This is a genomic window from Pseudomonas sp. L-22-4S-12 (assembly GCF_009799935.1).
GTDB lineage: Bacteria > Pseudomonadota > Gammaproteobacteria > Pseudomonadales > Pseudomonadaceae > Aquipseudomonas.
Map to the genome: position 1 here is coordinate 165,918 of NZ_WELL01000003.1, position 54,029 is coordinate 219,946.

General features: G+C 64.2%; 57 protein-coding genes and 3 tRNA genes (2 of these 60 cut by a window edge). 36 read left to right on the top strand and 24 right to left on the bottom strand.

The genetic code is table 11. The features are described 5' to 3' along the window. Together ettA and F3I16_RS10020 are read left to right on the top strand one after the other, a co-directional pair. A protein-coding gene (gene ettA / locus F3I16_RS10015; RefSeq protein ID WP_160493526.1) for an energy-dependent translational throttle protein EttA crosses the window boundary here: on the top strand, positions 1-1,168 show its 3' portion. It extends 500 nt beyond the left edge of the window; only the last 1,168 of its 1,668 coding nucleotides appear in the window; its start codon lies off the left edge, out of view; it ends in the stop codon at positions 1,166-1,168. Positions 1,169-1,311: 143 nt separating this feature from the next. Further along, a complete protein-coding gene (locus tag F3I16_RS10020; protein WP_160493527.1) occupies positions 1,312-1,929 on the top strand; it encodes a YiiX family permuted papain-like enzyme in 618 nt (205 codons plus the stop codon). Between the two features lie 146 nt (positions 1,930-2,075). On the opposite strand, the gene arcC is transcribed toward F3I16_RS10020, so the two are convergent. The 7 genes from arcC to F3I16_RS10055 all read right to left on the bottom strand — a co-directional run bounded on the left by arcC (position 2,076) and on the right by F3I16_RS10055 (position 9,080). Then, on the bottom strand, positions 2,076-3,002 hold the full coding sequence (arcC, locus tag F3I16_RS10025) for a carbamate kinase (RefSeq protein WP_160493528.1): 927 nt from the start codon (positions 3,000-3,002) through the stop codon (positions 2,076-2,078). Between the two features lie 137 nt (positions 3,003-3,139). After that, positions 3,140-4,150, bottom strand: coding sequence for an ornithine carbamoyltransferase (locus F3I16_RS10030; RefSeq protein WP_160078403.1), 1,011 nt, complete (start codon positions 4,148-4,150; stop codon positions 3,140-3,142). Between the two features lie 97 nt (positions 4,151-4,247). Next, positions 4,248-5,501, bottom strand: coding sequence for an arginine deiminase (gene arcA / locus F3I16_RS10035; RefSeq protein WP_160078404.1), 1,254 nt, complete (start codon positions 5,499-5,501; stop codon positions 4,248-4,250). A gap of 18 nt (positions 5,502-5,519) precedes the next feature. Continuing rightward, positions 5,520-6,947, bottom strand: coding sequence for an arginine-ornithine antiporter (gene arcD, locus F3I16_RS10040; protein WP_160493529.1), 1,428 nt, complete (start codon positions 6,945-6,947; stop codon positions 5,520-5,522). Between the two features lie 215 nt (positions 6,948-7,162). Further along, complete coding sequence (locus F3I16_RS10045) at positions 7,163-7,531, bottom strand: DUF5064 family protein (RefSeq protein ID WP_160493530.1); 369 nt, start codon at positions 7,529-7,531, stop codon at positions 7,163-7,165. A gap of 503 nt (positions 7,532-8,034) precedes the next feature. After that, positions 8,035-8,346 carry a DUF2388 domain-containing protein gene (locus F3I16_RS10050; RefSeq protein ID WP_160493531.1) on the bottom strand — a complete coding sequence of 104 codons (312 nt, stop codon included), beginning with the start codon at positions 8,344-8,346 and terminating at the stop codon, positions 8,035-8,037. Positions 8,347-8,408: 62 nt separating this feature from the next. After that, positions 8,409-9,080 carry a DUF3313 domain-containing protein gene (locus F3I16_RS10055; protein WP_160493532.1) on the bottom strand — a complete coding sequence of 224 codons (672 nt, stop codon included), beginning with the start codon at positions 9,078-9,080 and terminating at the stop codon, positions 8,409-8,411. Between the two features lie 284 nt (positions 9,081-9,364). Between F3I16_RS10055 and F3I16_RS10060 the strand changes: the two genes are divergently transcribed. From F3I16_RS10060 to F3I16_RS10085, 6 genes are all read left to right on the top strand, one after another. Continuing rightward, on the top strand, positions 9,365-9,691 hold the full coding sequence (locus F3I16_RS10060) for a TraR/DksA C4-type zinc finger protein (RefSeq protein WP_160493533.1): 327 nt from the start codon (positions 9,365-9,367) through the stop codon (positions 9,689-9,691). Positions 9,692-9,770: 79 nt separating this feature from the next. After that, positions 9,771-12,224: a Lon protease family protein gene (locus F3I16_RS10065; protein ID WP_160493534.1), complete on the top strand. Its 2,454-nt coding sequence runs from the start codon at positions 9,771-9,773 to the stop codon at positions 12,222-12,224. A 187-nt stretch (positions 12,225-12,411) separates the two neighbouring features. Continuing rightward, positions 12,412-12,753 carry a hypothetical protein gene (locus F3I16_RS10070; RefSeq protein WP_160493535.1) on the top strand — a complete coding sequence of 114 codons (342 nt, stop codon included), beginning with the start codon at positions 12,412-12,414 and terminating at the stop codon, positions 12,751-12,753. A gap of 193 nt (positions 12,754-12,946) precedes the next feature. Then, positions 12,947-13,441, top strand: a complete 495-nt coding sequence (locus F3I16_RS10075; protein WP_160493536.1) for a TIGR00645 family protein — start codon at positions 12,947-12,949, stop codon at positions 13,439-13,441. Between the two features lie 138 nt (positions 13,442-13,579). After that, positions 13,580-13,843, top strand: a complete 264-nt coding sequence (locus tag F3I16_RS10080) for a DUF6482 family protein (RefSeq protein ID WP_160493537.1) — start codon at positions 13,580-13,582, stop codon at positions 13,841-13,843. A gap of 80 nt (positions 13,844-13,923) precedes the next feature. Then, a complete protein-coding gene (locus F3I16_RS10085; RefSeq protein ID WP_160493538.1) occupies positions 13,924-14,541 on the top strand; it encodes an FKBP-type peptidyl-prolyl cis-trans isomerase in 618 nt (205 codons plus the stop codon). Between the two features lie 112 nt (positions 14,542-14,653). Here the strand turns inward: F3I16_RS10085 and F3I16_RS10090 are convergent, their stop codons facing one another. Together F3I16_RS10090 and F3I16_RS10095 are read right to left on the bottom strand one after the other, a co-directional pair. Next, entirely contained in the window at positions 14,654-14,908 is a 255-nt protein-coding gene (locus F3I16_RS10090) for a hypothetical protein (protein ID WP_160078417.1), read from the bottom strand. A 133-nt stretch (positions 14,909-15,041) separates the two neighbouring features. After that, positions 15,042-16,010: a polyprenyl synthetase family protein gene (locus F3I16_RS10095; protein ID WP_160493539.1), complete on the bottom strand. Its 969-nt coding sequence runs from the start codon at positions 16,008-16,010 to the stop codon at positions 15,042-15,044. A gap of 313 nt (positions 16,011-16,323) precedes the next feature. On the opposite strand from F3I16_RS10095, the gene rplU reads away from it, so the two are divergent. From rplU to F3I16_RS10120, 5 genes are all read left to right on the top strand, one after another. Further along, entirely contained in the window at positions 16,324-16,635 is a 312-nt protein-coding gene (rplU, locus tag F3I16_RS10100; RefSeq protein WP_160078419.1) for a 50S ribosomal protein L21, read from the top strand. Between the two features lie 23 nt (positions 16,636-16,658). Next, the gene (rpmA, locus tag F3I16_RS10105; protein WP_160078420.1) at positions 16,659-16,916 is read left to right on the top strand and encodes a 50S ribosomal protein L27; all 258 of its coding nucleotides are present in this window, start codon (positions 16,659-16,661) and stop codon (positions 16,914-16,916) included. A 106-nt stretch (positions 16,917-17,022) separates the two neighbouring features. After that, the gene (cgtA, locus tag F3I16_RS10110) at positions 17,023-18,249 is read left to right on the top strand and encodes an Obg family GTPase CgtA (RefSeq protein WP_160493540.1); all 1,227 of its coding nucleotides are present in this window, start codon (positions 17,023-17,025) and stop codon (positions 18,247-18,249) included. 61 nt (positions 18,250-18,310) lie between these two features. Then, on the top strand, positions 18,311-19,429 hold the full coding sequence (gene proB / locus F3I16_RS10115) for a glutamate 5-kinase (protein ID WP_160493541.1): 1,119 nt from the start codon (positions 18,311-18,313) through the stop codon (positions 19,427-19,429). 11 nt (positions 19,430-19,440) lie between these two features. Then, the gene (locus F3I16_RS10120; protein WP_160493542.1) at positions 19,441-19,902 is read left to right on the top strand and encodes a CreA family protein; all 462 of its coding nucleotides are present in this window, start codon (positions 19,441-19,443) and stop codon (positions 19,900-19,902) included. Positions 19,903-20,001: 99 nt separating this feature from the next. On the opposite strand, the gene rpsT is transcribed toward F3I16_RS10120, so the two are convergent. Next, entirely contained in the window at positions 20,002-20,274 is a 273-nt protein-coding gene (gene rpsT / locus F3I16_RS10125; protein WP_160078424.1) for a 30S ribosomal protein S20, read from the bottom strand. Positions 20,275-20,468: 194 nt separating this feature from the next. Between rpsT and murJ the strand changes: the two genes are divergently transcribed. The 6 genes from murJ (at position 20,469) to ispH (ending at position 27,854) form a co-directional block, all read left to right on the top strand. Beyond that, a complete protein-coding gene (gene murJ, locus F3I16_RS10130; protein ID WP_160493543.1) occupies positions 20,469-22,007 on the top strand; it encodes a murein biosynthesis integral membrane protein MurJ in 1,539 nt (512 codons plus the stop codon). Positions 22,008-22,089: 82 nt separating this feature from the next. Next, positions 22,090-23,028 (top strand): bifunctional riboflavin kinase/FAD synthetase, encoded by a 939-nt coding sequence (ribF, locus tag F3I16_RS10135; RefSeq protein ID WP_160493544.1) that lies wholly within the window; start codon positions 22,090-22,092, stop codon positions 23,026-23,028. Between the two features lie 35 nt (positions 23,029-23,063). Next, positions 23,064-25,895 carry an isoleucine--tRNA ligase gene (ileS, locus tag F3I16_RS10140; protein ID WP_160493545.1) on the top strand — a complete coding sequence of 944 codons (2,832 nt, stop codon included), beginning with the start codon at positions 23,064-23,066 and terminating at the stop codon, positions 25,893-25,895. Continuing rightward, a complete protein-coding gene (gene lspA / locus F3I16_RS10145; protein WP_160493546.1) occupies positions 25,888-26,397 on the top strand; it encodes a signal peptidase II in 510 nt (169 codons plus the stop codon). The genes ileS and lspA overlap by 8 nt, the downstream gene beginning before the upstream one ends. Beyond that, entirely contained in the window at positions 26,390-26,827 is a 438-nt protein-coding gene (fkpB, locus tag F3I16_RS10150; protein WP_160493547.1) for an FKBP-type peptidyl-prolyl cis-trans isomerase, read from the top strand. Before lspA ends, fkpB begins: the two co-directional genes overlap by 8 nt. An 82-nt stretch (positions 26,828-26,909) precedes the next feature. Then, positions 26,910-27,854 carry a 4-hydroxy-3-methylbut-2-enyl diphosphate reductase gene (gene ispH / locus F3I16_RS10155; RefSeq protein ID WP_160493548.1) on the top strand — a complete coding sequence of 315 codons (945 nt, stop codon included), beginning with the start codon at positions 26,910-26,912 and terminating at the stop codon, positions 27,852-27,854. Here ispH and F3I16_RS10160 read toward each other — a convergent pair. Next, the gene (locus F3I16_RS10160; protein ID WP_160493716.1) at positions 27,841-28,368 is read right to left on the bottom strand and encodes a GspH/FimT family pseudopilin; all 528 of its coding nucleotides are present in this window, start codon (positions 28,366-28,368) and stop codon (positions 27,841-27,843) included. The genes ispH and F3I16_RS10160 overlap by 14 nt on opposite strands. A gap of 196 nt (positions 28,369-28,564) precedes the next feature. Here F3I16_RS10160 and F3I16_RS10165 point away from each other — a divergent pair, with 196 nt between their 5' ends. The 7 genes from F3I16_RS10165 (at position 28,565) to thiO (ending at position 35,521) form a co-directional block, all read left to right on the top strand. Further along, positions 28,565-29,029 carry a GspH/FimT family pseudopilin gene (locus F3I16_RS10165; RefSeq protein WP_160493549.1) on the top strand — a complete coding sequence of 155 codons (465 nt, stop codon included), beginning with the start codon at positions 28,565-28,567 and terminating at the stop codon, positions 29,027-29,029. After that, the gene (gene pilV / locus F3I16_RS10170) at positions 29,029-29,475 is read left to right on the top strand and encodes a type IV pilus modification protein PilV (protein ID WP_256670141.1); all 447 of its coding nucleotides are present in this window, start codon (positions 29,029-29,031) and stop codon (positions 29,473-29,475) included. The genes F3I16_RS10165 and pilV overlap by 1 nt, the downstream gene beginning before the upstream one ends. Positions 29,476-29,480: 5 nt before the next feature. After that, a complete protein-coding gene (locus F3I16_RS10175; protein WP_256670143.1) occupies positions 29,481-30,200 on the top strand; it encodes a PilW family protein in 720 nt (239 codons plus the stop codon). Positions 30,201-30,235: 35 nt separating this feature from the next. Beyond that, the gene (locus F3I16_RS10180) at positions 30,236-30,688 is read left to right on the top strand and encodes a PilX N-terminal domain-containing pilus assembly protein (RefSeq protein WP_160493550.1); all 453 of its coding nucleotides are present in this window, start codon (positions 30,236-30,238) and stop codon (positions 30,686-30,688) included. A 22-nt stretch (positions 30,689-30,710) separates the two neighbouring features. Continuing rightward, positions 30,711-33,959 (top strand): pilus assembly protein, encoded by a 3,249-nt coding sequence (locus F3I16_RS10185; protein WP_160493551.1) that lies wholly within the window; start codon positions 30,711-30,713, stop codon positions 33,957-33,959. Positions 33,960-33,968: 9 nt separating this feature from the next. Then, positions 33,969-34,367, top strand: coding sequence for a type IV pilin protein (locus tag F3I16_RS10190; protein WP_160493552.1), 399 nt, complete (start codon positions 33,969-33,971; stop codon positions 34,365-34,367). A gap of 71 nt (positions 34,368-34,438) precedes the next feature. Next, positions 34,439-35,521 (top strand): glycine oxidase ThiO, encoded by a 1,083-nt coding sequence (gene thiO, locus F3I16_RS10195; protein ID WP_160493719.1) that lies wholly within the window; start codon positions 34,439-34,441, stop codon positions 35,519-35,521. Positions 35,522-35,524: 3 nt separating this feature from the next. On the opposite strand, the gene F3I16_RS10200 is transcribed toward thiO, so the two are convergent. The 4 genes from F3I16_RS10200 to F3I16_RS10215 form a co-directional block, all read right to left on the bottom strand. Then, the gene (locus F3I16_RS10200; RefSeq protein ID WP_160493553.1) at positions 35,525-36,865 is read right to left on the bottom strand and encodes a sigma-54 dependent transcriptional regulator; all 1,341 of its coding nucleotides are present in this window, start codon (positions 36,863-36,865) and stop codon (positions 35,525-35,527) included. A gap of 2 nt (positions 36,866-36,867) precedes the next feature. After that, complete coding sequence (locus F3I16_RS10205; protein WP_160493720.1) at positions 36,868-38,445, bottom strand: PAS domain-containing sensor histidine kinase; 1,578 nt, start codon at positions 38,443-38,445, stop codon at positions 36,868-36,870. 4 nt (positions 38,446-38,449) lie between these two features. Continuing rightward, positions 38,450-38,689 (bottom strand): PP0621 family protein, encoded by a 240-nt coding sequence (locus F3I16_RS10210; protein WP_160493554.1) that lies wholly within the window; start codon positions 38,687-38,689, stop codon positions 38,450-38,452. Positions 38,690-38,827: 138 nt separating this feature from the next. Further along, positions 38,828-39,847 (bottom strand): outer membrane protein assembly factor BamD, encoded by a 1,020-nt coding sequence (locus F3I16_RS10215; RefSeq protein WP_160493555.1) that lies wholly within the window; start codon positions 39,845-39,847, stop codon positions 38,828-38,830. A 147-nt stretch (positions 39,848-39,994) separates the two neighbouring features. On the opposite strand from F3I16_RS10215, the gene rluD reads away from it, so the two are divergent. The 3 genes from rluD to clpB all read left to right on the top strand — a co-directional run bounded on the left by rluD (position 39,995) and on the right by clpB (position 44,385). Beyond that, positions 39,995-40,966: a 23S rRNA pseudouridine(1911/1915/1917) synthase RluD gene (gene rluD / locus F3I16_RS10220; protein WP_160493556.1), complete on the top strand. Its 972-nt coding sequence runs from the start codon at positions 39,995-39,997 to the stop codon at positions 40,964-40,966. Then, positions 40,966-41,694 carry a peptidoglycan editing factor PgeF gene (gene pgeF / locus F3I16_RS10225; protein ID WP_160493557.1) on the top strand — a complete coding sequence of 243 codons (729 nt, stop codon included), beginning with the start codon at positions 40,966-40,968 and terminating at the stop codon, positions 41,692-41,694. The genes rluD and pgeF overlap by 1 nt, the downstream gene beginning before the upstream one ends. A 126-nt stretch (positions 41,695-41,820) precedes the next feature. Further along, the gene (clpB, locus tag F3I16_RS10230) at positions 41,821-44,385 is read left to right on the top strand and encodes an ATP-dependent chaperone ClpB (RefSeq protein WP_160493558.1); all 2,565 of its coding nucleotides are present in this window, start codon (positions 41,821-41,823) and stop codon (positions 44,383-44,385) included. A gap of 295 nt (positions 44,386-44,680) precedes the next feature. Here the strand turns inward: clpB and F3I16_RS10235 are convergent, their stop codons facing one another. Both F3I16_RS10235 and F3I16_RS10240 read right to left on the bottom strand, forming a co-directional pair. Beyond that, a complete protein-coding gene (locus F3I16_RS10235; RefSeq protein ID WP_160078440.1) occupies positions 44,681-45,013 on the bottom strand; it encodes a PilZ domain-containing protein in 333 nt (110 codons plus the stop codon). Continuing rightward, positions 45,014-47,377, bottom strand: a complete 2,364-nt coding sequence (locus tag F3I16_RS10240; RefSeq protein ID WP_160493559.1) for a DUF1631 domain-containing protein — start codon at positions 47,375-47,377, stop codon at positions 45,014-45,016. It lies immediately after the preceding gene. Between the two features lie 212 nt (positions 47,378-47,589). Between F3I16_RS10240 and F3I16_RS10245 the strand changes: the two genes are divergently transcribed. The 3 genes from F3I16_RS10245 (at position 47,590) to F3I16_RS10255 (ending at position 47,834) form a co-directional block, all read left to right on the top strand. Beyond that, positions 47,590-47,665, top strand: a tRNA-Asn gene (locus F3I16_RS10245). Between the two features lie 10 nt (positions 47,666-47,675). Beyond that, a tRNA-Pro gene (locus F3I16_RS10250) sits at positions 47,676-47,752 on the top strand. A 6-nt stretch (positions 47,753-47,758) separates the two neighbouring features. Continuing rightward, a tRNA-Lys gene (locus F3I16_RS10255) sits at positions 47,759-47,834 on the top strand. Positions 47,835-47,952: 118 nt separating this feature from the next. Here the strand turns inward: F3I16_RS10255 and F3I16_RS10260 are convergent. From F3I16_RS10260 to F3I16_RS10275, 4 genes are all read right to left on the bottom strand, one after another. Further along, positions 47,953-49,251, bottom strand: coding sequence for an NAD(P)/FAD-dependent oxidoreductase (locus tag F3I16_RS10260; RefSeq protein ID WP_160493560.1), 1,299 nt, complete (start codon positions 49,249-49,251; stop codon positions 47,953-47,955). A gap of 63 nt (positions 49,252-49,314) precedes the next feature. Further along, positions 49,315-49,488, bottom strand: a complete 174-nt coding sequence (locus tag F3I16_RS10265) for a DUF3094 family protein (protein ID WP_160493561.1) — start codon at positions 49,486-49,488, stop codon at positions 49,315-49,317. A 24-nt stretch (positions 49,489-49,512) separates the two neighbouring features. Further along, a complete protein-coding gene (locus F3I16_RS10270) occupies positions 49,513-50,025 on the bottom strand; it encodes an MOSC domain-containing protein (RefSeq protein ID WP_160493562.1) in 513 nt (170 codons plus the stop codon). After that, positions 50,022-50,651, bottom strand: coding sequence for a DUF1780 domain-containing protein (locus F3I16_RS10275; protein WP_160493563.1), 630 nt, complete (start codon positions 50,649-50,651; stop codon positions 50,022-50,024). Before F3I16_RS10275 ends, F3I16_RS10270 begins: the two co-directional genes overlap by 4 nt. Positions 50,652-50,747: 96 nt before the next feature. On the opposite strand from F3I16_RS10275, the gene F3I16_RS10280 reads away from it, so the two are divergent. The 4 genes from F3I16_RS10280 to F3I16_RS10295 all read left to right on the top strand — a co-directional run bounded on the left by F3I16_RS10280 (position 50,748) and on the right by F3I16_RS10295 (position 52,638). Next, the gene (locus F3I16_RS10280; RefSeq protein WP_160493564.1) at positions 50,748-51,170 is read left to right on the top strand and encodes a GNAT family N-acetyltransferase; all 423 of its coding nucleotides are present in this window, start codon (positions 50,748-50,750) and stop codon (positions 51,168-51,170) included. After that, on the top strand, positions 51,167-51,634 hold the full coding sequence (locus tag F3I16_RS10285) for an FAD/FMN-containing dehydrogenase (RefSeq protein ID WP_160493565.1): 468 nt from the start codon (positions 51,167-51,169) through the stop codon (positions 51,632-51,634). The genes F3I16_RS10280 and F3I16_RS10285 overlap by 4 nt, the downstream gene beginning before the upstream one ends. Continuing rightward, a complete protein-coding gene (locus F3I16_RS10290; RefSeq protein ID WP_160493566.1) occupies positions 51,631-52,320 on the top strand; it encodes an energy-coupling factor ABC transporter permease in 690 nt (229 codons plus the stop codon). Before F3I16_RS10285 ends, F3I16_RS10290 begins: the two co-directional genes overlap by 4 nt. A gap of 102 nt (positions 52,321-52,422) precedes the next feature. After that, complete coding sequence (locus F3I16_RS10295) at positions 52,423-52,638, top strand: hypothetical protein (RefSeq protein ID WP_160493567.1); 216 nt, start codon at positions 52,423-52,425, stop codon at positions 52,636-52,638. A gap of 140 nt (positions 52,639-52,778) precedes the next feature. On the opposite strand, the gene yacG is transcribed toward F3I16_RS10295, so the two are convergent. The 3 genes in view from yacG to F3I16_RS10310 are tightly spaced (each overlapping or abutting the next) and all read right to left on the bottom strand, a layout consistent with a single transcriptional unit that may run on beyond the window. Continuing rightward, positions 52,779-52,973 (bottom strand): DNA gyrase inhibitor YacG, encoded by a 195-nt coding sequence (gene yacG / locus F3I16_RS10300; RefSeq protein WP_160078450.1) that lies wholly within the window; start codon positions 52,971-52,973, stop codon positions 52,779-52,781. Then, on the bottom strand, positions 52,970-53,581 hold the full coding sequence (coaE, locus tag F3I16_RS10305) for a dephospho-CoA kinase (RefSeq protein ID WP_160493568.1): 612 nt from the start codon (positions 53,579-53,581) through the stop codon (positions 52,970-52,972). The genes yacG and coaE overlap by 4 nt, the downstream gene beginning before the upstream one ends. Continuing rightward, positions 53,582-54,029: the 3' portion of an A24 family peptidase gene (locus F3I16_RS10310; RefSeq protein WP_160493569.1), read on the bottom strand. It continues 422 nt past the right edge of the window; the window shows 448 of its 870 coding nt (coding positions 423-870); the start codon falls outside the window, past its right edge; its stop codon occupies positions 53,582-53,584.

Genomic DNA, 54,029 nt, shown 5'->3' on the forward strand with positions numbered 1-54,029 from the left:
GAAGCGCCGTGTGGCGCTGTGCCGCCTGCTGCTGTCGGCACCCGACATGCTGCTGCTGGACGAACCGACCAACCACCTGGACGCCGACTCGGTGGCCTGGCTGGAGCACTTCCTCCACGACTTCCCGGGTACCGTGGTGGCGATCACCCACGACCGCTATTTCCTCGACAACGTCGCCGGCTGGATCCTCGAACTGGACCGCGGCGCCGGCATCCCGTACGAGGGCAACTATTCCGGCTGGCTGGAAGCCAAGTCCGAGCGTCTGGCCCAGGAGTCCAAGCAGCAGTCGGCCCACGAGAAGGCCATGAAGGACGAACTGGAGTGGGTGCGCAAGGGCGCCAAGGCCCGCCAGGCCAAGTCCAAGGCCCGTCTGCAGCGCTTCGAGGAGATGCAGTCGCAGGAATTCCAGAAGCGCGCCGAGACCAACGAGATCTACATCCCGGCCGGCCCGCGCCTGGGCGACAAGGTCATCGAGTTCAAGAACGTGCGCAAGGGCTACGGCGACCGCGTGCTGATCGACGACCTGTCGTTCAGCGTGCCGAAAGGCGCCATCGTCGGCGTGATCGGCGGCAACGGCGCCGGCAAGTCGACCCTGTTCCGCATGCTGATGGGCAAGGAAACCCCGGATTCGGGCAGCATCGAGATCGGCGACACCGTGCAGCTGGCCTGCGTGGACCAGAGCCGCGACGACCTGGACGGCAGCAAGAGCGTGTGGGAAGCGGTGTCCGACGGCTTCGACATGATCAAGATCGGCAACTACGAGGTGCCGTCGCGCGGTTACGTCGGCCGCTTCAACTTCAAGGGCGGCGACCAGCAGAAGTTCGTCAAGGACCTCTCCGGTGGTGAACGCGGCCGTCTGCACCTGGCCCTGACCCTCAAGCAGGGCGCCAACGTGCTGCTGCTCGACGAACCGTCCAACGATCTCGACGTGGAAACCCTGCGTTCGCTGGAAGAGGCGCTGCTCGACTTCCCCGGCGCGGCCATCGTGATCTCCCACGACCGCTGGTTCCTCGACCGCGTCGCCACCCACATCCTCTCCTACGAGGACGATGGCAGCGTGGTGTTCTTCGAAGGCAACTACACCGAGTACGAAGCCGACCGCAAGAAGCGCCTCGGCGATGCGGCCAGCCAGCCGCACCGGGTGCGCTACAAGAAGCTGGCGCAGTAAGCGCAAGCTGCAAAACAGAACGGAGCCGCGAGGCTCCGTTTTCGTTTGGCCCGGGGCAAAACGCCGGGCAGTCGGCGGCAGTGGGCGTGTGCCGCGGCGATAATCCAGCCTGTCGGGCAATTCGTGCCTGCAAGGAGAAGGACATGCTCAGGATGCACGGAATGCGCGCCGCCCTGCTGGCGGCCGCCTGCTGGGCCGGCCAGGCCCTGGGGCTGGAGGCGGTGCGCGAAGGCGACATCATCTTCCACCAGTCGCGCTCGGCGCAGAGCCAGGCGATCCAGCTGGCCACTCATTCGCGCTACAGCCACATGGGCCTGGTGCTCTACCGCGACGGCCAGCCCCAGGTCTACGAGGCCAGCGCACGGGTCAAGTACACCCCGCTGGCCGAGTGGATCGCCCGTGGCGAAGGCGGCCACTACGTGCTCAAGCGCCTGCGCGAGGCCGACCGCCTGCTGGACGAGGCGGCCCTGCGCCGCCTGCGGGCCGAGGCCGCACCGTTTTCCGGGCGCCGCTACGACCTGACCTTCGAGTGGTCGGATCAGCGCCTGTATTGCTCCGAACTGGTGTGGAAGATCTACCAGCGTGCCCTGGGGCTGGAGATCGGCGCTGTGCAGCGGGTGCGCGACTTCGACCTGACTTCGGCCGCGGTGCGCAGCAAGATGCGCGAGCGCTACGGCGAGCAGGTGCCGCTGGACGAGCGGGTGATCTCGCCGGCGGCGATGTTCGATTCGCCGCTGCTGGTGCAGGTTCGCGCGCAGTGAGCGTGGTGTGCAGAGGCTAGGCGGGTAGGGCGCGCCGTGCGCAGCGGGACGAAGCGGTTCTGCCTGCGGTGCGCACGGCGCACCCTACGGCGACAACCAGGATAACCAGGACCCCGTCACGGGCGTGACGGGGCCTTGGTCGGGCCTCAGCGGTAGCTCAGCCCCGCTTGCGCGGTGCTGATGCGGGTGCCGGCCTGGCCCTGGACGATGGCTTCGATATCCGCCAGCGAGCCGATCACCGCGACCTTGCCGGTGTTGCGGGCGAACTCGCAGGCGGCCTGGACTTTCGGCCCCATGGAGCCGGCGGCGAAGCCGAGGCGTTCCAGCTCGTCGGGATGGGCCTGGGCGATGGCCTTCTGGGTCGGCTTGCCCCAGTCGATATAGGTGGCGTCGACGTCGGTGGCGATCACCAGCAGGTCGGCCTCCAGCTCGGTCGCCAGGAATGCCGAGCAGAGATCCTTGTCGATCACCGCCTCCACCCCGACCAGCTTGCCGTCTTTATACATGGTCGGGATGCCGCCGCCGCCTGCGGCAATCACGACGGTGCCCTTTTCCAGCAGCCACTTGAGCGGGCGGATCTCGAAGATGCGCTTGGGCCGTGGGCTGGCGACCACGCGGCGGAACTTGTCGCCGTCGGGGGCGATGGTCCAGCCTTTTTCGGCGGCCAGTTGCTCGGCTTCCGCCTTCGGGTAGACCGGGCCGATCGGCTTGGTCATGTGCTGGAAGGCCGGGTCTTCGGGGTCGACTTCGACCTGGGTGAGCAGGGTGGCGAAGGGCACCTCGAACGGCAGCAGGTTGCCCAGCTCCTGTTCGATCATGTAGCCGATCATGCCTTCGGTTTCGGCGCCGAGAACGTCCAGCGGGTAGGGGTTCTTGGCATCGTAGGCGTTGCCTTGCAGGGCCAGCAGGCCGACTTGCGGGCCGTTGCCATGGGCGATCACCAGTTCGTTGCCGGGCGCGACCCGGGCGATCTGCTCGCAGGCGATGCGTACGTTGTCGCGCTGGTTCTCCGCGGTCATGGCTTCGCCGCGTCGCAGCAGGGCGTTGCCGCCCAGGGCGATGACTAGTCGCATGGTTGTTCTCCTTCCAGGGCGGTGTAGGTTGGGTTGAGCGCAGCGAAGCCCAACGGCGTACGAATAGGCCGCGAAGCGGCCTGCAACTTCGCACGTTGGGCTTCGGCGCTGCGCTTCTCAACCCAACCTACACGCGGTTAGATGTCGGCCAGGGTCGAAACCAGGATCGCCTTGATGGTGTGCATGCGATTTTCCGCCTGCTCGAAGGCGATGCACCAGGGCGACTCGAAGACGTCCTCGGTCACTTCGATGCCGTTCTTCAGATTCGGGTACTTCTCGGCGATCTGCTTGCCGACCTTGGTGTCGCTGTTGTGGAAGGCCGGCAGGCAGTGCATGAACTTGACCCGCGGGTTGCCGCTGGCCAGCATCAGTTCGCTGTTGACCTGGTAGGGCAGCAGTTGCTGGATGCGTTCGGCCCAGGCCTCGACCGGCTCGCCCATGGACACCCAGACGTCGGTATGGACGAAGTCGACGCCCTTGACCGCTTCCTTGGCATCTTCGGTGAGGGTGATGCGTGCGCCGCTTTCCTCGGCGAATTTCTTGCACGCGGCGACATGTTCGTCGCTCGGCCACAGCGCCTTGGGCGCGGCAATGCGCACATCCATGCCCAGCTTGGCGCCGATCAGCAGCAGCGAGTTGCCCATGTTGTTGCGCGCGTCGCCCAGGTAGGCGTAGCTGATGTCATGCAGCGGCTTGTCGCTGAACTCGCGCATGGTCAGCACGTCGGCGAGCATCTGGGTCGGGTGGTATTCGTCGGTCAGGCCGTTGAACACCGGCACGCCGGCGTACTTGGCCAGATCCTCGACGATTTCCTGCTTGAAGCCACGGTACTCGATGGCGTCGTACATGCGCCCGAGCACGCGGGCTGTGTCCTTCATGCTTTCCTTGTGGCCGATCTGCGAGGAACCCGGGTCGATGTAGGTGACGTTGGCCCCCTGGTCGTAGGCGGCGACTTCGAAGGCGCAGCGGGTACGGGTGGAGGTCTTCTCGAAGATCAGCGCGATGTTCTTGCGCAGCAGGTGCGGCTGTTCGGTGCCGGTGTACTTGGCGCGCTTGAGATCGCGCGACAGGTCGAGCAGGTAGCGCAGCTCGCGACTGCTGTGGTGCATCAGGCTGAGCAGGTTGCGGTTGTGCATGTTGAACGCCATGGTTCTTTCTCCTGGTAGGCAACTGGAAACCTGGCCGCGTCAGAACTGCTGGTGGCTGGCGAGGCGGGCGGCTGGGGTGCAGCCGCCGGGGTGTGGGTTAGTAGTCGATCGGGTCGCGCAGGATCGGGCAGGTCATGCAGTGGCCACCGCCACGACCGCGGCCCAGTTCGCTGGCGCTGATGGTGACGACTTCGACGCCGGCCTTGCGCAGCAGGGTGTTGGTGTAGGTGTTGCGGTCATAGCCGACCACCACGCCGGGTTCCAGGCAGACCACGTTGTTGCCGTCGTCCCATTGCTCGCGTTCGGCTTCATAGGCGTCGCCGCCGGTCTGCACCACGCGCAGTTGCTTGAGGTTGAGCGCTTCGGCGACCACGTCGAGGAAGGATTTGTCCTCGCGGCGGATGTCGATGCCGGCCGGTTTGCTCTCGTCCGGACGCAGGCTGAATGGAATGATCTGGTTGACCACCTCGGGGAAGATGGTGACCAGGTCGCGGTCGCAGAAGCTGAACACGGTATCCAGGTGCATGGCCGCCCGCGACTTGGGCAGGCCGGCGACGATCACGCGCTGGGCGGCGCCTTTGGCGAACAGGGCCTGGGCCACCTGGGCAATGGCCTGACGCGAACTGCGCTCGCCCATGCCGATCAGTACCACGCCGTTGCCGATGGGCATCACGTCGCCGCCTTCGAGGGTGGAAGCGCCGTGGTCCTTGTCCGGGTCGCCGTACCAGACCTCGAACTCGGCATTCACGAAGTCCGGGTGGAACTTGTAGATGGCGCTGGTGAGCAGGGTTTCCTGGCGGCGCGCCGGCCAGTACATGGGGTTGAGCGTCACGCCGCCGTAGATCCAGCAGGTGGTATCACGGGTGAACTGGGTATTGGGCAGCGGCGGCAGGATGAAGCTGCTGGAGCCGATGAAGTCGCCGAGCATGGTCAACGGCTTGCTGGCACCCAGGGCGGTGATCAGATCGGACACCGATACGCCGCCGATCAGGTGTTCGGCCAGCTTGCGCGGCTCCAGGCTCTCCATCCAGCCGCGCACGTCTTCCTGCAGGCCGAGACCGACCTGATCAAGGGTGATCTTGCGGTCGAGAATCCACTTCAGGGCATCCTTGTTCTGCACCGTGTCGGTCAGCAGGTTGTGCATCTCCAGCACTTCGACCCCGCGCTCGCGCATCTTGGTGACGAAGTCGAAGTGGTCGCGCTTGGCCTGGCTGACCCAGATCACGTCATCGAACAGCAGTTCGTCGCAGTTGTTCGGGGTCAGGCGCAGGTGCGCCAGCCCTGGCGAGCAGACCATCACCTTGTGCAGTTTGCCCGCTTCGGAATGGACGCCGAGTTTGACTTTGGACATGAGAACCTCCTGGTTCGATCAAAGGGTGAGGAAGCCGCTGTACAGGCCGTAGCCCGCGATGACGGCGCCGATCACCACCGCGGCGAAGATCAGTTTCTCGATCGCGGTGAAAATGGGTTGGTTGAGTTCGCGCTTGGCCTTGGCGAACAGGATGGCGCCCGGCGCATAGAGCAGGGCGGACAGCAGCAGGTACTGCACGCCGGCCGCGTACACCAGCCAGACGGCATAGACCACGGCGATCACGGCGATCAGCATGTCCTTGCGGCGTTCGCCGGGCTCCTGCTCGTAGCTCTCGCCACGGACGGTCAGCAGCAGGGCATAGGCAGCCGACCAGAAGTACGGCACCAGGATCATCGAGGTGGCCAGGTACAGCAGCTTCAGGTAGGTGGCGTCGTTGAACAGGGTGATGATCAGGAACAGCTGGATCAGGCCGTTGGACAGCCACAGCGCATTGACCGGTACCTGGTTGGCGTTTTCCTTGCGCAGGAACTCCGGCATGGTGTGGTCGCGGGCACTGGCGAAGAGGATCTCGGCGCACAGCAGGGTCCACGACAGCAGGGCCCCGGCCAGGGAAACGATCAGGCCGATGCTGATCAGCATGGCGCCCCAGGGGCCGACCACGTGTTCCAGCACGGCGGCCATGGACGGGTTCTTCAGCCCGGCCAGCTGGGCCTGGGCGAGGATGCCCTGGGACAGCAGGTTGACCAGCACCAGCAACAGCAGCACGCCGACGAAGCCGATTACGGTGGCCTTGCCCACATCCGAGCGTTTCTCGGCGCGGGCGGAGAAGATGCTCGCACCCTCGATGCCGATGAACACCCAGACGGTGACCAGCATCATGTTGCGCGCCTGGTCCATCACGCTGCCCAGTTCGGTGTTGCCTGCGCCCCAGAAGTCGGCCTTGTACACATCCAGCTTGAAGGCGATGGCGGCAATGATGATGAACAGCGCCAGCGGCACCATCTTGGCGATGGTGGTCAGGGTGTTGATGAACGCCGCCTCGTGAATGCCGCGCAGCACCAGGAAGTGCAGCAGCCACAGCACTATCGAGGCGCAGACGATGGCCGGCAGGGTGTTGCCTTCGCCGAATACCGGGAAGAAATAGCCCAGGGTGCTGAAGAGCAACACCATGTAGCTGACGTTGCCGATCCAGGCGCTAATCCAGTAGCCCCAGGCCGAGGAGAAGCCCATGTAGTCACCGAAGCCGGCCTTGGCATAGGCGTACACGCCGCCGTCGAGGTTGGGCTTGCGGTTGGCCAGGCTCTGGAACACGAAGGCCAGGGTGAGCATGCCCACGCCGGTGATCAGCCAGCCGATCAGGGTGGCGCCTGCGCCGGCACTGGCGGCGATGTTCTGTGGCAGGGAGAAGATCCCGCCGCCGACCATGGAGCCGACGACCAGGGCGATCAATGCACCCAGTTTGAGTTTGTTGCTTGCGTCCGACATGTTGCCTCCAGAGCTGTGTTGGCAGCGGCTTGATTAGGCAGTGGTGGTAATGAACAAGGTATGACAGGGCGTGCAGGAACTGCTGCGTGCGCGGCCGGGCATGCGGGCGGGGAGTCGGTAGGGCGTGCTGGAGAGCATCCTGCCTCCTTGATGGGCGCCGCCTGCGGGCGCCCGGCGAAAACTGTCGAGTGGGGTTGTGCCGGCGAGCCGCGGGCTCACAGGCCATCCTTGTCGAGGTGGTCGAAGTCGACCGGTTCGCCCGGTTGCGCGCCGAGCTGCTCGCGGATGTCCTTGAACATGGCGTCGTACTCGGCATGCCCGCGCATGATCGGGCTGGCGTTGGGCGACAGGCCGTGCTTGGTCACGGCCTTGGTGATCAGGCTGGCAAAGTTGAAGGCGGTATCGCGGTGCATGTCGAACTCTTCGCAGAACTCGCGGCCCTCGATGGTGCCCACCACCTTGAAATGCATCAGCATGCCTTCGACCGCATCGCGGCGAACCTCGTAGAACACGTCGATATCGAACTTCGGCAGGTGCGGCATATTGGCTGGAGTGGTGCGGTGCAGATGACCTGGTTTGAACATGCTAGCCCCCATGGCCCGGCAAAACGGTCGGATAGTGATTGCTCGAAAGGGGCGCCGCAGGCTGCTTCTTCGGCAAAACGCGTCGTCCTTCGCTCTAAAAATGTAGCGCGCAATAGCCAACAAGCAAGCGCTCGGGAGTGCTATCGGAGTGGGGCTTGACCTGTGTCAAGCGGCTCCCCGGTTGCGGCCAGGGCGCACCGGTGGACTGTTAGCCTTGAGGGTTGGCGAGGGGCGTGGCGTGAGGTGAGGTGAGGTGAGGGGCTCCCGCGGGCGCTTGTCGAGCGGGCTGCGCGTTGCCCGCCATGGGCTACGGTGAAGAGAGGGCGCTCGGGCTGTCGATACCTGGTCAGGCGCAGCGGGTTCATGCCTGACCACCACCGCCCCGCACGCACGGGGCTGTGGTGGTCAGGGGCGCGGTTGCGTTTTCGGCACTCGCTGGCGCGGTGGGGCCACCCCCTGCGCTCACGCCAGGGGCACCGCTACATGGCGAGGCTGGTGCGCAGTCAGCGAGCCAGCATGGCCTGTGCCAGCTGCATGTCGCTGGCCGTGCCCGTCGGATAATTCAGGCGTACATGACGCAGGGCGTTTTCCAGCAGGGCGCCGCGGATCTCGCCCTGGCTGGCGACGAAACTGGCTGCATCGTCGCGGGCCTGCAGCACGATCTTGTCGTCCTTGAAGGAGGATGAGGTGGCGTCACTGGTGCCGCCGATCGATTCGATGGTGGTGTCGGTGGTGACCACGAAGCTGGTGGCCATGGCCATGTGGCTGAAGCAGAGGCCCAGCACCGCCAGATAAAGCGGACGTTGAAGTTTCATGTGTGCATCATCCTTCGCAAGAGGGAACCCCGCAGGTCGCGTGGCCTGTGGGGTTTCTGGTTTTAGCGTTTGGCGCGCAGTTGTTCCACGGACAGGCGCATGTCGTTGGCCCAGCCGTCGATAACCGGTTTCACGTCATCGGCGCTGAGTACCTGTTTTTTGTTTTCCAGGTCGGTGCCGGCGCCCTTGCGCACCACCTCGGCTACCACCTTGCCGCTTTTGGCGTCGACTAAGGACGCTTCGGTGGCGATCTCCACCTGCTGGTCGCGCTCACCGGCGGCGGTGGTCGCAGCGGCCACCACCAGGGCGATGGGGATCACTTCGTAGGGCTTGAGGCCTTCGGTTTCCGCCGATACGGCGGTGATGGCCGGGCGGATGACCAGCGTATCGCCGCTCGGCGAGTTGCTGACCCGTATGACTTTGCTCAGTTCGCGCTTCAGGGCCTGGTCGTAGTAGTCGGTGATGCCCTGCAGGGTGGTTTGCGATATGCGCGAGTCGGGTTGCGGGGTTGGATAGAACTTGCTGGGCTCGATGTACACCTGGGTGTAGCGGTTGATATCCAGGTTCGGATCGACCCAACGCGCGACCTTGACCCCGCTGGGGCTCTGTTGCTCGCTCAGGCGGCTGTAGTCCTGCAGGAAGCCGGAGTACTGGTCGGGTTGCACCAGGGTGCTGGTACAGCCCGAGACCAGCATGCACGTGGCCAGCAGGGATGCAGCAAAGCATTTCGTCATAGGTCTCTCCTTGGTTATCGCTCGGTATGGTCGATTTTTTCCGTATCGCGACGGCGGCAGGCACCGTGCTATCGCAGTTATTACAAGCCTAGTGCATGAGCCGCGCTCGGCCAGGTGCTGACTGTAGCCTGCCGGGATGACAACACGGCGTATTGACCGGTAGCAAGCGCCGCGGTGGCGAAGGCCGGCTCGTGTTGCCCTGCGTGCCGGGTATTCGCTTGATTGGCTCCCGTGCAAGGCGCGCAGAAGCAGCCACACTGAAAGAAATGCCACGGAGTTCTGCCATGACCACGTTCGACCCGCAACGCGCGCTGGACCAGCTGTTCGCCGAGTACAGCAAGCGCGCCAACTCGATCCGTCGTGAGCTCGGCCTGCCGCACCAGGCGGACTTTGCCGAGCAGGCTCAGGAGCGGCAGAACGATGAGGTGCTGGAAGCGCTGCTGGCCGAGGCCGAAGCGGGATTGCGCCAGGTCGGCCTGGCCCGCCTGCGCCTGGCCGAGGGCAGCTATGGCGAATGCCAGCGCTGTGGCGAGTCGATCAGCCCGGCGCGTCTGGCCGTTCTGCCGGCGGCGGAATTCTGCTTGCGCTGCGCCGATCTGCAGCGCGCTTGATGCCTTGCCAGCGGCGTCGGGGCGGCGCCAGAATGAGTTCAACTTCCTGCGGTGTTGCACCGCCCGATAAGGACTTCCGATGCCCGAATCCTTCGCTGCCGGCCTGCACCTGGCGCCCGATGATCTGACCCGCCCCTTCGCTCCCGAGCAGTTCAATTTCACCACCACCGACGACCTGGAGTTCTTCCGCGGCGTGCTCGGCCAGGAGCGTGCGGTGGAGGCCCTGCAGTTCGGTGTGGCGATGCCGCGTCCGGGTTACAACGTGTTCGTCATGGGCGAGCCGGGCACCGGGCGCTTCTCCTTCGTCAAGCGCTACCTCAAGGCCGAAGCCAAGCGCCTGGCCACCCCGGCCGACCGGCTCTACGTCAATCACTTCGACGAGCCGCGCGAGCCGCGCGCGCTGGAGCTGCCGGCCGGTACCGCGGCGGCCTTCACTGCCGATATCGGCCACCTGATCGACAACCTGCTGTCGACCTTCCCCGCGGTGTTCGAGACGCCGACCTACCAGCAGAAGAAGAGCGGCATCGACCGCGTCTTCAATCAGCGCTACGACAAGGCGCTGGATGTGGTCGAGCGCCTGGCGCTGGAGAAGGAGGTGGCGCTGTACCGCGACAGCAGCAACATCGCCTTCACCCCGATGAAGGACGGCAAGGCCCTCGACGAGGCCGAGTTCGCCCAGCTGCCGGAGGCCGAGCGCGAGCGCTTCCATGTCGACATCTCCGCCCTGGAAGAGCGCCTCAATGACGAGCTGACCGGCCTGCCGCAGTGGAAGCGCGAGCTGAGCAACCAGCTGCGCCAGCTCAACGAGGAAACCATCACCCTGGCGCTGCAGCCGCTGCTGGCGCCACTGTCGGAGAAATATGCGGAAAATGCCGGAGTCTGCGCCTACCTGCAGGCGATGCAGGTCAACCTGCTGAAGACCGTGGTCGACCAGCTGGCCGACGAGAAGCCCGACGTGCAACGCCGTGAGGCGCTCGAGGAGCAGTACTGCCCGAACCTGGTGGTGGGCCATCACGTCGACGGCGGCGCGCCGGTGGTGTTCGAGTCGCACCCGACCTACGACAACCTGTTCGGCCGCATCGAGTACAGCACCGACCAGGGTGCGCTCTACACCAGCTACCGGCAGCTGCGCCCCGGCGCCCTGCACCGCGCCAATGGCGGCTTCCTGATCCTCGAGGCGGAGAAGCTGCTCGGCGAGCCCTTCGTCTGGGAAGCGCTCAAGCGCGCCCTGCATTCGCGCCAGCTGAAGATGGAGTCGCCGCTGGGCGATCTGGGGCGCATCGCCACCGTGACCCTGACCCCGCAGGTGATCCCGCTGCAGCTCAAGGTGGTGATCATCGGCTCGCGGCAGATCTACTACACCCTGCAGGACCTCGATCCGGACTTCCAGGAAATGTTCCGCGTGCTGGTCGACTTCGACGAGGACATCCCGCTGGCCGACGACAGCCTGGAGCAGTTCGCCCAGTTGCTCAAGACCCGCACCTCGGAGGAGGGCATGGCGCCGCTGACGGCGGCTGCGGTGGCCCGCCTGGCGACCTACAGCGCGCGCCTGGCCGAACACCAGGGGCGCCTGTCGGCGCGCATCGGCGACCTGTTCCAGCTGGTCAGCGAGGCCGATTTCATCCGCCAGCTGGCCGGCGAGACGGTCACCGACGTCGGCCATATCGAGCGCGCGCTGCGGGCCAAGGCCACCCGCACCGGGCGGGTCTCGGCGCGGATCATCGACGACATGCTGGCCGGCATCATCCTGATCGACACCGCCGGCGCCGCCGTGGGCAAGTGCAACGGCCTGACCGTGCTGGAGGTCGGCGACTCGGCCTTCGGCGTGCCGGCGCGCATCTCCGCCACCGTCTATCCGGGCGGCTCGGGCATCGTCGATATCGAGCGCGAGGTCAACCTCGGTCAGCCGATCCACTCCAAGGGGGTGATGATCCTCACCGGCTACCTGGGCAGCCGCTACGCCCAGGAGTTCCCCCTGGAAATCTCCGCGAGCATCGCCCTGGAGCAGTCCTACGGCTATGTCGACGGCGACAGCGCCTCGCTGGGCGAGGTCTGCACGCTGATCTCGGCCCTGTCGCGCACGCCGCTCAAGCAGTGCTTCGCCATCACCGGCTCGATCAACCAGTTCGGCGAAGTGCAGGCGGTCGGTGGGGTCAACGAGAAGATCGAGGGCTTCTTCCGCCTGTGCGAGGCGCGCGGCCTGACCGGCGAGCAGGGAGTGATCATCCCGCACTCCAACGTCACCACCCTGATGCTCGACGAGCGCGTGCTGCAGGCGGTGCGCGCAGGCCTGTTCCATGTCTATGCGGTGCGCCAGGTCGATGAGGCGCTCAGCCTGCTGGTCGGCGAGGCGGCGGGCAGCCCGGACGAGCAGGGCCAGTTCCCGGCCGGCAGCGTCAATGCGCGGGTGGTCGAGCGCCTGCGCAGCATCGCCGAGATGGGCATGGAGGAAGAGGAGAAGGCCGAGGAGGCCAAGCCCAAGGCGCCTAAGGCCAAGGCGGCCAAACCGGCGGCGAAGAAGCCCGCGCCGTGAGGGCGTGCCTGCCGACAACTGGTCAGTCATCGAGCAGTTGTCGGGCGGGCACAGGGGGCGCTGCGCGGGGCGTTTTTCCCCCGTGCCGTCCACAGAGTTATCCACAGGAAGTGGGGGTAACTTTTATTCTTCCCGAGTGTGGTCGCGGGGTGTAGGCTGAGAGCCAGACCTCGCGAGGACCGCCGTTATGCCGCGCAGCCTCTGTCTTACCCGTCAGTGCCTTGGCCTGAACACACGCATCGAATGCCTGATCCACCCGCTGGCCGGCGATCGCGGCCTGTGGACGCTGCTCTGCGCGGCCGGCATGGCGGCCGCGCAACCCTCGGCGGTCAAGGCGCAGGGCCCATTCCACGGGCGTCTGGAAGCCGAATCCGTGCTCGAATCGATAGCCCAGTGCCTGGCGCTGCAGGGCTACAGCGAGTGCGCCGATCCGCCGATCTGGCGCCTGCACCTGCAGGCCGAGCTGCGCCGGCTCAATGGCGAGAGCTACCCGCATTCCCGGGATTACCAGTTCCGTCCGGAAAAATAACCCGGGCCTTGTGCGCTTTTTGTGCAATGCCCACGGTGCCGCGCCGGAGCTGTCTTGCAGCCAGGTTTCCCGACCCTACCCACAAGGTTATCCACAACGAACGGGGATAAATCCGGCAACGCTTTGTCGTCTTTGTCCGGACAGGCTGGCTGGGTATACTCGCCGCCAGTTTTTCCGACCTTGGCGAGAGCACATGGAACGCTTTATCGAGAACGCGATGTACGCCTCGCGCTGGCTGCTGGCACCGATCTACTTCGGTCTGTCCCTGGCCTTGCTGGCGCTGGCGCTGAAATTCTTCCAGGAAGTCATCCACATCATGCCGGCGATCTTCAGCCTGGATGAGGCGACCCTCATCCTCAAGCTGCTGTCGCTGATCGACATGGCGCTGGTGGGCGGCCTGCTGGTGATGGTGATGATTTCCGGCTACGAAAACTTCGTCTCCCAGCTGGATATCGAAGAAGGCAAGGAGAAGCTCAGCTGGCTGGGCAAGATGGACTCCGGCTCGCTGAAGATGAAGGTGGCCGCTTCCATCGTCGCCATCTCCTCGATCCATCTGCTCAAGGTGTTCATGGATGCCAAGAGCTACGACCCCGATCACCTGATGTGGTACGTGATCATCCACATGACCTTCGTGGTTTCGGCCTTCGCCATGGGTTACCTGGACAAGCTGACCAAGCACGACCACTGACCCGCTGCATCGCTGTGCCAGCCGCCCGGCCGTTGCAAAACGGACGGGCGGTTGCGTTTCTGCCTTGTGCTGCCGGCGAACTCTACCCAGAGTGAATGTGATGGCTATCTCTGTAGATTCCGAACAGCGAGGTGATCCATGACTCTGCACGATCTGGCGGTGCGGGCCCAGGCTGGGCAAGTCGAGGCAATCAATTTGATCTCCCTGACGGGAGGCATCTACCTGCTGGAGGCCCAGGTGGGCGACCTGGCCCTGCCACTGCAGGATGCCCACGGCGAGGCGCTGCACCCGCGCTCCCTCGAGCATGCGCGCGAGCTGCTGCACCAACTGCCGCAGGTGCCCTTGCGCCTGGTGCACACCGAGGTACAGGACGAGATGTGCGGCATGACCGCGTTGCATTGACGCGCCAGGGCTGCTTCCCACTGGGCTGAGTGGCTGTGCTAGTCTGGCCGCCCTTTTTTGCCCGCTAGTGGAGCCCAGCCATGTCCGAAGTCAATCTGTCCACCGACGAGAGCCGCGTCAGCTACGGCATCGGCCGCCAGCTGGGTGACCAGCTGCGCGACAACCCGCCGCCCGGCGTCAGCCTGGATGCCGTGGTCGTCGGCCTGCGCGACGCTTTTGCCGGCCAGGCCAGCCGCGTGTCCTCGGAAGAGCTGAATGCCAGCTTCCGCGTGATCCGTGAAATCATGCAGGCCGAAGCCGCGGCCAAGGCCGAAGTCGCCGCCGGCGCCGGGCGCAGCTACCTGATCGACAACGCCAAGCGTGATGGCGTGACCGTGCTTGAGTCGGGCCTGCAGTACGAAGTACTGGTGGCCGGCGAAGGTGCCAAGCCGTCGCGCGAAGACCACGTGCGCACCCACTACCACGGCACCCTGATCGACGGCACCGTGTTCGACAGCTCCTACGAGCGCGGCGAGCCGGCCGAGTTTCCGGTGGGTGGCGTGATCGCCGGCTGGGTCGAGGCCCTGCAACTGATGAATACCGGCAGCAAGTGGCGCCTGCATGTGCCGAGCGAGCTGGCCTACGGCGGTCAGGCCGTCGGCAGCATCCCGCCGCACAGTGTGCTGGTGTTCGACGTCGAGCTGCTCGACATCCTGTAAGAGCGATACCCGGGTGCTCGTCCTGAGCGCCCGGGCACCTGCAGGGGCGCCTTTGCTCCTGCTGCCCGGTCAGCCCCTGCAGAGGCTGCCTGGCACCTGACGCGTCCCGGCGTCAGTCGGTTGCGCGCTGTGGTTCCTCATGGGGGCGCAGGGCGCGGGCGTAGCAGAACAGGAACAGACTGCGAACCAGCTCCTTGAGCACGCTCGGCTCGCTGGAGTTCAGGCCGTTCAGGTCGAGATCGCCCTGGTCGCGCAGTTCATCGATGGCTTCCTCTTCCAGCACCGCGCACACCGCTCCGGTTTCCCGATTGAGAATGCGCAGGTAGGGATGCGGGCGATCCAGCCAGGCATCGATCAGATAGGTCATGGCTCAGCTCCTTGTCTTTAAACTCGAAGGTGAGAATAATTCCTATTCAAATAATAACAAGTCTCAATTGCAGCTTTTCGTCGGACAATAAAAAGCCCGTCGCGGGGACGGGCTCTTGGGCTGACGCCTAGCCTCAGTGGGTGCGCGCCACGGCGAAGCGGCACAGCTCGATCAGGGCGCTGCGATGGCTGTTGTCCGGCAGGGCGTCGAGGCAGGCGATGGCGCGGTCGGCATGCTCGCGGGCCAGTTGGGCGGTATAGGTCAGCGAGCCGGAAGCGGCCACGGCGGCGCGGATGCTTTCCAGGTCCTCGATGCCGCCTTTCTGGATCGCCGTGCGCACCAGGGCGGCCTGTTCGGCGCTGCCTTCGCGCATGGTGTAGATCAGTGGCAGGGTCGGCTTGCCCTCGGCCAGGTCGTCACCGACGTTCTTGCCCAGGGTCGCCGCATCGCCCTGGTAGTCGAGCAGGTCGTCGACCAGCTGGAAGGCGATGCCCAGGTGGTCGCCGAAGTGGCGCAGGGCCTCGCTCTGTGCGCTGTCGGCGCCGGCCAGCGCGGCGGCGCTGTGGGTCGAGGCCTCGAAGAGCATGGCGGTCTTGCCGCGGATGACTTCCATGTAGGTCTCTTCCGTGGTGCTGGCGTCGCGCACCTTGGACAGTTGCAGGACTTCGCCTTCGGCGATCACTCGGGTGGCGCGCGAGAGGATCTTCATCACCGGCATGCAGCCGAGTTCGACCATCATCTCGAAGGAGCGCGAATAGAGGAAGTCGCCGACCAGCACGCTCGGCGCATTGCCCCACTGCGCGTTGGCGGTGGCGCGGCCACGGCGCATGCCGGACATGTCGACCACGTCGTCATGCAGCAGGGTGGCGGTGTGCAGGAACTCGATGGTCGCCGCCAGCAGGCGCAGGTCGTCGGCCTGGTAGCCCAGGGCCTTGCCGCTGAGCAGCACCAGCAGCGGGCGCAGGCGTTTGCCGCCGGCGGAGATGATGTAGTCGCCGATCTTTTCCACCAGGGGCACGCGCGATACCAGCTGGCGGCGGATGATGCCGTCGACGGCGGCGAAATCGTCCGCCACCACGCTGTAGAAGGCCTGGGGTTGCATCGTTGACGGGGCTCCTGGGGCTGGGCGCTGTCCGGTGCCGGTCGAGGGCGCGGAATCAGCGGTGCGCGCGGCAGCTAGGCCGGTGCTCGGGCGGATTGCGCGGCATGCTAGGGGGCGGGGTAGGGGCTGTCAAGGCAAGTGCTGGCGGGGCTTGCCTCGTTTGCATGGTTTCCGTACAATCGCGGCCCCTAACTTCTTTGGGCACTCCCTGCCTTACGCAATTGCTAGGGTTCGACACTGACCCAAGCAGCCATGCCGGCCAATAACTCTTCCTATAAAGAGTCGGGTGAGCAGGTTTAACGGAGAGATATCCATGTACGCTGTAATTGTTACCGGTGGCAAGCAATACAAGGTCGCCGAAGGTGAATTCCTCAAGATCGAGAAGCTGGAAGTCGCCACTGGCGAATCCGTGACTTTCGATCGCGTTCTGCTGATCGGCAACGGCGAAGACGTCAAAATCGGCGCTCCGGTAGTTGAAGGTGCGAAGGTTGTTGCTGAAGTGACCGCCCAGGGCCGTCATGACAAAGTGACCATCATCAAGTTCCGTCGCCGCAAGCACCACATGAAGCGTCAGGGCCACCGTCAGTGGTTCACCGAAATCAAGATCACTGGCATCCAAGCCTGATCCCAGTCTGGAGTATTTGACTCATGGCACACAAAAAAGCTGGCGGTAGTACTCGTAACGGCCGCGACTCAGAAGCTAAACGCCTTGGCGTGAAGATGTATGGCAGCCAGGCGATCAAAGCCGGCAACATCATCGTGCGTCAGCGCGGCACCCAGTTCCACGCCGGTTACGGCGTTGGCATGGGTAAAGACCACACCCTGTTCGCTAAAGTCGACGGCGTGGTCAAGTTCGAAGTTAAAGGCGCCTTCGGTCGCCGTTACGTGAGCGTCGTGGCCGCCTAAGCCCGCGCTTGCTGAAAAAGCCCTGTCTTGCGACGGGGCTTTTTTGTTTCTGTATATCCTGTATCCAGTGTTCCATTAGCCCGTCGCCGAGACGGGAGGCGTACCCATGAAATTCGTCGATGAAGTTTCGATTTTTGTAAAAGCCGGCGACGGCGGTAACGGCATGATGAGCTTCCGTCGCGAGAAGTTCATCGAGAAGGGTGGCCCTAACGGCGGCGATGGCGGTGATGGCGGTTCCATTTTCATGGAGGCCGACCCGAACCTGAATACCCTGGTCGACTATCGCTACACGCGCCGTTTCAATGCGCGTAATGGCGAGAAGGGTGGCAGCACCGAATGTACTGGTGCCAAGGGTGAGGATCTGATCCTGCCGGTGCCGGTCGGCACCACGGTGATCGATGCCAGTACCCAGGAAATCATTGGCGACCTGACCAAGCCGGGTCAGCGCCTGATGGTGGCGCAGGGCGGTTGGCACGGGCTGGGCAACACCCGCTTCAAGTCCAGTACCAACCGCGCGCCGCGCCAGACCACGCCAGGCAAGCCGGGCGAGTCGCGCGACCTCAAGCTGGAGCTGAAGGTACTGGCTGATGTTGGTCTGCTTGGCCTGCCAAACGCCGGTAAGAGCACCTTCATTCGCTCGGTGTCGGCGGCCAAGCCGAAGGTGGCGGATTATCCTTTCACCACCCTGGTGCCGAACCTGGGTGTGGTCAGCGTCGGTCGCTACAAGAGCTTCGTGGTGGCCGACATTCCGGGGCTGATCGAGGGCGCTTCCGAGGGTGCGGGTCTGGGCATTCGCTTCCTCAAGCACCTGGCGCGTACCCGTTTGCTGCTGCACCTCGTCGATATGGCGCCGCTGGATCAGAGCGATCCGGCCGAGGCGGCTGAGGTGATCATCCGCGAGCTGGAGAAATTCAGCCCGGCCCTGGCCGACCGCGACCGCTGGCTGGTGCTGAACAAGGCCGACCAGTTGCTCGACGACGAGCGCGAGGAACGCATGCGCGCGGTGATCGATCACCTGGGCTGGGAAGGCCCGGTCTTCGTCATCTCCGCCTTGGAGAGCGAAGGCACCGAGGCGCTGAGTCAGGCGATCATGCGTTATCTCGACGAGCGCGAAGTGCGCAAGGTCGAGGAGCCGGCCTATGCCGAGGCGCTGGCCGAGCTGGATCGGCGCATCGAGGACGAGGCGCGCGCCCGTCTGCAGGCGCTGGACGACAAGCGTGCGCTGCGCAAGGCGGGGCTGAAGAGTGTCGATGACATCGGCGATGATGATGTCTGGGATGATGGCTTTGAAGATGACGAAGATGGTCCGGAGATCATCTACGTTCGCGATTGAGGTATCGTACAGCGCCGCTTGATAGCGGCGTTGTGCTGACTGGCCAGTAGGATTTGACGACATGCGGGACAAGGTGACTGGCGCCCAGCGCTGGGTGGTGAAGATCGGTAGTGCGCTGCTGACGGCGGACGGGCGTGGCCTGGATCGCGCGGCGATGGCGGTGTGGGTCGAGCAGATGGTGGCGCTGCGCGAGGCGGGCGTTGAGCTGGTGCTGGTGTCCTCCGGGGCTGTCGCCGCGGGCATGAGTCGCCTGGGCTGGACGTCTCGCCCGAGTGCCATCCATGAGCTGCAGGCTGCTGCGGCGGTAGGGCAGATGGGCTTGGTGCAGGCCTGGGAGTCCAGCTTTGCCGAGCATGGCAAGCACACCGCGCAGGTGCTGCTGACCCATGACGATCTGTCTGATCGCAAGCGCTATCTGAATGCGCGCAGCACCCTGCGTACCCTGGTCGAGCTCGGCACCATTCCGGTGATCAACGAGAACGACACGGTAGTCACCGATGAGATCCGTTTCGGTGACAACGACACTCTGGCGGCGCTGGTGGCCAACCTGGTCGAGGCGGATCTGCTGGTGATCCTCACCGATCGCGATGGCATGTTCGATGCCGACCCGCGGCACAATCCCGATGCCCAGCTGATTTTCGAGGCGCGTGCCGATGATCCGTCGCTGGATGCAGTGGCGGGTGGTACTGGTGGTGCGCTGGGGCGCGGCGGAATGCAGACCAAGCTGCGCGCGGCGCGTCTGGCGGCGCGTTCCGGGGCCTATACGGTGATCGTCGGCGGGCGTATCGAGCGCGTGCTCGATCGGCTCAAGGCGGGCGAGCGTCTCGGCACTTTGCTGGCGCCTGAGCGCGGTTTGCTGGCGGCACGCAAGCAGTGGCTGGCCGGGCATCTGCAGACCCGCGGTACGCTGACCCTGGATGCTGGGGCGGTGAAGGCGCTGCTGCAGGGGCACAAGAGCCTGTTGCCAGTTGGGGTTAAGGGGGTGCAGGGCAGCTTTCGGCGTGGCGAGATGGTGGTCTGCGTCGGTCCGGATGGTCGCGAGATTGCCCGTGGCCTGGCCAACTACAGCGCCCTGGAGGCGCAGAAAATCGTCGGTCAGCCGTCGGATGCCATCGAGAAATTGCTGGGTTATGTCGATGAGCCCGAGTTGGTGCATCGGGATAACCTGATTCTGGTTTAAGGAGGGCGCAAATGCGTATGGCGAAGGGATTGCTGGGTGGTTTGCTGATGTTGCCGCTGCTGGTTTCTGCGGAAGAAATCGGTGAGGTTTCCACGGTGTTCAAGTGGGTCGGACCGAACGACAAGATCGTGGTCGAGGCCTTCGACGACCCGAAGGTGGAGGGGGTGACCTGCTACCTGTCGCGCGCCAAGACCGGTGGCGTCAAGGGCGGTCTGGGCTTGGCCGAGGATCGCGCCGAGGCGTCGATTGCCTGTCGCCAGGTTGGGCCGATCCGCTTTGCCGGCAAGCTCAAGGATGGCGAGGAGGTGTTCAAGGAGCGCACCTCGCTGGTGTTCAAGACCATGCAGGTGGTGCGCTTCTTCGACGAGGGGCGCAACACCCTGGTCTATCTGGTCTACAGCGACCGGATCATCGAGGGCAGTCCGCAGAACGCGGTGACCGCCATTCCGATCCTGCCCTGGGTGGGGCAGTAGGTCGATAAAAAGCCGGAGCATGCTCCGGCTTTTTTCTGCCAGGAAAAATCCGGACAATAAAAAACCGGCCAGAGGCCGGTTCTTTATGAGCGGTACATCTTAGGCGGCGGTAGCCAGTGCCTTGATGTGACCGTTCAGGCGGCTCTTGTGACGAGCAGCTTTGTTCTTGTGGATGATGCCTTTGTCGGCCATACGGTCGATTACAGGCACAGCCAGAACGTAAGCGGTTTGCGCTTTTTCCAGGTCCTTGGCGTCGATAGCCTTGACCACGTTCTTGATGTAGGTACGAACCATGGAGCGCAGGCTGGCGTTATGGCTACGACGCTTCTCAGCCTGTTTTGCGCGTTTTTTGGCAGAAGGTGTATTGGCCACCGTCAAGCTCCTCGAGAAAAAACTGGGGGATAGCAACAAATAAGGCCGCGAATCATGCCGAGGCGAGGCCCATATGTCAAGCGCATTAGCATCCCGGTGTGCTGGCCTGACCAGTGGTGGACCGTTACACTCGACGCCTTTGCGCGGTGGCGGATTGTCCGCGACTGCGCGCGTTTGCGGAAGTCGAATATTCCATGAATTTGCTCAAGTCGCTGGCGGCCGTCAGCTCCCTGACCATGCTTTCCCGGGTGCTGGGCTTCGTTCGCGATACCTTGATTGCGCGGATTTTCGGCGCCGGCGTCGCCTCGGACGCCTGGGTGGTGGCCTTCAAGTTACCCAACCTGTTGCGCCGGATCTTCGCCGAAGGCGCCTTTTCCCAGGCCTTCGTGCCGATTCTGGCGGAGTACAAGACCCAACAGGGCGAGGAGGCGACGCGTACCTTTGTCGCCTATGTGTCGGGGCTGCTGACGCTGGTGCTGGCGCTGGTGACGCTGCTGGGGATTCTCGCCGCGCCCTGGATCGTCTGGGTTTCCGCGCCGGGCTTTGCCGATGAGGCGGAGCGTTTCAGTCTGACCACCGATCTGCTGCGTCTGACCTTTCCTTATATCCTGCTGATTTCGCTGTCGTCGCTGGCTGGCGCGGTGCTGAACACCTGGAACCGCTTCTCGGTGCCGGCCTTCGTGCCGACCCTGCTCAACCTCAGCATGATCGGCTTCATGCTGTTTCTCGCGCCGTACTTCGACCCGCCCATCGAGGCGCTGGGCTGGGCGGTGCTGGTCGGCGGCCTGTTGCAGCTGCTGTACCAGCTGCCGCACCTGAAGAGGATCGGCATGCTCGTGCTGCCGCGCCTGAGCTTTCGCGATACCGGCGTGTGGCGCGTGCTCAAGCAGATGGGGCCGGCGATCTTCGGCGTTTCGGTCAGCCAGATCTCGCTGATCATCAACACCATCTTCGCCTCCTTCCTGGTCGCCGGTTCGGTGTCCTGGATGTATTACGCCGACCGCCTGATGGAGCTGCCGTCCGGGGTGCTGGGGGTGGCGCTGGGCACCATCCTGTTGCCGGCCCTGTCGAAGACCTATGCCGGCGCCAATCGCGAGGAGTATTCGCGCCTGCTCGACTGGGGTTTGCGCCTGTGCTTCCTGCTGGTGCTGCCCTGCGCCCTGGCGCTGGCCGTGCTGGCCGAGCCGCTGACCGTCTCGTTGTTCCAGTACGGCAAGTTCACCGGCCATGATGCGGGCATGACCCAGCAGGCTCTGATCGCCTATTCGGTCGGCCTGCTTGGCATCATTTTGGTGAAAATCCTCGCGCCGGGCTTCTATGCCCAGCAGAACATCAAGACACCGGTACGCATCGCCATCTTCACGCTGGTCATTACCCAGCTGCTCAACCTGGCCCTGATCAAGCCCCTGGCGCATGCCGGCCTGGCCCTGGCGATCAGCCTGGGAGCCTGCCTGAACGCCGGGCTGCTCTACTGGTTCCTGCGGCGCGGCGGCCTGTTTCGGCCGCAACCGGGCTGGCCGCTGTTTCTCGGCAAGCTGCTGCTGGCGGTGGCGGTGATGACGGCGGCGCTGCTGCTGGCCCTGCATTTCATGCCGCCCTGGGCCGAGGGCAATATGCTCGTGCGCTTGCTGCGCCTGGGTGGCCTGGTGGCGCTCGGGGTGCTGGCTTATTTCGGCGTGCTGCTGTTGCTGGGCTTCCGTCTGCGCGACTTTGCCCGGCGCTCGGTGTCCTGAGGCGCGCGGCGGGCGACGCACTGCCTGTTGTCCGTCGCCGCCTGTGCGTATAATCGACCACTTTGTAAGCAAGAAGCGCGCTATGCAGCTGGTCCGCGGTCTTCACAATCTGCTACCCCTGAGCCAGGGATGCGTTGCCACGATCGGCAATTTCGACGGCGTGCACCGGGGCCATCAGGCCATTCTGGCGCGCTTGCGCGAACGCGCGATCGAACTCGGCGTGCCCAGTTGCGTGGTGATCTTCGAGCCCCAGCCACGCGAGTTCTTCGGCCCCGATACGGCGCCGGCCCGCCTGACCCGCCTGCGCGAGAAGCTCGAGCTGCTGGCCGGGCAGGGCGTCGATCGGGTGCTGTGCCTGGCGTTCAACCGGCGTCTGCGCGAACTGTCGGCGGCCGAGTTCGTGCGCCAGGTACTGGTCGACGGCTTGCGTGTCAAGCATCTGGAGGTCGGCGACGATTTCCGCTTCGGTTGCGATCGTTCGGGCGATTTCGCCTTCCTGGTTCAGGCTGGCGAGCAGCAGGGGTTCAGCGTCGAGGCGGCGTTGACCGTCGAGTTGGATGCCGATCGGGTCAGCAGCACCCGGGTGCGCCAGGCCCTGCAGGCCGGCGAGCTGGAGCTGGCGGAGCGTCTGCTCGGCCGGCCCTTTGCCTTGACCGGGCGGGTGCTGCACGGGCAGAAGCTGGCCCGCCAGCTCGGTACGCCGACCGCCAATGTGCAGCTCAAACGGCGTCAGCCGCCGCTGCGCGGGGTGTTTCTGGTCATCGCGCTGGTCGATGGCCAGCGTTACCGGGGAGTGGCCAATATCGGCCAGCGACCGACGGTCGCCGGCGATGGTCGTCCCCACCTGGAAGTGCATCTGCTGGATTTCGCCGGCGACCTGTATGGCCGGCGCCTGACGGTGATTTTCCACCACAAGCTGCGCGATGAGCAGCGTTTCGCCTCGCTGGAGGCGCTGAAGGCAGCGATAGACGCGGATGTCGCTGCCGCCCGGGCCTACTGGCTGGGTCAGCCGCTTGATTGATCACCGCTTGACTGAATTGAGCCCAAGAGCCTGAGATGACCGACTACAAAGCCACGCTGAACCTCCCGGATACTGCCTTCCCGATGAAAGCCGGCCTGCCGCAGCGCGAGCCGGAAACCCTGGCGCGCTGGGACAGCATTGGCCTGTACCAGAAGCTGCGGCAGCTCGGCGCGAACCGGCCGAAGTTCGTCCTGCACGACGGCCCGCCCTATGCCAACGGCAGCATCCACATCGGTCACGCGGTCAACAAGATCCTCAAGGACATGATCGTCCGCTCCAAGACCCTGTCCGGTTTTGACGCCCCCTATGTGCCGGGTTGGGACTGCCACGGCCTGCCGATCGAGCACAAGGTTGAGACCACCTTCGGCAAGAACCAGCCGTCCGACCTGACCCGCGAGCGCTGCCGCACCTATGCTGGCGAGCAGATCGAAGGGCAGAAGGCCGACTTCATCCGTCTCGGCGTACTGGGCGACTGGGACAATCCGTACAAGACCATGGCCTTCGCCAACGAGGCCGGGGAAATCCGCGCCCTGGCCGAGATGGTCAAGCAGGGCTTCGTGTTCAAGGGCCTGAAGCCGGTCAACTGGTGCTTCGATTGCGGCTCGGCCCTGGCCGAGGCCGAGGTCGAGTACCAGGACAAGAAGTCCGATGCCATCGACGTGGCGTTCGTCGTCGAGGATGCCGCCAAGCTGGCTGCCGCCTTCAGCCTGACCGATTTGAGCAAGCCGGCCAGCATCGTGATCTGGACCACCACGCCCTGGACCATCCCGGCCAACCAGGCGCTCAACGTCCACCCCGAATTCACCTACGCCCTGGTCGATACCGGTTCACGCCTGCTGCTGCTGGCCGAAGAACTGGTCGAAAGCTGCCTGGCCCGTTACGGCCTGCAAGGCGAAGTGGTGGCCACGACCCAGGGCGCGAAGCTGGAGCACATCCGCTTCCGTCACCCGTTCTACCAGCGCTTCGCGCCGGTCTACCTGGCCGAATACGTCGAGCTGGGTGCCGGCACCGGCATCGTCCACTCGGCGCCGGCCTACGGCGAGGACGACTTCCGTTCGTGCAAGCAGTACGGCATGAGCAACGACGACATCCTCAGCCCGGTGCAGAGCAACGGCGTGTATGTCAGCGACCTGCCGTTCTTCGGCGGCCAGTTCATCTGGAAGGCCAATCCGGCCATCGTCGCCAAGCTCGATGAAGTCGGCGCGCTGCTCAAGCACGAGGCGATCCAGCACAGCTACATGCACTGCTGGCGGCACAAGACTCCGCTGATCTACCGCGCCACCGCGCAGTGGTTCGTTGGCATGGACAAGGCACCGAATGATGGTGCGACCCTGCGCGAGCGTGCCCTGGCGGCCATCGAGCAGACCGAATTCGTCCCGGCCTGGGGCCAGGCGCGCCTGCACAGCATGATCGCCGGGCGTCCGGACTGGTGCATCTCGCGCCAGCGCAACTGGGGCGTGCCGATCCCGTTCTTCCTGCACAAGGAAAGCGGCGAGCTGCACCCGCGTACCGTCGAGCTGATGGAGGAAGTGGCCAAGCGCGTCGAGGAGCAGGGCATCGAGGCCTGGTTCAAGCTGGATGCCGCCGAGCTGCTCGGTAACGAGGCGGCGCAGTACGACAAGATCAGCGATACCCTCGACGTCTGGTTCGACTCCGGCACCACCCACTGGCACGTGATGCGTGGCTCGCACCCGATGGGGCACGAGCACGGCCCGCGCGCCGACCTCTACCTGGAAGGTTCCGACCAGCACCGCGGCTGGTTCCATTCGTCCCTGCTGACCGGCAGTGCCATCGACGGCCATGCGCCGTACAAGGCCCTGCTGACCCACGGTTTCGTGGTCGACGAGAACGGCCGCAAGATGTCCAAGTCGCTGGGCAACGTGGTCGCCCCGCAGGAAGTCAACGACAGTCTGGGCGCCGACATCATGCGCCTGTGGGTCTCGTCCACCGACTACTCGGGCGAGATGGCCGTGTCCAAGGTCATCCTGCAGCGCAGCGCCGACGCCTACCGGCGTATCCGCAACACCACGCGCTTCCTGCTTTCCAACCTGAATGGCTTCGATCCGGCCAAGGACCTGTTGCCGGTCGAGCAGATGCTCGATCTGGATCGCTGGGCCCTGGACGCCGCGGCGCGTCTGCAGGACGAAGTGATCGAGGCCTACGGCGAATACCGCTTCTGGAACGTCTACCAGAAGGTGCACAACTTCTGCGTGCAGGAGCTGGGCGGTTTCTACCTCGATATCATCAAGGACCGCCAGTACACCACTGCGGCCAACAGCGTGGCACGGCGTTCCTGCCAGACCGCGCTGTTCCACATCGCCGAGGCGCTGGTGCGCTGGATCGCGCCGATCCTGGCGTTCACCGCCGACGAGATCTGGCAGTTCCTGCCGGGCGAGCGCAACGAGTCGGTGATGCTGAATACCTGGTACACCGGCCTGCAGCGCCTGCCGGAAGGCTTCGCGCTGGACCGCGCCTACTGGGATCAGGTCATGACGGTGAAGGCGGCGGTGAACAAGGAACTGGAAAACCTGCGCGCGGCCAAGGCCATCGGCGGCAGCCTGCAGGCGGAAGTCACCCTGTACAGCGAAGAGTCGCTGCAGGGCGCCCTGGCCAAACTCGGCGACGAGCTGCGCTTTGCCCTGATCACCTCGGCGGCCTCGCTGGCGCCGCTGGCGGAGGCGCCGGCCGATGCGGTGGTGACCGAGGTTGCCGGGCTCAAGCTGAAGATCGTCAAGTCCGGCCATGCCAAGTGCGGACGCTGCTGGCACTTCCGCGCCGATGTCGGCAGCCATGCCGCGCATCCCGAGCTGTGCGAACGCTGCGTGAGCAACATCGAAGGCGCCGGCGAGGTGCGTGAACATGCCTGAGGTCAGCCGTTTCGGGCGTCTGGCTTGGCTGTGGCTGGCACTGCTGGTGTTCGTCCTCGATCAGGGCAGCAAGCAGGTGGTGCTGCAGCTGCTCGAGTATGGTCAGCGGGTGGTCGTGCTCGATGGCTATTTCGACTGGATCCATGTGTACAACCGCGGCGCCGCCTTCAGCTTCCTGGCCGGTGAGTCCGGCTGGCAACGCTGGTTCTTCGCCGCCATCGCCCTGGGTGTCAGTGCGGTGCTGGTGGTCTGGATGAAGCGCCTGAAAGCCGATGAAACCTGGCTGGCCATCGCCCTGGCCCTGGTACTGGGCGGGGCGCTGGGCAACCTGTATGACCGTGTCGTGCTCGGTCATGTGGTCGATTTCATCCTCGTGCACTGGCAGAGCCAGTATTACTTCCCCGCCTTCAACCTGGCGGACAGCGGCATTACCGTCGGCGCCGTGATGCTGGCGCTGGATATGTTCAAGAGCAAGAAGTCCGGAGAACCTGCACATGACTGAGCAACGTATTGGCCCGGACAGGGAAGTCACCCTGCATTTCGCCCTCAAGCTGGAATCCGGCGACGTGGTCGACAGCACTTTCGACAAGCAGCCGGCGACCTTCAGGGTCGGCGATGGCAATCTGTTGCCGGGTTTCGAGGCGGCCCTGTTCGGCTTCAAGGCCGGCGACAAGCGCGTGGTGCAGGTCGAGCCGGAGAATGCCTTCGGCCAGCCCAACCCGCAGAACGTGCAGGTGATGCCGCGTTCGCAGTTCCAGGATATGGAGCTGTCCGAAGGGCTGCTGGTGATTTTCAACGATGCGGCCAACGCCGAGCTGCCCGGGGTGGTCAAAGCCTTTGACGATGCCCAGGTGACCATCGACTTCAATCACCCGCTGGCGGGCAAGACGCTGAACTTCGAGGTGGAAATCATCGAGGTTCGCCCGGCCTGATGCTTGCCGGCCGCGCCGCTGTGGCGCGGCCGAGGCTTCACGGCTCATCTTTCTTTTCAGCGCACTGCCCGAGATCGCCAGCATGCAAATCAAACTCGCCAACCCCCGCGGCTTCTGCGCCGGTGTCGATCGCGCGATCGAGATCGTCAACCGCGCCCTGGAGGTATTTGGCCCGCCGATCTACGTGCGTCATGAAGTGGTGCACAACAAGTTCGTGGTCGAGGATTTGCGCGCACGCGGCGCGGTGTTCGTCGAGGAACTGGAGCAGGTGCCGGACGATGTCATCGTTATCTTCAGCGCCCATGGTGTGTCCCAGGCAGTGCGTCAGGAAGCCGAGGCGCGCGGCCTCAAGGTGTTTGATGCGACCTGCCCGCTGGTGACCAAGGTGCACATGGAGGTGGCGCGCTACAGCCGCGACGGCCGCGAGTGCATCCTCATCGGCCATGCCGGGCACCCGGAGGTCGAGGGCACCATGGGCCAGTACGATGCGGCCAACGGCGGCGCCATCTACCTGGTGGAGGATGAGGCGGACGTTGCCAGGCTGCAGGTGCACAATCCCGAGCAGTTGGCCTTCGTCACCCAGACCACCTTGTCGATGGATGACACCAGCCGGGTCATTGACGCGTTGCGGGCCAAGTTTCCTAGCATCGGCGGTCCGCGCAAGGACGACATCTGCTACGCCACGCAAAACCGCCAGGATGCGGTCAAGCAGCTGGCCGCCGAATGCGATGTGGTGCTGGTGGTGGGCAGTCCGAACAGCTCCAACTCCAATCGCCTGCGCGAACTGGCCGAGCGCCTGGAGACGCCGGCCTATCTCATCGATGGTGCCGAGGACCTGCGCCAGGAATGGTTTGCCGGTAAGTCGCTGATCGGCATCACGGCTGGTGCTTCCGCTCCGGAAGTGCTGGTGCGTGCAGTGGTTGAGCGCTTGCGCGAGTGGGGGGCGGCCGGGGCTGAGGAGCTGGACGGCCGGCCAGAGAATGTGACCTTCTCGATGCCGAAGGAGCTGCGGGTCAAGAGTCTGTAGCTGACGTGCAGGGTGTCGAGTCGCCGTCTGAGCTGATGCGTACCCTGCCGGTTTTCGCCATGACCAGTTTGTAGTAGGTGCTGGGTGATGCCTGCGAGCAGAACGTCAAGGTGCCAGCCTGAAATCCGCCGCTGCTCAGTTGCGGCTCGCCATGCATGTTGAAGTGAACATAACTGGCTATGGGCGTGTTACCAGAAATTACCAGTGTATCGCTGGGTTCCCGGATCAGCAGTGCGCGTTCGCCATCATCCTGTATGGCGTTGTGGTTGGGATCCTCGAATACCGTCCAGCCAGCCCCCCAATCACTCTGCTCAGCCAGCAAGGTCACCCCTGTCTGGTGCAGTACCGCATAGGTTCTGGCGTATTTCAGGGCACTGATAAACTCGCCCAGGCCGGCATTCAGCCTCTGTTGGGCGATGATGGCGCTGGTTGCGGGTGCTACCAGGAAGGAAAGCATTGCCGTAATGGCAAGTGCAGTCAGTAGTTCGATCAGAGTGAAGCCGTGGGGGCGCATGTTTAATCCGTCCGTGGATCAGTAGGCGAGCTGACTATAGGTGAGCCTGGCTGATGGGCAAGGCCACTTGTCCGGACTGCACGGCCCCCCCCCCTGCCGGTATTCGCTGAGGCTTCTAATTCGACCGTATGTCCCGTTTGGCCTGTTGTCCTTTGGGCTTATGGATATAGTCGCGCCCAGAAAAGGGAGAGCAGCCATGCGGCAATATCTAAGGGGTTTCACCATCATCGAGCTGATGATCACGCTGGCTGTCGTGGCGGTTTTGGCCGCCTTGGGCCTGCCGGCTTTCGACGGTGCATTCGAGCGCTCGCGAGCCAGCACCGAAGCGAATGATTTGGCTCAAGCGCTCAACTATGGACGCCTCGAAGCCATCAACCGTAGTCAGTCGGTGACAGTGGTACCAACTGATACCAATGCGGGGTGGGCTGCAGGTATCACCATCAAGCAGAGTGCTGACGATTCGGTATTGCGCACCGTGCCGGCGATGTCGTCGGGGGCTGCGGTGGCGGAAGAGAATGGTGCCGACTCCATCGTATTCAATAGCTTTGGCGGTCTGAATAGTCCGTCAGCCGCAGTGGCGTTCACCTACACGCTGAGTGATCAGAGCAAAGTTGTGGCGGTGTGTCTGAGTGGGCGCATTCAGGTTGGAGTGTGCAATTAATGAGCATGCAGCGGATGCACAAAATGCAGCAGGGCGTCACCCTGATCGAGGTGATGATCGCCGTTTTCATCAGCGCGATCGGTGTGCTGGGGGCTGCCGCGCTGCAGCTTAATGCGCTTAAGTACACTAATAGCGCCGTCTATACCTCGCAGGCCAGTTTCATCGCCTACGACATTCTGGATCGGATACGGGCCAGTGCCGATCCAGACAACCTGAATGCCTATGATCTCGATAGCACCAACTCCCCGCCCTCGGGATCCGGTTTGCAGGATACCGATCTGATCGACTTCTCAACCAATGTGCAGAGCCTTCCCAGTGGACTCGGCAGCATCAATGTGGTCGGCAGTACGGTAAGCGTGACCATCAGCTGGTCGGAAGGCAAGGCAGGTCTCAGTGCTGATGAAACTGGCAACTTCACCGTTACCACCGATGTTGCCAACGAGTGATGCGCATGATGAAGAGCAAACAAAATGGGTTCGGTCTTGTCGAGGTCATGGTTGCCTTAGTGCTTGGGCTGCTGGTAGTGCTGGGAATTACCCAGATATTCGTCAGTTCCAAGCAAACCTATGTAGCGCAGGATGCTTCGGCGCGCTTGCAGGAGGATGCCCGCTATGTGCTGACGCGCATGACCCAGGAGTTGCGCATGGCGGGCATGTTCGGCTGCCTGTCGCTGAGTTCTGCTTCGGTCTCCGGTGCTCCGCCGGAGTTCGATGAGCCTATTAGCTGGGAAAACAATACGCTTGGCATCATTACGGCGAATGCTGTCACCGGTTCCGCCACGGCAACCGATGCCGACTGGACACTGACCACCGATTGCCGCACCACCGGTACGGTACAGGTCGGGGAGCACGCCCCGGCAACGGGGGAGATGGCCTTCCCTATTCGCCAGGTCGAGTATCGGTACGACTCGGGGGAGCAAACGCTTTCCGTGCAGAACGGTGGGAGTGGCGGCTTTCAACCCCTGATTACCGGGGTTACGGACTTCTCCGTCGCCTTTGGTATGGCCGCGGACTCTGAAAGTACCTATGCATCGGGCAGTTATGTTGAGACTCCTGGAGATTCAGCGTCTATCCGTAGTGTACGGATCAGAATGACCCTGGCTGATCCAGACGGTAAGGCGCGTGATCAGACTTATTCGGTTGTTGCTGCATTGCGCAACCGGCTGCTGTGAGGGGGAATATGCAAATCATAAAGAAACAGAGCGGCATGGCCTTGTTCGTCAGTCTGATCTTCCTCCTGTTGTTGACCATCTTTGGCGTGGCGGCCATGCAGAATGCAGGGGTGCAGGAAAAGATGGCCGGCAATATAAAAATGAAGAATGAAACGTTCCAGTTGGCCGAACGTGCGCTGCGTGAAGGTGAGAACTATATCCTCGATGTTGCTCACGAGGGTGATCTGGCGACCTGCAACGAGTGCGTTGGCAATAATTGTCGTGTGCCCACGATTACCGGGGGGCTGGTCGAGACTGATGGCGTCTGCGATGTCTGGAGAAGTGCTGCCTCGGGCAACACCTTCTATCAACTGCAGAAGATCGGGGGCTCGAGTGCTGCGGTAAATGTGCAGGTCGGTTCGAGTGTCGTGTTATATCGAGTGACCGCAGTGTCGTACCAAGGTAATGCCAGGACTGCGCTGGAAAGCATCTATGCGCACAGTAACTGAGTGTTCTGTGAGGGATAAGGAAATGTCGTCTTTGAAAAACAAGTGCAACGCCTCAGGATCTAGGTTGCTTTCGCTGCTGGCCGGTTTTGCCCTGGCGGGATATACGGCGGCTCCACTGTATGCGTTTACTCCCTTTCAGGCTCCACTGTTGAGTACGGCTGCTGTGGCGCCCAACGTGATGGTGTTGCTGGATAACTCGGGTAGTATGAATACCGTTATCTATCATAATGGCTTTAATTCCAAGACCGATTATCCAACGGCGATGTATTGCAAGGCTGGAACCTCCTGTACTGTCAATAATAAAGATCACTGGACAGAGACGGCTACGCTCTCCGGGCATGACGACGTGGCGCAGGGTGATTGCAGTGCTGGGTATTACAAGTTGGGTGCAAGGAATGCGTATAAAGTCAGCAAGAAGACGGTTTACTACCCGGGTAGTGCGGGTCAGACTGTCTGCATTCCCTTTCCAGATGAGCTTCAGATAAATTCATCGGGCACCATGTCTGATGAAGTGGACATGCCAAAGAATTATCTCGAATATCTGGTGCAAGGCCTTCTGGCAGGAACCTTTAGTGCGGTGGATATTCCAACCGGTCACCGTATGGGCGTTGCCAAGTCAGTTGCTAAGCAGGTTATCGCCGACAATTTCTCTGGAGTGCGTTTTGGCCTGGCCAGTTTCCGTCCGGGTAGTGATGCATCTGGCAGTACAGGCGAAACCTATAAGCAGCAGGGAGGAATTATTCTTTCGGATCTGGGGGCGGCTCAGAGCACTCTAGATACCCAGATCAATTCCATGTATGGCACGACTTGGACTCCGTTGGCTGAAGCTTATTACGATGTGGTGCGCTATTATCGTGGTTTGGCCAGTTCTTACAATTCCGCCCCGGCAACACCATCGAATCAGGTCCAGTATCGTTGTCAGAAGAATTTCGGGATTGTCGTGACTGACGGTGCGCCGACATACGATACCAAGTTCTATAACGCATCGACCGATCCAGATCGGGATAACCCCTCGGTAGGGGGGGCGGATAACCTGCCTAACTGGGATGGGTTGAACCCTGCCCCACCAGCCCCTTATTCCGATGGCAACTCGTCTGTTTCTCTGGGTAGCGAGGGACACAGTTACTATCTGGATGACATAGCCTCGTTTGCTTATGACGTCGATATTCGGCCTACGGCAAGCACCTTGGATAATGCGGGTAAGAGCTTCGAGGATAGTGCGTTTAATAAGCAAAGCATCAGAACCTATACGGTCGGCTTTAACGCAGACAATCAAATGCTGAAGGATGCGGCCTACTATGGTCGCGGCAAGTACTACACTGCGTCTGACCGCGCAGGTTTGAGTTCGGCGTTGAGTCAGGCACTTAACGAGATCAGTGCGCAGGCGGGTTCCGGTGGCGCCGGTGCGTCCAGCTCCTCGAGCTTGACCACGTCCACTCGCTACTACAAGACGCTATACGATCCTGCCGACTGGCGTGGCACCATCGAGGCCTATAGCTTGAGTGAGACTACGGGGCGTCTGGTATCGCGTGCCTGGACGACCGACAGCACCATTACGCCCTCCAATAACGGGGCTTCTTACGAAACCTACAATACTGCGACCAATGCAGTGGTTTCGCTCAGCTACAGCAATGTGTCTACTGGTCAGCAGGCGATCCTGGATGCAGATTTGCCAAGTGGTATCACCGGCACTCAGCTGGTCGATTGGGCCAAGGGCTCCACTGTGACGGGGCTGCGTACGAGAACGGTTCTGCTAGGTGATGTCATCAACTCCACTCTTGAGCGGCTTTCGTCTACGGAGCGTCTGGCCAGCAGCGTGACTGGCGATAACTCCTATAACACCTATATGTCCGCCAAGGCTGCGATGACCAACAGCCTGCTGGTCAACAGCAACGATGGTTTCTTTCATGTGATCAATGCCGAGACCGGCGGGCATCGCTATGCGTTCATGCCTTCCAGCGTATTCCCATCGCTGCACACTGTGGCTGCCACCGACTATGCCACTGGCGGCTCGCACAAGTTCATGGTGGATGGCGGTATCACCGTTGCGGATGCCGAGCTGGGCTCGACCTGGTCCACTGTGGCCGTTGCCGGGATGGGCGGCGGCGGTAAGAGCATGTTCGCCGTCAAACTGTTCTCTGCTGGTAATAACACTATCGGTGCTCTGTGGCAGATCACTGCGCCCGCTACCTCGAGCCCGGCAAATGCGTTCAACAACCTTGGTTATACCTACTCGAAGCCGCTGGTGGCGAGAACCTCGGATAACGAGTGGGTGGCGATCTTCGGTAATGGCTATGGCAGTCACCTGGGCAAGGCCTCGCTGTACGTGGTCAACCTGAGAACCGGTGCGCTGATCCAGGAAATCGTGGTCGATGCCAATGACGACGGTACGGCGCCCAATGGCCTGTCCAGCCCGCAGATGGTGGTGAATGCTCAGTATCAGGTGCAGAAAGTGTATGCCGGCGACCTGCGTGGCAATCTCTGGGAGTTCGACTTTTCCAGTGCCACCGGATCTGTTGCTAATTCGGGCAACCCCCTGTTTTCTGCCGAGGTAAATCACCCGATTACGGCCAGGCCTCTGGTAGTCGAGCACACCGAGGGGGGCCATCTGGTACTGTTTGGTACCGGCAAGCTGATGGAGGCCGAGGACAAGCTCAGTACCGAGCTGCAGACGTTCTACGGTATCTGGGACAAGAATGGCGTAACTGGCACGGTCGAGAGCACTTCCCTGCAGGAGCAGACCTTTACTGAGGCTGTGGACATCACGGCAAACGGTTCAACGCAGACCTATTACAAAACCAGTGAAAATGAAGTCGATTGGGATACCCGGCGTGGCTGGTACTTGCCGCTCAGCCTGGATGGTGCTCGCGAGGGGGAGCGTGTGATCTACCCGGCACAGACCACCATGGGGCGGGTCATCTTCGTGACCGCCAAGGTCGATGCCGATGACCCCTGTCAAAGTACCGGTAGCGGCAAGCTGGTCGAGCTGGATGCCCTGTCAGGGAAGATGCTGAGCTACCCGGTGCTGGATACCAATGGCGATGGGCGTATCGATGACGGCGATACCCGGGTTTCCGGATTGGCGATCGATGGCGGCCTGCCGGGGCAGCCTGTGATCATTGATGCCGGCGAGCAGAAGAAGACTCAGGGTAAGTACATTCTGGATTCGACCGGTGAGGTGGTGGTGGTGGATGAGTGCGGCGAGGTAAACAACGGGCAGTGCGGCGGTGTTTCACAATCCCGACGCATCATGTGGCGTCAATTGCAGTAAGGGGGCCCGATGAAACGTAATGGATTTACTCTGATCGAGTTGATGATTGCGGTGGCAGTGGTGGGGATACTCGCCGCCATTGCTTACCCGAGTTACACCGAGTACGTGAAAAAGACTCGGCGTGCCGAGGTGGCGGCAGTCATGCTGGAGAACGTCCAGCTCATGGAGCGTTTCTACTCGCAGAATGGCACCTATGTGGGGGCGACTATCGTAGGGCAGAGTCCGGCTGATGGTACCGCTGTGTACAATATTGCTGTCGATGACGCCCAGACGAATGACGCGGCGTTCGTTATCGACGCGACCGCTGTCGATGGCAGTGTCATGGATGGTGATACGTGCGCTTCGTTGAGTGTCAACGAACTGGGCGACCTGACATCCAGTGATAACGCAGTCTGTTGGCGGCGCTAGGCAATGGTTGGATAAGGGGAGCATGGCTCCCCTTTTTATTGGGGGCAGTTGTGGTGCAAGGCTATTCCACGATGGTGGTGGGGGGCGGCGTGATAGGCCTCCTCGGGGCTTTAGAGCTTGCCCAGGCGGGTGAGCGGGTTGTGCTGGTCGAGCGTGGCGTGATTGGTCAGGAGTCATCCTGGGCTGGTGGCGGCATAGTCTCCCCCCTTTATCCGTGGCGCTACAGTGCAGCTGTGACGGCGCTGGCGCATTGGTCTCAAGGGTTCTATCCGGGTTTGGCCAGGCATCTGTTGGATCTCACCGGTGTAGATCCACAAGTCCATGCTACCGGCCTGTACTGGCTGGATCTCGACGATGAGTCGGATGCGCTGCTGTGGGCGCAGCATGAGGCCCACGAGCTGCACAAGGTCGACATGCAGCAGCTGTATGCTGCCGTGCCGGCGCTAGGTGCTGGTTTTGCCAATGCCATGCATATGCCGGGCGTTGCCAATGTGCGTAACCCGCGTCTGCTCAAGGCACTGCGTGCAGCCTTGCAGGCCATGCCTAATGTGCAAATGCTCGAGCAGGCCGCAGTGGATGGTCTTCTTCAGGAGGCCGGGCGAGTTTGCGGGGTTAGCATTGGGGGGCGGGAGCTCCGTGCCGAGTGCGTGGTATTGGCCGCAGGCGCCTGGAGTGGCCAATTGCTGGCTGGGTTGGGGCTGAATCTGCCGGTCGAGCCGGTCAAGGGCCAGATGATCCTCTACAAGTGCGCAGAGGACTTTCTGCCAGCCATGGTTCTGGCCAATGGTCGCTATGCGATCCCGCGGCGTGATGGACATGTGCTGGTCGGCAGCACGCTGGAGCATGTCGGTTTCGACAAGGTTCCCACCGATGAGGCCTTGAGTAGCCTGAAGGCCTCTGCGGAGCAGTTGCTGCCCGCCTTGGCGGAGGCCGAAGTGGTGGGGCATTGGGCCGGGTTGCGTCCGGGTTCTCCGGAGGGTATTCCGTTTATTGGCGAGGTGCCGGAGTTTCCGGGGCTGTGGCTGAATTGCGGGCACTACCGCAATGGCCTGGTGTTGGCCCCGGCCTCTTGCAGGTTATTGGCGGATCTAATGCTGGGGCGTGAGCCGATCGTCGATCCCGCACCTTACTCGCCGGTTGGCCGTCTAGGCTGAGGCTCAGTCGAGTCCCAGCTTTTTCAGGCGATAGCGCATCGAGCGGAAGGTCAGCCCCAGGCGCTGGGCCGCCGCGGTGCGGTTCCAGCGGGTTTCCTCGAGCGCCTGCATGATCAGCTTGCGCTCGATGTCTTCCAGGTAGTCCTCCAGATTGTCGATCTGCGCCAGCGATGCCTCGCCGGCCTCCGTCGCGCCGCTGGCGTCGGCCAGGCGCAGGTCGCTGGCCTTGATCTGCTCGTCCTCGCAGAGCGTGTAGGCACGCTCCAGCATGTTCTCCAGTTCGCGCACGTTGCCGGGGAAGCGGTAGCTCTTGAGTTTTTCCAGGGCCTCGGCCGCCAGTTGGGGCTGGGCTAGGCCGGTGCCTTCGCAGAGCCGGCGCAGCATGGTGTCGGCCAGCAGCGGGATATCCTCGCGGCGTTCGCGCAGTGGTGGCACGCGCAGTTCGATGACGTTGAGGCGGTAGAACAGGTCCTGGCGGAAGCGTCCGGCCGCGACTTCCGCAGCCAGGTCCTTGTGCGTGGCGCAGAGGATGCGCACATCCACCACCAGTTCCTGCTGGCCGCCGACGGCGCGCACGGCCTTTTCCTGAATGGCACGCAGCAGCTTGACCTGCATCGCCAGCGGCAGGTCGGCGACTTCGTCGAGGAACAGGGTGCCGCCGTTGGCGGCCTGGAACAGGCCCTGCTTGTCTTCGATGGCGCCGGTGAAGCTGCCCTTCTTGTGGCCGAAGAACTCGCTTTCCATCAGCTCGGAAGGAATGGCGCCACAGTTGACCGGGACGAACGGCTGTTCGCCTCGCGGCCCCTGCTCGTGGATCAGCCGGGCCACCAGTTCCTTGCCACTGCCGGATTCGCCGCTGATGTAGACAGGGGCCTGGCTGCGCGCGAGTTTCTGGATCTGGTTGCGCAGCGTGCGCATGGGCGGCGACTCGCCGAGCAGACGGGTATCCACCGGGCCTTCATCATCGCTGGCCGTGCGCAGGCGCAGGGCGGTGGCCACCAGTTCGCGCAGGCGGCCGAGGTCGACCGGCTTGGTCAGGAAGTCGAAAGCGCCGGCCTTGAGCGCGTTGATCGCCGTATCCAGGCTGCCGTAGGCGGTGATCATCGCCACCGGTACCTGCGGGTGGCGCTGCTGGATGTGCTGCACCAGTTCCAGGCCTGTGCCGTCGGGCAGGCGCATGTCGGTCAGGCACAGGTCGAAGGGTTCGCGGGCCAGCCATTCGCGGGCCTCCTTGACGTTGCGTGCGCTGCGCGTGTCGAGCTTCATGCGGCCCAGGGTGATTTCCAGGAGTTCGCGGATGTCGGGCTCGTCGTCGACGATCAGGGCTCTTTGCCGGGTGCTCATGTTCAGCTCAGTTTGCGTGAGTGGGCGAAGGTGATGCGGAAGCAGCTGCCGCCGCCTTCGCGCGGTTTGTAGTCGAGGCGGGCCTGGTTGCTTTCGCACAGCTCGCGGGAGATGTACAGGCCGAGGCCGGTGCCTTTGTTGTCGGTGGTATAGAAGGGCTCGAAGATATGTTGCAGCTGTTCGGGGGGGATGCCGGGCCCGTCATCGAGGATTTCCAGGATCGGCAGGTCGCTTTCCGGATCGCGGAACAGCTGCAGCCAGACCTGGCCGAGCTGGTGGACTTTGGCGCTGTAGCGCATGCCGTTCTGTACCAGGTTGGTCAGCACCTGGGTCAGCTGATGGGGGTCCATGCGTGTCTGCAGACCGCTGCCGCGCGTTTCCAGGTGCAGGGTCTGGTTGAGGGTTGCCGAGTTGCGGAATTCGCTGGCAAAGCGGTGCAGCCAATATTTCAGGTCGAGCAGCTGGGGCTCGGCCTGGCGCCGGCGCGACAGTTGCAGCACGTTCTCGATCACCAGGTTCATCCGCCGCGAGTGGTCCTGGATGATCTGTGCCAAGCGCCGGTCGGGGCCATCGAGGCTCTCCGACTCCTGCAGCAGCTGGGCGGCATGGCTGATGGCGCCCAGCGGGTTGCGGATTTCGTGGGCGATGCCGGCGGTCAGGCGGCCGAGGGAGGCCAGCTTGAGCTGCTGGGCCTGCTGGGTGATCTGCGAGATATCCTCGAGAAACACCAGGGTGTGCAGTTCCGCGCCGCGTTGCAGGGGGATGAAGCTCGGTTGCAGCAGCGGACCTTCCGGCACCGCCTGCAGGCTCTGTGGGCGCAGGGTCGGGTTGTGCAGCCATTGTTGCAGGCGCCGGACCAGCTCCGGGCAGTGCGGGTCGAGGACCTTGCCGGTCAGGTCGCCGCGCCCGAGCAGAGTCAGCGCCCCCTGGTTGGCCAGGACGATGCGATGCAGCTTGTCCAGCACCAGGATGCCGGTGCGCATGCGCTGCAGGATCAGGGCGTTCAAGGCCTCCAGGCTGGCTACGTCGACCGCGCGCTGCGCGGCGAGGGATTCGCTCTGCTGCAGGCGCCGGGTCAGGCCCTGGAGGAACAGCGCCGCGGCGAAGCACAGGGCGCCGAGGGCGCCGGCCTGTACATAGTTGGCTGAGGCTGCCGGGTGGCTGAAGCTCAGGTAGAAGGTCAGGTAGATCATGCCGATGGCGGCCACCGCGGCGATCAGCAGGCCAATCCGCCCGCGCAGCAGGATATTGGCAATGGCCACCGAGACGATCAGCAGGTTGCCGATGCCGCTCGGGGTGCCGCCGGCGGCATAGAACAGCGCCGAAAGCAGCAGGACGTCGAGCAGGGCGATGCTGAAGACCTGCAACAGGTGCCGTGGTTGCTGCATCAGCACGGCGCTCAGGATATTGACGATCAGGTAGGCCCAGCTGCCGTTACGGAACAGCTGGGCGTGGGCCAGGTTGAGCAGGTCCTTGTCCAGGTCGCTGGATATCAGCAGAACCAGGACCAGGCCGACCGTGACCCGGTACAGGTGGTAAAGGCGCAGGACGCGGCGGCCATGGGTGCCGTCCAGGGTCATGGTCTCAGCGTTCACCTGAGGCGCTGTCCTGCTGCAGGTGCGCCGGGCAGCAATACCAGCGTTGCCCCTGGCTCAGGGCCTTGTCCTGGGGCACATGGACGCCGCACTGGGCGCAACGCACCATCGGCGCCGGCTCGTCGGGGCGAGCCGGCTGCTGGGGTTGCGCGGGGCGCGGGCGATTGAAGCGGCGCCACAACCACACGGCGGCCGCGATGAAGGCGATCCAGAACAGCAAGCGAAACATGATGGGCTCTTCTTGTTGGCAGGCGGGCAGTGTAGCCAAGGTCGGGCGACGGATGCAGCAGGCAAAGCGTGCAGTTGCCGGCTGGCAGGCAGAAAAAAGGGAGGCTCATGGCCTCCCTCTGTTGCTGCGCTCGGGTATTCAGTCGAATACGCCGAAGGTCATGTAGCTGAACCAGGAACGCTCGCCGTCGTTGCCTGCGGCCTCGTCCTGCTGCTCTTCGGCTTCCTGCTGGTTTTCCGGCTGCAGTTCGTCCGGGATTTGCTCCTCGGCATCTTCGTACTGGCGGATCACGTCCTGGCTGGCGCGGGTTTCGCCCGGCGGCAGCGGGGTGTCGGATTCGATCAGGCCGAGGGTGGCCTTGGCCAGCCAGGAGCGGTTGTCGGCTTCCTCTTCGCGCGGGACGAAATTGCCGTCGACCAGGCTCGGGTGGTCCGGGTAGTTGAGTTTCAGGGTTTCCAGGCTGGTGGCGGCCAGATCGGTCATCTCCAGGCGCTGGTAGGCTTCGGTCATCACCGCCAGGCCATCGCCGACGGACGGGGTTTCCTGGAAGTTCTCCACCACGTAGCGGCCGCGGTTGGCGGCGGCGACATAGGCCTGGCGGGTCAGGTAGTAGTGCGCGGCATGGATTTCATAGGCGGCCAGCAGATTGCGCAGGTAGATCATGCGCTGCTTGGCGTCCGGGGCGTAGCGGCTGTTCGGGTAGCGGCTGGTGAGCTGGGCGAACTCGTTGTAGGAGTCGCGGGCCGCGCCCGGGTCGCGCTTGGTCATGTCCAGCGGCAGGAAGCGGGCGATCAGGCCGCGGTCCTGGTCGAAGGAGGCCAGGCCTTTGAGGTAGTAGGCGTAGTCGACGTTGGCGTGCTGCGGGTGCAGGCGGATGAAGCGCTCGGCGGCGGACTTGGCCGCTTCCGGTTCGGTGTTCTTGTAGTAGGCGTAGATCAGCTCGAGCTGGGCCTGCTCGGCGTAGCGGCCGAACGGGTAGCGCGACTCCAGGGCTTTCAGCTTGGCCACGGCATTGGTGTAGCTGTTGCTGTTCAGATCGTCCTGAGCCTGCTGGTAGAGCTCGGTCTCGCTCAGGTTTTCATCAACTTCCGGCTTGTTGGAAGAGCACGCGGCGGTGATGGCGAGCATGGCGATCAGCAGCAGGTGTTTCACTTGCATGGCGGCTTGCGTCCCTGTGACGGCCGGCTGTCTTGGCCTTGACCGTCCTGTTATGATGAGCGCCCCGGAATAGCCGGGGCAAAGACGCCGTATTTAACCACAGCGTGCAGCCGAAACCAAAAGCTGCACCTCCCTCCGCAGTAGCCCATGTCCGAAGACGCCGATCAGCTCATCCAACTCACCGCCGAAGTGCCGTCCGCACTGGGTGGTCAACGCCTCGACCAGGTCGCCGCCCAGCTGTTCGACGAGTACTCGCGCTCCCGGCTGTCGACCTGGATCAAGGATGGCCGCCTGACCGTCGACGGCGCCGTAGTGCGCCCGCGTGACATCGTGCATGGCGGCGCCGTGCTGGCCCTGGAGGCCGAGCAGGAAGCCCAGGGCGAGTGGATCGCCCAGGACATCGCGCTGAACATCGTTTATGAGGACGAGCACCTGCTGGTGATCGACAAGCCGGCCGGTCTGGTGGTCCATCCGGCTGCCGGGCACGCCGATGGCACCCTGCTCAATGCTCTGCTGCACCATGTGCCGGACATCATCAACGTGCCGCGCGCCGGCATCGTCCACCGTCTGGACAAGGACACCACCGGCCTGATGGTGGTGGCCAAGACCCTGCAGGCGCAGACCCGCCTGGTCGACCAGATGCAGAAGCGCACGATCAGTCGCATCTATGAATGCATCTGTATCGGCGTGATCACCTCCGGTGGCAAGATCGATGCACCGATCGGCCGCAGTTCGGCCAACCGCCAGCGCATGGCGGTGATCGACGGCGGCAAGCCGGCCGTCACCCATTACCGGGTGCTGGAGCGCTTCCGCTCGCACACCCATGTGCGGGTCAAGCTGGAAACCGGGCGCACCCACCAGATTCGCGTGCACATGACCCATGTCGGCTACCCGCTGGTGGGCGACCCGCTGTATGCCGGGCGCTTCCGCATCCCGCCGGCCGCCAGCCCGACCCTGGTGCAGACGCTCAAGGAGTTCCCGCGCCAGGCCCTGCATGCGCGCTTCCTCGAGCTGACCCACCCGATCACCGGCCAGCGCATGAAGTGGGAGTCGCCGCTGCCCGATGACCTGGTGTGGCTGCTCAGTCTGCTGCGTCAGGACAACGAATCCTTCGTCTGATGAGCGCCGACTGGCTGAGCCCCGACTGGCCGGTGCCGGCCCGTGTCCGCGCCTGCGTCACCACCCGCGCCGGCGGCGTCAGCCAGCCGCCCTTCGACGGCCTCAACCTCGGTGATCATGTCGAGGACGATCCGCAGGCCGTGGCCCGCAACCGCCAGATTCTGACTAACGCTCTGGATTGCCAGCCGGCCTGGCTGCGCCAGGTGCACGGCGTGCAGGTAGTCGAGGCGGATCCGGCTCGGGTGGCCGAGGCCGATGCTAGCTGGAGCGCCGCGCCCGGCATCGCCAGTGCCGTGCTGACCGCCGACTGCCTACCCGCGCTGTTCTGCGACCGCGCCGGCACCCGCGTGGCGGCGGCCCATGCCGGCTGGCGCGGGCTGGCCGGCGGCGTGCTGGAGGCGACCCTGGAGGCCCTGACCTTGCCGCCCGAGCAGGTGCTGGTGTGGCTCGGTCCGGCCATCGGCCCGCAGGCCTTCGAGGTCGGCGCGGAAGTGCGCGAAGCCTTCCTCGCCAGTCAGGACGAGGCGGCCCAGGCTTTCCGCCCCAGCGTCAACGCCGGCAAGTTCCTGGCCGACATCTACCAGTTGGCGCGCATCCGCCTGGCCGCTCGCGGCGTCACTGCCGTGTACGGCGGCGGCCTCTGCACCGTCAGCGATGCCCGCTTCTATTCCTACCGCCGCGCCGCCCGCACCGGTCGCTTCGCCTCGCTGATCTGGCTGGCCGACTGACCTGCATCAACGCCGGCACGCTTGAATCGCGGAAAACTGTCCTCATCTATGCTTCATCCCGGCGGGCTTTTCGTTTCTGGGGCGCTCATCGCCCTGGCCCGCCCTCAATAGAAAGGACGAACCTCCATGCGAATCGACCGCTTGACCAGCAAGCTGCAGCTTGCTCTTTCCGATGCCCAGTCCGTGGCGGTGGGCCTCGACCACCCGGCCATCGAGCCCCTGCACCTGATGCAGGCACTGATCGAGCAGCAGGGTGGCTCGATCAAGCCGCTGCTGATGCAGGTCGGCTTCGACGTGAACGGCCTGCGCCAGGCGCTGACCAAGGAACTCGATCAGCTGCCGAAAATCCAGAACCCGACCGGCGACGTCAACCTGTCCCAGGACCTGGCGCGCCTGCTCAACCAGGCCGATCGCCTGTCGCAGCAGAAGGGCGACCAGTTCATTTCCAGCGAAGTGGTGCTGCTCGCCGCCATGGACGAGAACACCAAGCTGGGCAAGCTGCTGCTGGGTCAGGGTGTGAGCAAGAAGGCCCTGGAAAACGCGGTGAGCAACCTGCGCGGCGGCGATGCGGTGAATGACCCCAACGTCGAAGAATCGCGCCAGGCCCTGGACAAGTACACCATCGACCTGACCAAGCGCGCCGAGGAAGGCAAGCTCGACCCGGTGATCGGCCGCGACGACGAGATCCGCCGCACCATCCAGGTCCTGCAGCGGCGGACCAAGAACAACCCGGTACTGATCGGCGAGCCCGGCGTGGGCAAGACGGCCATTGCCGAAGGTCTGGCCCAGCGCATCGTCAACGGCGAGGTGCCGGACGGGCTGAAGGACAAGCGCCTGCTGTCGCTGGACATGGGTGCGCTGATCGCCGGGGCCAAGTTCCGCGGCGAGTTCGAGGAGCGCCTGAAGGCGGTACTCAACGAACTGAGCAAGCAGGAAGGGCGGATCATCCTATTCATCGACGAGCTGCACACCATGGTCGGCGCCGGCAAGGCCGAGGGTGCCATGGATGCCGGCAACATGCTCAAGCCGTCGCTGGCCCGTGGCGAGCTGCACTGCGTCGGCGCCACCACGCTCAACGAGTACCGCCAGTACATCGAGAAGGACGCCGCCCTGGAGCGGCGCTTCCAGAAGGTGCTGGTCGACGAGCCGAGCGAGGAAGACACCATCGCCATCCTGCGTGGCCTCAAGGAGCGCTACGAGGTGCACCACAAGGTGGCCATCACCGACGGCGCGATCATCGCCGCGGCCAAGCTGAGCCACCGCTACATCACCGACCGCCAGCTGCCGGACAAGGCCATCGACCTGATCGACGAGGCGGCCAGCCGCATCCGCATGGAGATCGACTCCAAGCCGGAAGTGCTTGATCGCCTGGAGCGCCGCCTGATCCAGCTCAAGGTCGAAGGCCAGGCGCTGAAGAAGGAAGACGACGAGGCAGCGATCAAGCGCCTGGAAAAACTCAACGAGGACATCGCCCGCCTGGAGCGCGAATACGCCGACCTGGAAGACATCTGGAAGTCGGAAAAGGCCGAGGTGCAGGGTTCGGCGCAGATCCAGCAGAAGATCGAGCAGTCCCGCCAGGAGCTGGAAGCGGCGCGGCGCAAGGGCGATCTCAATCGCATGGCCGAGCTGCAGTACGGCATCATTCCGGACCTGGAACGCAGCCTGCAGATGGTCGACCAGCACGGCAAGACCGAGAACCAGCTGCTGCGCAGCAAGGTCACCGAGGAAGAGATCGCCGAGGTGGTGTCCAAGTGGACTGGCATCCCGGTGAGCAAGATGCTCGAAGGCGAGCGCGACAAGCTGCTGAAGATGGAAGGCCTGCTGCACCAGCGGGTGATCGGCCAGCACGAGGCCGTGGTGGCCGTGGCCAACGCCGTGCGCCGCTCGCGGGCCGGGCTGGCCGACCCGAACCGGCCGAGCGGCTCGTTCCTCTTCCTCGGCCCGACCGGGGTGGGCAAGACCGAGCTGTGCAAGGCGCTGGCCGAGTTCCTCTTCGATACCGAGGAGGCGCTGGTGCGCATCGACATGTCCGAATTTATGGAGAAGCACAGCGTGGCGCGGTTGATCGGTGCGCCGCCGGGCTATGTCGGCTACGAGGAAGGCGGTTACCTGACCGAGGCCGTGCGCCGCAAACCCTACTCGGTGGTGCTGATGGACGAGGTGGAGAAGGCCCATCCGGACGTGTTCAACGTGCTGCTGCAGGTGCTGGAAGACGGCCGCCTGACCGACAGCCACGGGCGCACCGTGGACTTCAAGAACACCGTGATCGTGATGACCTCCAACCTCGGCTCGGCGCAGATCCAGGAACTGGTCGGCGACCGCGAGGCGCAGCGGGCGGCGGTGATGGATGCGGTGAGCAGCCACTTCCGTCCGGAGTTCATCAACCGCATCGACGAGGTGGTGGTGTTCGAGCCGCTGGGCCGCGAGCAGATCGCCGGCATCGCCGAGATCCAGCTGCAGCGCCTGCGCGGTCGCCTGGCCGAGCGCGAGCTGAGCCTGGAGTTGAGCGCCGAGGCCCTGGACAAGCTGATTGCCGTCGGTTACGACCCGGTCTACGGGGCGCGGCCGCTGAAGCGGGCGATCCAGCGCTGGATCGAGAACCCGCTGGCGCAGCTGATCCTGGCTGGCACCTTCACTCCGGGGGTGACGATCAAGGCCACGGTCAAGGACGAGGAGATCGTCTTCGTCTGAGCCTTGCTGTAACGAAAAAAGCCCCGCGTGCGGGGCTTTTTTCATGGCTATGTACCAGTTCCGTGTTGCACAGGCCATCGAGCTTGAGTGGGAGCGGATTTATCCGCGATAAACAGGCAGCTCGGCGTAGGCCCTGATCGCGAATGAATTCGCTCCCACCAACAGCCAGAGCAGCCACCGCGGCGCTTGAGCCAAACAACAGCGCGGCGCGTAACAGGTACATGTTTTTTTCATGGCTGTACGCTGGCGTCTGGATTCGGCGCAGTGCTTGAGCCTGGGCGCCGTGCGGTCGAGCTCACAGGTGCTGCAGCACGATCTCCAGCGCGCTTGCCTGGTCGTCGGCCAGGTCGATGATGTGGAAGCCGCTCCAGCCGTGCTGGCCATTGGCGCCGGGGCGGCTCCACAGGCAGTCGGCGCCCAGGCGGATCTCGTGGATGCCCTGCAGTGGTTCGCCCAGTACCAGGCGGCATTCCCACACCGAGTCGGCCTCCAGCGGCACGTCGCTGACCAGCATGAAGCCATCGGCGGACAGGTCGACGATGCGCCCCAGGCGCTTGCCGGAGTGGAAGTCGAGTACTTCCAGGCTGAGTTCGGTGGTGTGGCGACTGTGCTGGCGACGATCGTCCATTCAGGCTCCTTGGTCGACTTCGGTGGTGCGCCCGGTAAAGCGCTGGAGGACGCGGTAGATGGCATTCAGGGCGCGGTCCATCAGCGGCGTCTCACGCTCGGGGGCGACGATGCGCGCCAGGCCCTGTTCCATTTCGCTGGCCAGCTGCTTGATCGGCTTGATCGCCACGCGCTGGCCGCTGTGGTCGACGAACATGTAGTTGTGCGTGGTCGGGCTGAACCAGGACAGCTTGAGGGTGCGGGTTTCCGGGTCCTGGCCAAACTCGAACCAGGTGCCGAACTCCAGTTGCTGCAATTCCTTGAGCAGCGCCTGGGCGCGTGCCGACAGATTCTCGCTGTGGTGGATGGGGGCGGCCAGGGCGGCGTCCTCGCCCAGCATCATGCCCAGCGGGCTTTCCTGCAGGGTGGCCTTGAGCTGGGCGGCCACCTGCGGCTGCCTGGCCTGCACCGCATACTGGCAGGCGACGATGTCCTGCAGCAGGCGGCGGATGCCGTCTTCGTGGTAGCCGCCGAGCAGTTCCAGGCCCTTGCGCAGGTCGTCCAGCAGGGCGACGCGCAGGCCTTGCAGGCGGGCGCTGCCGGCGGCGTCCAGCAGGGTGCCGCTCCAGGCCAGCTGTTCGGCCACTTCGCAGGCGCGCTGCCATTCGCCGCTGCGCTCGCCGTGACGGAGCAGGACGAACACCAGCACGTCGGTCCAGGTCAGTTCCAGGAAGTTGCGGATGATGGTCGGCAGCTCGCGCTCCTTGAGCGCCTGGTTGACCGCGTCGACGGCCAGCTGGCGGGCACCAAGCAGCTTGTCACGGCCCTTGGCCGCCTCGACGGCGCGCCGCTCGCGCAGCTCGACCTTGTGCTGCAGGGTGGCGACGAACTCGTTGAACTCGTCGAGCAGGCTGTCGAACAGCAGCAGGTCGCCGGCAAAGCCGTGGATCACCCGCTCCACCACCCAGTGCATCTTCGCCAGCAGGCCGCGTTCGTCGCCTTCGCCGCCATACAGCACGCCGGCCTGGGCCATGCTGTTGAGCAGGCGCCGCGCCGGATGATGGTGCTGGGTGAACAGCGCCTTGTCCTGCAGCGCCACCTTCAGGTAGGGCGTATGCAGGTGCGACAGGGCGGTCTTGCAGGCGTCCGGCAGGTTGTCATCGTCGAGGATGAAATCGAACAGCATGCCGACCAGGTCGACCACGTCGGCTTCCTGGTCCGAAAGCTTCTGCTGGCCGGGCCGCTGGCTATGGGTTTCCAGCTGTTGCTGCAGATCGGCCTTGAGGCCTTCGACGGCTTGCGGGCGCTGCAGACGCTGGCTGAGGTCGTGGCTCGACTGCTGTTGCAGGCGGTTCAGGGCGTCGAGCAGTTCGCTGGCGCTGTAGGTGCTGGTGGCGGTGCGCGGGGCGAAGCTGGCAATGCTGCGCGTGCCGCCGAGCAGCGGGGCATCGGCATTGCGTTCGCGGCGTTCGCTGAGCAGCGCGGCCAGGCCGCCGAACAGCTGGGCGGGGTCCTGGGGGGGCGGGCTGTTGAGGTCCGCGGGAGCGGCGTAATGCGGCTCGATGGAGGCATGCAGCAAGTCGGTTGCCGGGCCGGGAGCTGCTGGTTGTGCTGGGCCAGGGTGTGCCGCAGCTGGTGCCGGAGGCGCCTTGGGGGCGGCTGGAGTGGGGGCGGTGCCGGTGCTGGCACTGCGCTGCGCGCTGTATTTCAGGTTGGGCAGGATGCCGGCGTCGATCAGGCGCTGGTTGAGGGCTTCGTACAGGGGCTCGAGGCCGTGCATCACCTGCTGGTCGAACAGCGTATAGAGGATAATCTTGATCCGCAGCGGCAAGGGATGCGGCGCCAGGGCCTGGCGAAAGGCGCGGGCGATGGCCGGCGGGCCGAAGGGGTTGCTGTCCTCGCCGAGCTTGTGGCCATTGTTGAGCAGGGCCAGGCGCTGCTCGAGGGCATACAGGGCGCGTGCGCTGCGCGCCTTGACCCGGCTGACCATGTTGATGACCTGCAGGCTCTCCTCGTAGTCCTCGTTCTGCACCAGTGCCAGCTGCTCGGCATCCAGCATGCTGATCGGCTCGGCGGCCTTGAGCCTGCCGTCGAGGAAGTCGGCGAAGTTCTGCGCGATCTGCTGGTGGTAGCTGCGTTCGATCAGCGGGCGCAGTTTGCGGATTTCCCGCATGTTGTCGAAGAACAGCGCCTGCACGCGGTTGTTCTCGGCCTTGTCCGCGCAGTCGAAGAGGGTGTCGTCGACCCGGCCGAACACGCCGCTCAGGTCTTCGGTCAGCCGCTTCACCAGCAGCGTGCGGCAGTCCTGCAGCAGCTCGCCGAAGCGGGGCGGGATGCCACGACCGGTGGGGCGTGAGGGGGTATGCGGAGTATCCGGGGTACTCATGGGCTTTCCTGTGCGGGCCTGGCCGGTCCGCGCTTCCTGCAGTGATGTCGTTCGGGTGGTAGACACATAGTAGCCGGAAGTCGGCGCGCAAGGCGTTGTTAAGAAAGTGATTTCAAGGCTTGACAGGGGCTCGCGAAAACGTAAAATGGCGCGCCTCAGATGCGGGAAGCGGTGAACGCCGAAGCCTGTTGATGAGCTGGAAAGTGATACGTTCCGCGATAGCTCAGTCGGTAGAGCAAATGACTGTTAATCATTGGGTCCCTGGTTCGAGTCCAGGTCGCGGAGCCAACTTTCTTATCGGGGTATAGCGCAGTCCGGTAGCGCGCTTGCTTTGGGAGCAAGATGTCGGGAGTTCGAATCCCCCTACCCCGACCATTTTCAGGGTCGTTAGCTCAGTTGGTAGAGCAGTTGGCTTTTAACCAATTGGTCGTAGGTTCGAATCCTACACGACCCACCAACATCTTCCCGAGCCTGCCTCGGGAAACAAGAAACCCGCCTAGTGCGGGTTTTTTGTTGTCTTTTTTTCGTGCCTGCGCGCTTGGCCGGGTTGCCCCGGGCAAGCGCGCGATGTGCCGTCAGTGCAGCTTGAGGCGTGGCTCGGTACTGCGGCCGATGCGGTCGCTGAGCATCAGCAGCAGGGTGCGGAAGGTGCCGTACAGGGCCATCTGGTGCATGCGGTAGAGCGAGATGTAGAACATTCGCGCCAGCCAGCCTTCCAGTTTGACGCTGCCCATCAGGTTGCCCATCAGGTTGCCCACCGCGGAGAAGCGCGACAGCGAGATCAGCGAGCCATAGTCCTGGTAGCGGAATGCCGCCAGCGGCTTGCCCTCCAGGCGCAGTTTGAGCGACTTGGCCAGCAGCGAGGCCTGCTGGTGCGCGGCCTGGGCGCGCGGCGGGACGGTGCGTTCGCCGCCGTCGCCGAGCGGGCAGGCCGCGCAGTCGCCGAAGGCGAAGATGTTGTCGTCCAGCGTGGTTTGCAGGCTCGGACGCACCAGCAGCTGGTTGATGCGGTTGCACTCCAGGCCGTCCAGTTCCTTGAGGAACGCCGGGGCGCGGATGCCGGCGGCCCAGACCTTGAGACTGGCCTGCACCTCGATGCCCTGGGCGACGAGCAGGGCCTGCTCGCTGACCCGGCTGACGGCGCTGTTGGTCAGCACGGTCACCCCGAGCTTTTCCAGGGTCTGGTGCACCGGCTGGCTGATCCGCTCCGGCAGCGCCGGCAGCACGCGCGGCCCCGCTTCGATCAGGGTGATGCGCATGTTCTGCGGCTGGATGTTGTTCAAACCGTAGGCCGCCAGCTCATGGGCGGCATGGTGCAGTTCGGCGGCCAGTTCGACGCCGGTGGCGCCGGCGCCGACGATGGCCACGCTGATCTGGCCGTCGTCGGTCTTGCCGGCGTGGGCGCGCAGGTAGTGGCTGAGCAGCTGGCGGTGGAAGCGCTCGGCCTGCTCGCGGGTGTCGAGGAAGATGCAGTGCTCGGCCGCGCCGGGGGTGCCGAAGTCATTGGTGGTGCTGCCGACGGCGATCACCAGGCTGTCGTAGCCCAGCTCGCGGGCGGCCAGCAGCTCGGTGCCGTTCTCGTCCAGGGTGGCGGCCAGGCGAATGCTGCGGCGGGCACGGTCCAGCCCGCTCATGCGCCCGAGCTGGAACTGGAAGTGGTTCCACTTGGCCTGGGCCACGTAGTTCAGTTCGTCCTCGGAGGAGTTCAGCGAGCCGGAGGCGACTTCGTGCAGCAGCGGTTTCCAGATATGGGTGAGGTTGGCGTCGACCAGGGTGATGCTGGCCTGGCCGCGCTTGCCCAGGGTTCTACCCAGACGGGTAGCAAGCTCCAGGCCGCCGGCGCCGCCGCCGACGATCACGATGCGATGGGTCATGGGGATATCTCATAAGGTTTGGGGAATCCGGGAGGGAGTCCGGCCGGGCGAGCGCTAAGCAGCTCATAGCACCAGACGACTCAGCAGGCGGCTCAGTACGCCGAGCAGGATGACCGCGAGCAGGATGACCAGCAGCAGGCGCCAGACCCGAAAGGGCGGGCGCTCGACCCGGTGCTGTGGCGCGCTCAGGTATTGATCGACGCGCTGCTGGTCTTCGGGGCTCAAGCGGCTGGACATGGCGCACCTCGCGAGAAAGTGGGCTCATTCTAGCCCTGCGTCGACGAGCGGCTCAACGCACAGCGGGTCATCCAGGCGAATAATGCCGCCGTGCAGCACGCGGGCGGTGATCCCGCCGTGGCCGCGCATGGCCTGGAAGGTGCCGGGGCCCAGGCGCTCCTCCAGCTTGGCGCAGGGCTGGCACCAGCCGGTGGTTTCCAGGATGGCCTGGCCGATGCGAAAGCGGCGGTTCTTCAGGCTGAACAGATTGATGCCGGCGATGGCGATATTGCGCCGCAGGTCGGCGGCGCAGATCGGCTGTTCGGGCGTGCGGCCGAGCAATGCGTTGATCACCGCGAGGTGCTCCCATTGGATCAGCGTGACCTGGCGCGCGTTGCGTGGTCCGGGGCGGGCGTGGTTGCCGGTCAGGCCGGCCTCGCGGCGCGCTTCCACCGCGTCCAGTTCGAGCATGGCGCCACCGGCCTGCGGGCGCACGCCGATCCAGTGTACCCGGCCTTGTTGCGGCACCCGGGCGAGCAGTTCATGCAGCGGGCTCACAGGCTGATGCCGACGTCGAACAGCACGGTACGGCCGAGGTTGCTGCGCAGGAACTCGGGGGCATCGGCATGGGCGAACAGCACGCGGGCGTAGCTCGGGCCGACCAGGGACAGCGAGCGCCAGCCCTGGCGCAGGTATTCGCCGGGCGGCGGGAAGTGGCTGTTGAAGTCGGGCATGTCGCGCTTCAGGTTGATGTAGGCGAGCAGGTCCAGCTCGCCCAGGTCGATGCCGCGTTCGCGGTAGTTGTGCGCCTTCTTGCGCAGGGTCGGCGCCAGGCGTCCCTGCAGTTCGCTGGCGGCGATCCGCCGGGGGCGTGGCTCGCGGCGCAGCAGCTGGCTGAGGGACAGGGCGCTGCGGCGGCGCTCCAGCTCGGCGCGCCATTCGTCATTCAGGCGGCGGCCCTGGTCGAGGACGAAGAACACCTCGAAATTGGCCTCGCGAAACAGCACGTCCGGCGGCTCCTGGCGGGCCGCGCCGAACTCGTCGTGGCGAAATGGCACGTTCAGGCCGAGCAGCAGGCGCTGGCAGACCCAGCGCTCGCGCTCCCACTTGCGCGCGTTGGTGAGGAAGTCGTTGGCCTGTTCGGCTTGCCGGGTCAGCAGGCGCAGGTAGTCTGAATCATCCATGGGCGCAGCATAACCGCAAATTCGCTGGGTGGCAGCGGGGCGCTGAAGCCTGCGCTTGAGCGGTGTAGACTGGCTTGTCGCTTGCGAGGCCGCTCTATGTCGATCCGCTCCATCACCCCCGCCGATCATCCGCAGCTCGTCGCGCTCTGGCGGCGCACGCCGGGCATCTGCCTGCGCCCAGAGGATGAGCTGGCGCCATTCTGCGCCTATCTGGCGCGCAACCCCGGGCACAGCCTGCTAGCCGAGGTCGATGGGCAATTGGCGGGCTGCCTGCTGGCCGGGCATGATGGCCGGCGCGGTTACCTGCAGCATCTGGTGGTGGATCGGCCGTGGCGTGGCCGCGGCCTGGCGCGGGCGCTGCTGGACGAGGCGCTGGCACGACTGGCGGCGCAGGGGATCGGCAAGTCCCATGTCTTCGTCCTGCGCGATGCCCCCCAGGCGCTGGCCTTCTGGCTGGCCCAGGCAGGCTGGGCGGCGCGCGAGGATATCCAGGTATTTTCCACGAGGAGTGGCGCATGAAAGTCTGGTTGATATTGCTGATGGGGCTGCTGTGCGTGCCGGCCATGGCGCTGGAGCCTGGAGAAAAACTGGCGCCCTGGACGTTGCTGGATCAGTTCGAGCGGCCTTACACCCTGGATGACGAGCTGCAGGTGCTGCTGGTGGCGCGCGACATGACCGGGGCCAAGCTGCTCGAGGCGGCGCTACAGGATCGGCCCAAGGGCTATCTGGAGCGGCGTCGGGCGGTTTTCCTGGCCGATATCAGTCGCATGCCCAGGCTGGTTGCCAGCCTGTTCGCGGTGCCGGCGATGCGCGACTACCGCTACCGCGTGCTGCTCGACCCGCAGGCGCGGGTGGCGCCGCGCTATCCGGGCGAGGCGGGGGCGGTGCTCTGGCTCGACCTGCGCGCCGGCCATCTGCAGGCGCAGCGCAGCTTCACCGAGGCGGGAGCGTTGGCCGCGGCGCTGGAGCAGATCGCGCCGTGATCGGTGCCGAGCTGCTGTCGGCGACCAGCCTCTGGCTCGGCTGGGTGGTCTATCTGCCGCTGCTGCTCTGGGCGCTGTGGCGCGCGCCCTGGGTCGAGCTGTTCAGCGATCAGCGGCGCCAGCACCTGCTGTTCGGGACGGTGCTGGCGCTGTTCCTGCTGTGGCTGGTGCGTCGCGATTTTGCCTCCGGCCTGTCCTACCACTTCATCGGCATGACCGTGGTTACCCTGCTGCTCGACTGGCCGCTGGCCGTGCTCTGCGGCCTGGCGGCGCAGCTGGGGCTGCTGGCCATGGGGCGCCAGGACCTGGCGGCGCTGGGGCTCAACGGCATACTGCTGGTGCTGATCCCGGTGCTGGTCACCGAGCTCTGTGCGCTGCTGGTGGAGCGGCGACAGCCGCGCAACCTGTTCGTTTACATCTTCTGTTGCGGCTTCTTCCCGGCGGCGCTGGCCGTGCTGTTCAGCCTGCTGGCCGGGCTCGGCGTGCTGTGGCTCGACGGGCTGTATGTGATGCCGCCGTGGCTGGATGACTTCGCCGGCTATCTCTGGCTGATCATGTTTCCCGAGGCCTTCATCAACGGCACGCTGGTCAGCGGCCTGGTGGTGTTCTATCCGGACTGGCTGGAAACCTTCAATCGCACGCGCTACCTGTCGGCGCCGTGGAAGGACGAGCCCCCGTCTTCCTGATGGTGCATGCTTCAGCGGCTGGATCGGGCTCCCTGGGTTGACCTGGATCAACCGCCGTCGACGCTGCCGGCGCAAGCTCGGCAAAACAGCGGAGATAGCGACATGGGTGTACACGAGTGGGCGCGCGGTGAAGTCGAGAGCAGTCTGCAGCGGGCGCAGGAGCAGGGCATCGAGCCGCTGCTTGCCCTGCGGGCCCTGCTCAGTGCAGTGGTGGCCGGCAACCAGCGGCTGCGCCAGTCGGCCGATCTGGCCGCCGAGCTGCAGTTCCTGGCCGACAACCTGGATGATCAGCGCGACTACAGCTTCATGCGGCCTTAGGGACTGTGCCGCTGTTGCGGTTATGTAGGGTGCGCTGTACGCGCCGAGGTGTTCTGCGGGCTTTCTGGTGCGCATGGCGCACCCTACGGCAAATCCGAGTTACTGGGCGTGGCGTGGAGCCAGATGAGCCGGTAGGGTGCTCAATGCTCGCGGGGTGGCAGCTCGCCGGAAAACAGCTCGTCTTCCAGTGGGTCGCCAGCAATCACGTGGGCCTCGCTGGCCCAGGCACCGAGATCAATCAGCTTGCAGCGCTCGCTGCAAAAGGGCCGGCTTGGGCTTTGCGGGCCCCATTCAACGGGGGCGCCGCAGGTTGGGCATTCGACGGTGCTGCTCAAGGTTGTCCTCCACGCAGGGTCAGGTAAAAACGGTGCAGGCGTTCGACTTCGCTGCGTAGCCAGGCCGGGTCGCGATCATTCAATAGTACGTCGTCGGCATGTCGCAGGCGCTCGTCGCGGGCCGCCTGGGCCTTGAGAATGGCCTCGACCTGGGCGGCGGAGACCTGGTCGCGGGCCATGGTGCGTTGCCGTTGCAGCTCCTCGGGGGCATCCACCACCAGGACCCGCTTGGTCATGGCGGTCTGCCCGGATTCGATCAGCAGCGGCGAAACCAGGATCGCATAGGGCGATTCCGCACGTTCCAGGTAATTGCGGATTTCCTCGCCGATCAGCGGGTGCAGCAGACTTTCCAGCCAGCGCCGTTGCTGCTGGTCCTGAAAGATCAGCTGGCGCAGGGCGGCGCGGTCCAGCTGGCCGTCGGCTTGCAGAACCTGCGGGCCGAAACGCTCGACGATACGGGCCAGGGCCGGGCGGCCGGGCTCGACGACCCAGCGTGCGGCGTGGTCGGCGTCGACCAGGTGCACGCCGAGGTCGATGAAGTGCTGGGCCGCCGCGCTTTTACCGCTGCCGATACCGCCGGTCAGGCCGAGAATCCAGGGTGTGTTCATTCAAAACCGGGCAAATTGCAAATAGGCTCCGGTTATTTGATCACCCCAGAGCAGCGCAATCCAGCCGGCAATCGCCAGATAGGGGCCGAAGGGGATGGGCGTGCTGGTTTCCTGGTTGCGCAGGCGCAGCATGATCACGCCGAGCACGGCACCGACCAGGGACGACAGCAGGATGGTCAGCGGCAGGATCTGCCAGCCGCCCCAGGCGCCGAGCATGGCCAGCAGCTTGAAGTCGCCATAGCCCATGCCTTCCTTGCCGGTCAGTAGCTTGAACAGCCAGTATACCGACCACAGGCTCAGGTAGCCGGCCACCGCGCCCCACAGGGCGTCTTCCAGGCTGGTGAACAGACCGTAGTGGTTGAGGATCAGGCCCAGCCACAGCAGCGGCAGCACCAGGGCGTCCGGCAGCAGCTGGTGGTCGCAGTCGATCAGGCTCATCGCCAGCAGA

Bases quoted from the DNA above. Each gene is read 5' to 3' on its own strand.
- clpB (WP_160493558.1), top strand. From the start codon at position 41,821: ATGCGAATCGACCGCTTGACCAGCAAGCTGCAGCTTGCTCTTTCCGAT.
- ribF (WP_160493544.1), top strand. From the start codon at position 22,090: ATGCAGCTGGTCCGCGGTCTTCACAATCTGCTACCCCTGAGCCAGGGA.
- F3I16_RS10165 (WP_160493549.1), top strand. From the start codon at position 28,565: ATGCGGCAATATCTAAGGGGTTTCACCATCATCGAGCTGATGATCACG.
- F3I16_RS10095 (WP_160493539.1), bottom strand. From the start codon at position 16,010: ATGCAACCCCAGGCCTTCTACAGCGTGGTGGCGGACGATTTCGCCGCC.
- F3I16_RS10235 (WP_160078440.1), bottom strand. From the start codon at position 45,013: ATGGACGATCGTCGCCAGCACAGTCGCCACACCACCGAACTCAGCCTG.
- F3I16_RS10280 (WP_160493564.1), top strand. From the start codon at position 50,748: ATGTCGATCCGCTCCATCACCCCCGCCGATCATCCGCAGCTCGTCGCG.
- cgtA (WP_160493540.1), top strand. From the start codon at position 17,023: ATGAAATTCGTCGATGAAGTTTCGATTTTTGTAAAAGCCGGCGACGGC.
- rplU (WP_160078419.1), top strand. From the start codon at position 16,324: ATGTACGCTGTAATTGTTACCGGTGGCAAGCAATACAAGGTCGCCGAA.
- F3I16_RS10210 (WP_160493554.1), bottom strand. From the start codon at position 38,689: ATGTTTCGCTTGCTGTTCTGGATCGCCTTCATCGCGGCCGCCGTGTGG.
- ispH (WP_160493548.1), top strand. From the start codon at position 26,910: ATGCAAATCAAACTCGCCAACCCCCGCGGCTTCTGCGCCGGTGTCGAT.
- F3I16_RS10175 (WP_256670143.1), top strand. From the start codon at position 29,481: ATGATGAAGAGCAAACAAAATGGGTTCGGTCTTGTCGAGGTCATGGTT.
- F3I16_RS10215 (WP_160493555.1), bottom strand. From the start codon at position 39,847: ATGCAAGTGAAACACCTGCTGCTGATCGCCATGCTCGCCATCACCGCC.
- pgeF (WP_160493557.1), top strand. From the start codon at position 40,966: ATGAGCGCCGACTGGCTGAGCCCCGACTGGCCGGTGCCGGCCCGTGTC.
- F3I16_RS10200 (WP_160493553.1), bottom strand. From the start codon at position 36,865: ATGAGCACCCGGCAAAGAGCCCTGATCGTCGACGACGAGCCCGACATC.
- F3I16_RS10080 (WP_160493537.1), top strand. From the start codon at position 13,580: ATGACTCTGCACGATCTGGCGGTGCGGGCCCAGGCTGGGCAAGTCGAG.
- murJ (WP_160493543.1), top strand. From the start codon at position 20,469: ATGAATTTGCTCAAGTCGCTGGCGGCCGTCAGCTCCCTGACCATGCTT.
- F3I16_RS10060 (WP_160493533.1), top strand. From the start codon at position 9,365: ATGACCACGTTCGACCCGCAACGCGCGCTGGACCAGCTGTTCGCCGAG.
- arcD (WP_160493529.1), bottom strand. From the start codon at position 6,947: ATGTCGGACGCAAGCAACAAACTCAAACTGGGTGCATTGATCGCCCTG.
- F3I16_RS10120 (WP_160493542.1), top strand. From the start codon at position 19,441: ATGCGTATGGCGAAGGGATTGCTGGGTGGTTTGCTGATGTTGCCGCTG.
- F3I16_RS10285 (WP_160493565.1), top strand. From the start codon at position 51,167: ATGAAAGTCTGGTTGATATTGCTGATGGGGCTGCTGTGCGTGCCGGCC.
- lspA (WP_160493546.1), top strand. From the start codon at position 25,888: ATGCCTGAGGTCAGCCGTTTCGGGCGTCTGGCTTGGCTGTGGCTGGCA.
- pilV (WP_256670141.1), top strand. From the start codon at position 29,029: ATGAGCATGCAGCGGATGCACAAAATGCAGCAGGGCGTCACCCTGATC.
- F3I16_RS10160 (WP_160493716.1), bottom strand. From the start codon at position 28,368: ATGCGCCCCCACGGCTTCACTCTGATCGAACTACTGACTGCACTTGCC.
- F3I16_RS10240 (WP_160493559.1), bottom strand. From the start codon at position 47,377: ATGAGTACCCCGGATACTCCGCATACCCCCTCACGCCCCACCGGTCGT.
- F3I16_RS10065 (WP_160493534.1), top strand. From the start codon at position 9,771: ATGCCCGAATCCTTCGCTGCCGGCCTGCACCTGGCGCCCGATGATCTG.
- F3I16_RS10090 (WP_160078417.1), bottom strand. From the start codon at position 14,908: ATGACCTATCTGATCGATGCCTGGCTGGATCGCCCGCATCCCTACCTG.
- F3I16_RS10075 (WP_160493536.1), top strand. From the start codon at position 12,947: ATGGAACGCTTTATCGAGAACGCGATGTACGCCTCGCGCTGGCTGCTG.
- fkpB (WP_160493547.1), top strand. From the start codon at position 26,390: ATGACTGAGCAACGTATTGGCCCGGACAGGGAAGTCACCCTGCATTTC.
- F3I16_RS10030 (WP_160078403.1), bottom strand. From the start codon at position 4,150: ATGGCGTTCAACATGCACAACCGCAACCTGCTCAGCCTGATGCACCAC.
- F3I16_RS10260 (WP_160493560.1), bottom strand. From the start codon at position 49,251: ATGACCCATCGCATCGTGATCGTCGGCGGCGGCGCCGGCGGCCTGGAG.
- F3I16_RS10185 (WP_160493551.1), top strand. From the start codon at position 30,711: ATGTCGTCTTTGAAAAACAAGTGCAACGCCTCAGGATCTAGGTTGCTT.
- F3I16_RS10020 (WP_160493527.1), top strand. From the start codon at position 1,312: ATGCTCAGGATGCACGGAATGCGCGCCGCCCTGCTGGCGGCCGCCTGC.
- F3I16_RS10055 (WP_160493532.1), bottom strand. From the start codon at position 9,080: ATGACGAAATGCTTTGCTGCATCCCTGCTGGCCACGTGCATGCTGGTC.
- proB (WP_160493541.1), top strand. From the start codon at position 18,311: ATGCGGGACAAGGTGACTGGCGCCCAGCGCTGGGTGGTGAAGATCGGT.
- rluD (WP_160493556.1), top strand. From the start codon at position 39,995: ATGTCCGAAGACGCCGATCAGCTCATCCAACTCACCGCCGAAGTGCCG.
- F3I16_RS10275 (WP_160493563.1), bottom strand. From the start codon at position 50,651: ATGGATGATTCAGACTACCTGCGCCTGCTGACCCGGCAAGCCGAACAG.
- F3I16_RS10205 (WP_160493720.1), bottom strand. From the start codon at position 38,445: ATGACCCTGGACGGCACCCATGGCCGCCGCGTCCTGCGCCTTTACCAC.
- F3I16_RS10190 (WP_160493552.1), top strand. From the start codon at position 33,969: ATGAAACGTAATGGATTTACTCTGATCGAGTTGATGATTGCGGTGGCA.
- F3I16_RS10265 (WP_160493561.1), bottom strand. From the start codon at position 49,488: ATGTCCAGCCGCTTGAGCCCCGAAGACCAGCAGCGCGTCGATCAATAC.
- F3I16_RS10070 (WP_160493535.1), top strand. From the start codon at position 12,412: ATGCCGCGCAGCCTCTGTCTTACCCGTCAGTGCCTTGGCCTGAACACA.
- arcA (WP_160078404.1), bottom strand. From the start codon at position 5,501: ATGTCCAAAGTCAAACTCGGCGTCCATTCCGAAGCGGGCAAACTGCAC.
- F3I16_RS10050 (WP_160493531.1), bottom strand. From the start codon at position 8,346: ATGAAACTTCAACGTCCGCTTTATCTGGCGGTGCTGGGCCTCTGCTTC.
- rpmA (WP_160078420.1), top strand. From the start codon at position 16,659: ATGGCACACAAAAAAGCTGGCGGTAGTACTCGTAACGGCCGCGACTCA.
- ileS (WP_160493545.1), top strand. From the start codon at position 23,064: ATGACCGACTACAAAGCCACGCTGAACCTCCCGGATACTGCCTTCCCG.
- F3I16_RS10180 (WP_160493550.1), top strand. From the start codon at position 30,236: ATGGCCTTGTTCGTCAGTCTGATCTTCCTCCTGTTGTTGACCATCTTT.
- F3I16_RS10045 (WP_160493530.1), bottom strand. From the start codon at position 7,531: ATGTTCAAACCAGGTCATCTGCACCGCACCACTCCAGCCAATATGCCG.
- F3I16_RS10085 (WP_160493538.1), top strand. From the start codon at position 13,924: ATGTCCGAAGTCAATCTGTCCACCGACGAGAGCCGCGTCAGCTACGGC.
- F3I16_RS10295 (WP_160493567.1), top strand. From the start codon at position 52,423: ATGGGTGTACACGAGTGGGCGCGCGGTGAAGTCGAGAGCAGTCTGCAG.
- thiO (WP_160493719.1), top strand. From the start codon at position 34,439: ATGGTGGTGGGGGGCGGCGTGATAGGCCTCCTCGGGGCTTTAGAGCTT.
- coaE (WP_160493568.1), bottom strand. From the start codon at position 53,581: ATGAACACACCCTGGATTCTCGGCCTGACCGGCGGTATCGGCAGCGGT.
- arcC (WP_160493528.1), bottom strand. From the start codon at position 3,002: ATGCGACTAGTCATCGCCCTGGGCGGCAACGCCCTGCTGCGACGCGGC.